We start from the raw sequence: 57,671 nt of genomic DNA on the forward strand, positions 1-57,671 counted from the left end.
GTCGCAGGATTCCAAGGCATGGCGGACAATTGCGAGATCACAACATTGGGCCGTGGCGGTTCAGACACAACAGCAGTCGCTTTGGCTGCCGCATTAAAAGCGGATAAATGTGACATATACACAGATGTGCCCGGCGTGTTTACAACCGATCCGCGCTATGTGAAATCAGCGAGAAAGCTTGCCGGAATCTCATACGATGAAATGCTTGAGCTTGCCAATTTAGGCGCCGGCGTTCTTCATCCGAGAGCCGTTGAATTTGCGAAAAATTACGAAGTGCCGTTAGAAGTACGTTCAAGTACAGAAACAGAAGCGGGAACATTAATTGAGGAGGAATCATCCATGGAGCAAAATTTAATTGTCAGAGGCATTGCGTTCGAAGACCAAATCACAAGGGTAACTATTTACGGGCTGACTGGCGGCCTGACAACCTTGTCTACAATATTTACAACACTTGCCAAAAGGAACATTAACGTTGATATCATTATCCAAACGCAAGCCGGAGACAATCAGACCGGAATTTCCTTCTCTGTCAAAACAGAAGACGCAAACCAAGCCGTTGCAGTGCTTGAAGAGTATAAGGGCGCGCTTGAATTCGCGAAAATCGAGACAGAAAGCAAATTGGCCAAAGTATCCATCGTCGGATCCGGCATGGTCTCAAACCCTGGTGTAGCGGCAGAAATGTTTGCTGTACTGGCGGAAAAAAACATATTAATCAAAATGGTCAGCACATCTGAAATCAAAGTGTCAACAGTCGTAAGCGAAAATGACATGGTGAAAGCCGTCGAAGCGCTGCACGATGCATTTGAGCTTTCAAAACACCCTTCAGCTGTGTAACGATAATCAAAAAGGCGGGACTATTGAAGTCACCGCCTTTTTGATTACACTGGATCTTTCAAATCCCATTTCACAGTCAGAACCACTTTATCGGCTCTCTTTTTCACTTGTTCATATGATTCGGCAATCTGCTCATTCAGCAATTGAATTTGTTCAGCAATAAAACCAGCTTCCAATTGAAAACATGGTTCTTTCTGGTGTTTAAGCCGGTTGGAAATGATCGGCCCTTCAAGTTCAAATTCAAGCTCCTGTTTTTTTGCGCTTACGTTTGTAAGGGTTCCCCAGCCCGCTTCTTCAAAGAAAGCCGGAAATTGCTCCCATGATTCAAGAGGAAACTTACGGGCGAGATGTTTCCCTGCCCAATACATCATGGAAGAGTAATCTTGGCCAAGCATATCTGGGAGAACGATCTCTCGTATTAGTTCGTAGGCGTAGGCGTTCATTTCGATTTCTTTTAAATGATCAATAGATGCTTCAAATTTAGACTTCATATCTGTCTCCCCTCTCTCCTTCGTATATTATAGCCCAAAGAGGGGGAGGTATTACAGAATGATCCTGTAATTCTTATGAAATTTTAAGGGAGAAATATATACTGATAAAATAAAATTTTTGAATCAACTAATTAATTCGGAAAATTGTAATTTATGTACGCGTTTTCTTGACGCCCTTTTGAGGGAGGAGTAAAATGAAATTGTCAATAAATCTTAATAAAGTGCTTACAATTGAAAGAAGTGGGGGAAGAGAATTAGCACATTTCGCACTTATCAAACAGGGGGTAAAGTAATGTCTGGGAACAGAGAGTTTTATTTTCGAAGATTGCATTCCTTGCTTGGCGTCATACCGGTCGGCATCTTTCTCATTCAGCATTTAGTCGTCAACCAGTTTGCTGCAAGGGGCGCTGAAGCATTCAATAGTGCTGCGCATTTTATGGATAGTCTGCCTTTCAGGTATGCCTTGGAAATTTTTATTATTTTCTTACCATTAATTTATCATGCAATTTATGGTGTGTACATAGCGTTTACTGCAAAAAATAACGCAGGTCAATACAGCTATATGAGAAATTGGCTCTTTGTCCTGCAGCGTGTAACCGGTATCATCACCCTCATTTTCGTCAGCTGGCATGTGTGGGAAACCCGTATTGCAGCGCAAATGGGCGCTGAGGTCAACTTTGACATGATGGCGAATATTTTGAGCTCTCCGGCTATGCTTGGCTTCTACATTGTCGGTGTCTTATCAACGATTTTCCACTTCTCGAACGGTTTATGGTCGTTCGCTGTTACATGGGGCATCACGGTAACGCCTCGTTCTCAAAGAATTTCGACTTACGTTACGCTGATTATTTTTGTTGCACTGTCTTACGTAGGCTTAAAAGCGATTTTTGCATTTGTATAAGAGTACTAGATTACTAGAGGGAGAGGGGCTATCATGAGTCAATCAAGCATTATCGTAGTCGGCGGGGGTCTTGCCGGCCTCATGGCGACAATTAAAGCAGCGGAATCAGGAATGGCGGTTAAGCTTTTTTCCATCGTTCCTGTCAAACGGTCTCATTCGGTTTGCGCGCAAGGCGGCATAAATGGAGCGGTCAATACTAAAGGGGAAGGCGACTCTCCATGGGAGCATTTTGATGACACTGTGTACGGGGGAGACTTTCTTGCGAACCAGCCGCCGGTCAAAGCGATGTGTGACGCGGCGCCTTCTATCATCCACTTATTAGACCGTATGGGCGTCATGTTTAACCGGACGCCAGAAGGCCTGCTTGACTTCCGCCGATTCGGAGGCACACAGCACCACAGAACTGCTTATGCGGGTGCGACAACGGGGCAGCAGCTGCTTTACGCACTGGACGAGCAAGTGCGCAGGTACGAAGTTGCGGGTCTGGTTACAAAATACGAAGGCTGGGAATTCCTTGGCGCTGTATTGGATGACGACAAAACCTGCCGCGGAATTGTTGCGCAAAACCTGACAAACATGCAAATTGAATCCTTCCGTTCAGACGCTGTAATTATGGCGACGGGCGGACCGGGAATTATTTTTGGAAAATCGACGAACTCCATGATTAATACAGGGTCTGCAGCTTCGATCGTTTATCAGCAGGGAGCGTATTATGCAAACGGAGAATTCATTCAAATCCACCCGACAGCCATACCGGGCGATGACAAGCTAAGACTGATGAGTGAATCGGCGCGCGGTGAAGGCGGACGCGTGTGGACATATAAAGACGGAAAGCCGTGGTACTTCCTGGAAGAGAAATACCCGGCATACGGGAATCTGGTGCCGCGTGATATTGCGACACGCGAAATATTTGATGTGTGTGTCAACCAGAAACTCGGCATTAACGGCGAAAACATGGTGTATCTCGATCTTTCTCATAAAGATCCGAAAGAGCTTGACATTAAGCTCGGCGGCATCATTGAGATTTATGAGAAATTCATGGGAGACGACCCGCGTAAGCTTCCAATGAAAATCTTCCCGGCGGTTCATTACTCAATGGGCGGATTATGGGTGGATTACGATCAAATGACGAACATCCCGGGACTGTTTGCAGCCGGGGAATGTGATTACTCTATGCACGGCGGCAACCGCTTGGGGGCAAACTCCCTGCTCTCCGCGATATACGGAGGAATGGTGGCCGGACCGAATGCGGTGAAATATGTAAACGGCTTAGAATCTTCAGCAGAAGACATGTCTTCCTCTTTATTCGACGCTCACGTCAAAAAAGAAGAAGAAAAATGGGCTGAGATTATGAGTATGGACGGAACAGAAAATGCCTATGTTCTTCACAAAGAGCTTGGTGAGTGGATGACGGCGAACGTCACGGTTGTCCGCCATAACGACAAGCTATTGAAAACGGATGACAAAATTCAGGAATTAATGGAGCGGTTTAAAAAGATTAACATCAATGATACGACGAAATGGAGCAACCAAGGGGCGATGTTCACACGCCAGCTCTCGAACATGCTTCAGCTTGCGAGAGTGGTTACCCTTGGCGCTTACAACCGCAATGAAAGCAGGGGCGCCCATTATAAACCGGATTATCCTGAACGTAATGATGATGAATGGCTCAAAACAACAATAGCTAAACATGTAAGCCCGTATGAAGCGCCGGAATTTGAATATCAGGATGTCGATGTCTCACTGATAACGCCTCGGAAACGGGATTACTCGAAGAAGAAGGTGGCGAAATAATCATGAGTGAACAAAAAACGATACGATTTATTATCACACGGCAAGATACAACCGACAGCACGCCTTACGATGAAGAATTTGAGGTACCATACCGCCCAAACCTTAATGTCATTTCCGCACTGATGGAAATTCGCCGGAATCCGGTTAACGTGAAAGGTGAAAAGACAACCCCTGTCACATGGGATATGAACTGTCTTGAAGAAGTATGCGGCGCATGTTCAATGGTCATAAACGGAAAACCCCGCCAATCTTGTACGGCGCTTATCGACCAGCTTGAACAGCCGATCCGCTTAAAACCGATGAAAACTTTCCCGGTCGTGCGTGATTTGCAGGTTGACCGGAGCAGAATGTTTGATTCATTGAAAAAAGTAAAAGCCTGGATACCGATTGACGGTACGTATGATTTGGGACCGGGGCCGAGAATGCCGGAAAAACGCCGTCAATGGGCATATGAATTATCAAAATGCATGACGTGCGGCGTCTGCCTCGAAGCCTGCCCGAATGTGAACAGCAAATCGAAGTTCATGGGGCCGGCACCGATGTCTCAAGTCCGCCTGTTTAACGCCCATCCGACAGGCGCCATGAATAAATCTGACCGATTAGAAGCACTGATGGATGACGGCGGCCTTGCAGATTGCGGAAACTCGCAAAACTGCGTTCAGTCCTGCCCGAAAGGCATCCCGCTCACCACTTCGATTGCAGCCTTAAACAGAGATACAAACTTACAAGCGTTCCGTAATTTCTTCGGAAGCGACAGAGTATAAGAAGAAAAAACCTCTTCCGCATGGGAGAGGTTTCAGACTGTAGACAAAGTCATAAAACGGTTTTCGTTTTATGACTTTGTCATCTTTTCAGCGTGATTGAAAACCCTTGAAGTCTAGGAAGGGCGAGCATCGGAGCACAGCGAATGTAGGGATTCGTGAGCACCGACGCGCAGGCCTGACAACGAATGCGAGGGTTTGTCGACACGCTGAAACCTCTTCCGCATGGGAGAGGTTTTTTAACCATAAGGAGATGAGTAAAGATGAAGATTCCCGCTTATATTGACATGCCGTTTCAAGAATGGAAGTCGTCCTTTTCTTTTTTTTATCAGGTATCCGTGCGATTTTCCGAGACGGACATGTTTGGACACATGAATAATGTGACACCTTTTATATACTTTGAGGAGGCGCGGATTTCTTATTTTAAAAAGCTGAATATGATGAATGAAAACAAACAGACCATAACGGTCGTGGCAAGCCAGCAATGCGATTATCTGCGCCAAGTCATGCCTTATGAAGAGCTGCGCATCTATGTGAAAACAAGCGCCGTCGGCAGCTCATCCCTTACCTTGCATTATCTCGGAGAGAACCGCAAAGGCGAACCGTGCTTCACCGGAGCCGTTGTGATGGTCCAAGTCTCAAAGGAAAGCGGCAGGGCTGTCAGCTGGACAGATGAGGAGAAAGAAACGCTGCTCCCTGCACCATAAACTAATTCTCTTGTAAACGTCACCTCCCGTGCCCTTCTTACATAAGATATCTTGACTATATCAAAACCCATTCGTTTCTGATTCGCTCTCACCTTAGCAAGGAGGGTTACAATACTTGAAGGAGAAAGAATTTCAATCGAAGCCGCTGCTAACGAAAAGAGAAAGAGAAGTGTTCGAATTGCTCGTTCAAGATAAGACAACAAAGGAGATTGCAAGCGAGCTATTTATCAGTGAGAAAACCGTTCGAAACCATATTTCAAATGCCATGCAGAAATTGGGTGTGAAAGGGCGTTCGCAAGCCGTTGTTGAGCTTCTTAGAATGGGTGAACTAGAGCTTTAATCCTTGCCGGTATTCCTTCTTTCAGGAAGGAGCCGGTTATTCCTGTTTGTTCGTCACGTTCTCAAACCGTGTTTGGCTTGCTATGCAAAAAGTTGGATGGCAACGGATAGAGCAATACATGTTTCTGTTTGGTGTTGTTTGCCTAAAGTCCTCCATTTCTCTTGCGGAGTCTTGCATTTTCTTCAAAAAAGAAGGAAAATAGACACGGAACGCTTTTGTGCGTAAGAGATCCTTGAGTGAGGGATGGACAAATGACATCAAAACATTTGGAGTATGTTGCGGATATAGAAAAGTCACTCCGCCACATTGCCGCGATCATTAAGCAAAAAGGACGAGAAATCCTTAACCAATATGCGATTACGCCGCCGCAATTTGTCGGCCTGCAATGGCTTTATGAATTGGGAGATATGACAATCGGCGAACTGTCGGGTAAAATGTATCTGGCATGCAGCACAACAACGGACTTAATCGACCGCATGCAGAAAAATGACCTTGTCGAGCGGGTCAAGGACCCGGCGGACAGACGTGTCGTCCGGATACATCTGCTGCCAGAAGGAGAGCGGATTATCCAAGAGGTCATTACAAAAAGGCAGGAATACCTGCGTGATATGTTCGAAACGTTTACAGATGAAGAAGTAGCCATCTTCGAAAAATCATTGATGAAACTGCAGCATGAAATGAAGAGAAAATGAGGCGATTTTGTTGGAGCAACCAATAGGAGTCATTGATTCCGGGGTTGGCGGTTTAACCGTTGCAAAGGAAATCATGAGACAGCTACCAAAAGAAAATATTATCTACGTCGGGGATACGAAACGGTGTCCGTACGGGCCGCGTCCTGAAGAAGAAGTGCTTCAATACACGTGGGAGCTGACGAATTATCTACTTGAAAACCACCATATTAAAATGCTCGTGATCGCCTGCAACACAGCAACAGCGATCGCATTGGAAGACATCCGGCGCAGCGTCGGCATCCCTGTGGTCGGAGTCATTCAGCCGGGTGCGAGAGCAGCGATAAAAATGACGGAAAATCAGCATATCGGTGTCATTGGCACGGAAAATACGATGAAGAGCAACGCGTACGAAGAGGCGCTTTTGGCATTAAATCCTGATCTGAAGGTTGAGAACCTTGCCTGTCCGCTCCTTGTGCCTTTTGTGGAAAGCGGGAAGTTTCTTGACAAAACAGCAGACGAGATTGTCAAAACATCGCTGTATCCGTTAAAAGACACATCGATTGATTCGCTGATTTTAGGCTGCACCCACTATCCTATCTTAAAAGATTCCATTCAGAGATATATGGGAGAACACGTAAATATGATTTCGTCCGGCGATGAAACAGCCCGGGAAGTCAGCACAATTCTTTCATATAAAGGGCTGCTGAACCAGTCTTCGGTTGCCCCGAATCATCAGTTCCTGACAACCGGAGCGCGTGATCAGTTTGCGAAAATCGCAGACGACTGGTTTGGCCATGGGGTGGGCCATGTGGAATGCATCTCACTGCAAGAACCGATTAGAAAATAGCTTTGACCCGCAACGTCTTGTTGCGGTTTTTTTCTGTTTTGCCGGAATTCTTCGGTCTATTTCCAAATAAGGCTCGTATACATAATAGTACAAACAGCCTTAGGAGGGAAAAGTATGCTGAAAAAAGGACCTGCAGTCATTGGTGCCACTTGTCTCACCTCTGCCCTGCTTTTATCCGGATGCGGTTTGTTCCAATCTGATAAGGCAGCCGAGGAAATTGATCCGCCTCAAGACGTTACATACGTGAACGATGAAGCGGGGGCCGATTCAAATACAACAGCAGCCGAAAAAGCAGAAAGTAAAAAAAACGATACCGCCAAAGCGGATCAAGTCTCATCTACAGTCATGAGGGAGCTTTATCTCATTGATAAAAACGGGTACGTTGTTGCGCAAACGCTGCCTCTTCCGAAAAGTGAAGGCACGGCTAAGCAGGCACTTGAATACCTCGTTCAGGGCGGGCCGGTGTCAGAAATTCTTCCGAATGGCTTCAGAGCCGTATTGCCGGCTGACACAACTGTTAACGTTGACATCAAAAAAGACGGCACAGCAATAGCGGATTTCTCTAATGAATTTAAAAATTATAAGAAGGAAGACGAGCAGAAAATTGTTCAATCCGTGACGTGGACACTGACGCAATTCAGCTCGATAGATAAAGTGAAGCTGAGAATAAACGGCCATGAACTGAAGGAGATGCCTGTAGGAGGCACGCCAATCTCAGATGATTTAAGCCGTAAAGACGGGATTAATATGGAAACATCAGGCGTAAATGATCTCACCGCAACACATCCGCTCACCGTTTATTATTTGGCGGAAAACGAAGACAGTGAGTATTATGTGCCGGTGACAAAACGGATCGACAATTCGGAAAAAGACGACATCACAGCAGCAATCAATGAATTGGCTAAAGGCCCTAGCAAGGTGAGCGGGCTGTTAACAGATTTCAGTGATGACGTAAAGCTGGTCAGCAAACCGAAAATCAAAGACGGACGCGTGACGTTAGATTTCAATCAATCCATATTCGGCAGCGCGGATGAAAAGACAAAAATGATTTCTTCAGAAGTGCTGAACAGCATTGTGCTGACGTTAACAGAACAGCCGGATGTAAAGAGCGTTTCCGTCAAAGTAAACGGGAAATCGGAGCTTGTCAATGAAAAAGGCGAAAAGCTCACAGAACCGGTCTCCAGACCTTCTCAAGTGAATACGGGTAGTTTTTAAATTGAAATTTTTGATATACTAGAAAGAAAGAGGTTAGCGTTCCGGCTGCCTCTTTCTTTATTCAATTCCGGGACAAAAATGGTTTATGTACATACAATCGGAGGTAAAACATGAGACATGACGGAAGACAACATGATGAGCTGCGCCCAATCACATTAGATTTGGATTTTATCAGCCATCCGGAAGGTTCTGTTCTAATAACAGCAGGAAATACAAAAGTAATCTGCAACGCGTCTGTGGAAGATCGCGTGCCGCCGTTTTTGCGGGGCGGAGGAAAAGGCTGGATTACAGCTGAATACAGCATGCTGCCGCGGGCAACAAACCAAAGAACGATCAGAGAATCTTCGAAGGGGAAAGTTTCCGGCAGAACAATGGAAATCCAGCGCCTGATCGGCCGCGCGCTTCGGGCAGTCGTAGATTTAGAAAAGCTCGGTGAACGGACGATTTGGATTGACTGTGATGTCATTCAGGCTGATGGCGGAACAAGAACCGCTTCTATTACAGGCGCATTTCTTGCCATGGCAATTGCGATTGGCAAGCTGCTCAAAGCGGGAACAATCAAGGCGAACCCGATCACTGATTTTCTTGCAGCGATCTCTGTCGGAATTGATAAGGAACAGGGGATTTTGTTAGATTTAAATTATGAAGAAGATTCATCCGCTGAAGTGGACATGAATGTCATTATGACAGGCAGCGGCCGTTTTGTTGAGCTGCAGGGAACCGGAGAAGAGGCGACGTTTTCACGGGATGATCTAAACGGTCTTCTCGGTCTTGCAGAAAAAGGCATTCAGGAACTGATTGATAAACAAAAAGAAGTGTTAGGTGATTCTCTGCCAGATTTGAAATAATGATAGAAAGGCTTGATCATCATGAAAGAGGCAATCATTGCGACACATAATCCAGGAAAAGTGAAAGAATTTAAAGAAATCCTTGAACCAAAAGGCTATGATGTCAAATCGTTAGCTGACATCGGATACACAGAGGAGATCGAGGAAACAGGCCATACGTTTGAAGAGAATGCCGTTTTGAAAGCGGAAGCTGTTGCAAAAGCAGTGAATAAAATGGTGATTGCGGATGACTCCGGCCTGTCAATCGATAATCTTGGCGGCAGCCCCGGCGTTTACTCCGCGCGCTATGCAGGGGAACAGAAAGACGACCAGGCAAATATCGTTAAAGTGCTCGGCGAACTGAAAGGAATTGAAAAAGAACAGCGTACGGCCCGTTTTCGCTGCGCGCTGGCTGTGAGTATCCCTGGTGAAGAAACAAAAACAGTCGAAGGCCATGTGGAAGGGTATATTGCTGAAGAGCCGAGAGGAGAATACGGCTTTGGCTATGACCCAATCTTTATCGTGAAAGATAAAGATAAGACAATGGCTGAACTGACAAGTGATGAAAAAAATAAAATCAGCCATAGGGCTGACGCGCTTAAAAAGCTGTCTAAGCTTTTAGAGGCATAAGGAGGAAGCTTGTACATGAACGTGCTGATTATCAGTGACAGCCATGGGCTTGAAGAAGAACTCCAAACCATCGCGAAACGGCATGAAGCGGAAGTAGATCTCATGATTCATTGCGGAGACTCTGAACTCGAAACCGGGCATCCGGCATTGGATCCTTATAAGGTTGTAAAAGGCAATTGCGATTTTGCGGGCGATTTTAAGGACGAGCTTCTTTTGAATGCCGGTTCAAAAAAAATACTGGTCACACACGGCCATCTTCACGGTATAAAACAGACCTTGTTAAACGTATACTATCGGGCAGAGGAGCTCGGAGTGGATATGATCTGTTTCGGGCATTCGCACATCGCGGGAAGCGAAGTGCTGCGCGGAAAGCTGATGATTAATCCCGGCAGCATCCGCCTTCCAAGGGTGCGCAGGACAGAAAGCTATGCTATACTGACTTTAGAAAATGATGCCGCAACAGTGCGTTTTTACGACCAAGCTGGCCATGAAATTGAGGATCTGCACAACCGTGTCACACTATGAAAATGTCATGAGGAAGAAAATTTTCTTCCTCATGAAAAAAATTCTAAAAAACCGTTGACTTATTGTTGCATCCCATATATAATAAATCTTGTCGCTGATAGTTAAAGCGAAAAACGAAATAACAAAACATGTCCCAGTAGCTCAGCTGGATAGAGCAACGGCCTTCTAAGCCGTCGGTCGGGAGTTCGAATCTCTCCTGGGACGTACCAAAAAGAAAAACCTCAAATCCTTGGGACTGACCCCCGTTTTTAAGACAGGGATCAAAACACCTTTTAAACAGCCAATTGCCGATAGTTTATCGGTGATTGGTTGTTTAGTTTCGTTTGAATACGAATATTGTTATAATAATGAATGTATTCTATGACAGTGCGTTCTACGATGGCGGTCGTGGTTCGATCAATGCTGTTAAGATAGAACGTTTCAGACTTTAGTGAGGAATGAAACGATTCGATGGAGGCATTATCAGCGGGCGTCCCTTTGCGGGACATGCTCATGGTAATGCCTTTTGTTTTAACAGCTTTCTGATACTCGTAAGATGTATACACAGATCCTTGGTCACTATGTAACACGCAGTTCTCAGGCAGTGTTGGCAGTTGATCAAGTGTGTGTAAGACAAAGTCTGTGTCCTGCTTATCTCCAATCGTAAAAGCAACCACTTCTCCATTGTATACATCCAATATACTGGAAAGGTACAATTGCTTCTGTCCATAAGGCAAATACGTGATGTCCGTTACTAGTTTTTCAAGAGGATGATCAGACTGAAAGTTCCGATCTAATATATTATCGACCACGGCATATGGCTGCCCATTCTTCTTGCGCTTTTTCACCTTAACCCGGCACTGCCACTGATTTTTCTGCATAATACGCTGAACCGTTTTATGGTTAATACACATTCCCTTTTTTAATATGGCTGTGATTTTTCGATATCCATATCGATACTTGTGCTCTCGGCACAACGTGCCGATTTGTTTTTCCAAATGGCGTTTGGGATGATCCTTCATCAGATTCTTCTTCCAACGATAATAAGACGCTCGGGAGATACCTAAATGAACACAGATATCCTGTACGGTCATTGATCGGTGCATTACTTCTACAAGTTCGACTGACGTTTGGCTATCAACTTCCTTTCCAATTCGTTGTACTTTTTTAAAACTTCATTCTGTTGTCTCAGGTAACGATTCTCTGCCTGCAGTTTCTCTAATTCGGAAGAATACTCCGGACCTTTTCCATAAGTGTATTGCTTACCAACAGGCTGTTCAAATCGATGTGTATCCCCAGCCTTATACCATCTGACCCATGTCTTAATCTGCGTATTATTTTTGATATTCAACTCCTGCATGATCTCTTTCATAGGTACGCCTGCCAATCTCATTTCTACAGCCTTCTGTTTCACTTCAAGCGGATAACTCACTCTTGTCCCCATAGAAAAAACACCTCCAAGTCTAATTTCGGATAACAATCATCCGTATTCAAACTTGAAGGTGTTTTTATTTGTCTCATCTTATGGGGTCAGTCCCCTTAAAGGATTTGAGGTTTTTTGTTGTAGGTTGATGATTATTTGTTATTCAGTGTATCATCATCCAAGCCATCAACTTTTCCGTCTTTGTTCATGCGAGGCTCTTCTTTTTTCACCGTTTCAGAAATATGCTCATTCTCTTTGACAGTCCGTTTTCCGACAACCACTTCATCAGTGACAACCGGTTTTTTAGTCACTTCCAGTTTTTCCTCAACGATTGGCACTCTGATCTCTTCCGAATCATTGACGGAGGAAGCGTCCGCTGTATTTTCATCCACAGGGCGGCGTTCAACATAAATTTCATCGTGTCTCACCGGGATGTCCATATCTCTTTGTTCTGTTTTCACTTCTTTTCCGATCTCTACTTCTCCAGTTTGAACATCTTCCTTATTGACTTTCAGCTGCTCTTCCCGCAGTGGCATTGTTTTTTCTTCTTTCGTTGTATAATCCGCCATTTCATTTGTGCTCGAAAGGCCGCCTGAAAGAGCATTGCCGTTATCAATAGGCGGATTGACTTCTGCATCTGTATCAACAGCCACAAGTAGTTTCCCGTCATCCAGATCCTCTTGATACTTGTCTATTTCTCCAGTCATAATATCCAAATCTGATAATGTCTTGCTGTGTGCGGCAGTATCATCCATTGTAAAATAATCTTTCAGTTTATCAAAAAATGAATCGGATTCACCCTTATGTGCATCGACGGCCTGATTGACTTCTGTTCCAGTACGTGACTCAAGATCATCTGTATCTCGCCGGCTTGTCACAACTGAAATATCGTCAGAATCAAAACCTTTTGTTAATAAGCCTTCAATCGCTGCAATGGTTTCCTGCGGAGTTTCGTATACACCAACTATGCTTTTCATATCAATCTCCTCCTTTATCAATGTTAGATTTTATCGTTCATGTCGTTTTTAATTCCCGCTGAACTTTGAAATAAACAAAATGAAAAGCATTGGGAGAGATTCAAGGGACAAAAAAGGATAGATAAGTCAGATCCTCCTCTGCACTTATCTATCCTATAAAAATTCACAGCTTCTTCGTCATAAACACACTGTTCGGATCTTCAACATAGTCAGCAAACGGTTCACAGTACTGAAAACCAAAGCTTTCATACAATTTTCTTGCCGGCTCAAATGAGGCCATTGAACCCGTTTCTAAGCTTATCCGCTCATAGCCTCGCTTCCTAGCTTCACTCAGGATGTGCTTGAGAACTTGTTTGGCAACGCCTTTTCTTAAATGGGATGCAGCGGTCCGCATCGACTTGATTTCTCCATGCCTGCTGTCCAGTTCTTTAAGCGCTCCGCAGCCGGCTAGTTCGTTGTCCTCCCATGCGCTCCAAAATGTCATTTTAGGCCCTTTCAGCCTTTCTGCATCTAGAGCATGGATGCTTTCTGGCGGGGACATGAGTGTCATGCTATGTAAATGCTCATTCACAAATGAAATCACTTCGTGTCCAGTTACATCATCTATTTTTATAAACAATTCTATTCCTCCTCAAAAATTCGCGGGTTTTCAGAACATAACTGATTTCATCATATGCATATTACGTCCTTTTTCCAAATAGAAAGACAGAAAATCTGCCGGTATGAATCGTGTTTGGCATGATTTGTTTTGTATCAGGCATTTCAAAGTGAAAAAAAGAGGCCGAAAACAATGTTCGGCCTTACTATCGAAACCCTACGTGAGCGCCGGGTGCTCCGCTGAATTCAACGGCGTGCGTCGCCGGGATACCGAAACCGACCCCGTGGCCGCTATAGCCAGCCCCTGCAAATTGCTGTCCGTAAAATCCTGATGCATATGGGAATGAAGAGTACATAGCAGATGGAGTGCTCATGGGACTGTATGACTGGCTGTACGGCTGTCCGTACCCAATGTTTCCAAATGGCTGCTGATAAAAGGCAGGAGCTGCCGGATAATATGGCTGAGGCAAGCTGGGAAAGCCCAAGGGAATCCCTTGCATATCAGCTAATGATTTATTCATCGTATCACCTTTTCTTTGCAAGATACCTTCAATGTATGCTGGGGGAGTAATGGAAGTGCCTATCCGATCTTCCATACCTATAATCTTGTCGAGACGATAACACGTTATATTTTATGACATGTTTCTATCGGATTGGGATATTCTGTTGTATTATTGATAGATTAATAAAAAAATTATAAAAACTTTTAACATTTACAATTCCTTATACACCAATAATGAAAGCGTATACAATATAGATTGATTAATCAAAATTGTCTAATAATTTTAAAAAATGCTGTTGACACTGCGTCCAAAGCGGCGTAATATGAGTTCAACAAAAGATAAACGCAAGCTTCACAAGCAAAAAAGATCGCAATATGATTCTGAAAAATGAAAAAACAAACGACCTTCTTCAACAGCTGAAAAAGCTGTTTCGGGGGCTGAATATGAAAAGCGCAGATGAGGATAAGTAGCCTTGATAAAGCTTTCCACAGAGAACCGGGGTAGCTGAGAACCGGCGAAGCTTTACAAGGTGAACTCGCCTCAGAGTGCCAGTCTGAAACCATAGTAGGACTTGGCCGGGTGAACTTGATTCACTCGTTATTAAAGCGGATAGAAATATCCATGAGACGGCTGATTCAATAGGCCGTAAACAAGGGTGGTACCGCGGAAAGAAGAGCCTTTTCGCCCCTTTTAGCTATCGCATCACTGCGCGGCTGATTGTGGGTGGAAAGGCTCTTTTTATTGAATAGTCAGCTATCAAACTAATAAAACGATCTTTAGAGGATGAAAATCCAAAAGGAGGAACTGAAAATGGGGACTAATGTACAGGTGGATTCAGCATCTGCCAAATGTACACAGACGATGAGCGGAGCATTAATGCTGATTGAATCATTAAAAAAAGAGAAAGTAGAAATGATATTCGGTTACCCGGGCGGGGCTGTGCTTCCGATCTACGATAAGCTTTATCATTCAGGGATGGTACATATCCTTCCCCGTCACGAACAAGGTGCGATTCATGCAGCGGAAGGATACGCAAGAGTCTCTGGAAAACCGGGCGTCGTCATTGCCACGTCTGGCCCGGGAGCGACAAACCTCGTTACAGGCCTTGCGGATGCCATGATTGATTCATTGCCACTAGTCGTCTTTACAGGGCAGGTAGCCACATCCGTTATCGGGAGTGATGCATTTCAGGAAGCGGATATTTTAGGAATTACGATGCCGGTGACAAAACACAGCTATCAGGTACGCCAGCCTGAAGATCTGCCGCGCATCATTAAAGAGGCATTCCATATTGCAACAACTGGAAGACCCGGACCTGTGCTGATTGATATTCCGAAAGATGTCGCAACAATTGAAGGAGAATTCAGCTACGATCATGAAATGAATCTCCCGGGATACCAGCCGACAATAGAGCCGAATTATTTGCAGATCCGCAAGCTTGTCGAAGCGGTAAGCAGCGCGAAGAAACCGGTGATTCTGGCGGGTGCGGGCGTATTGCATGGAAAAGCGTCAGAAGAATTAAAAAATTATGCAGAACAGCAGCAAATCCCTGTGGCACACACCCTTTTGGGGCTTGGAGGCTTCCCGGCGGACCATCCGCTTTTCTTGGGGATGGCGGGAATGCACGGCACTTATACAGCCAACATGGCCCTTCATGATTGTGACCTTTTAATCAGTATCGGCGCCCGTTTTGATGATCGCGTCACAGGAAACCTGAAGCACTTTGCAAGAAACGCAAAGATTGCCCATATCGATATTGATCCGGCTGAAATCGGAAAAATCATGAAAACGCAGATTCCTGTAGTCGGAGACAGCAAAATGGTCCTGCAGGAGCTGATCAAACAAGACGGAAGACAAAGCGATTCAAGCGAATGGAAAACACAGCTCGCCAAATGGAAAGAAGAGTACCCGCTCTGGTATGTAGATCATGAAGAAGACGGCTTTAAACCTCAGAAATTGATTGAATATATTCATCAATTTACAAATGGCGAGGCCATTGTCGCAACGGATGTCGGCCAGCATCAAATGTGGTCAGCGCAATTTTATCCATTCCAACAAGCAGATAAATGGGTCACATCAGGCGGACTTGGAACGATGGGATTCGGCCTTCCGGCAGCAATTGGCGCACAGCTGGCTGATAAAGAGGCTACTGTAGTGGCGGTTCTTGGGGACGGCGGTTTTCAAATGACGCTCCAAGAACTCGATGTCATTCGCGAATTGAATCTGCCGGTCAAAGTTATCATTTTAAATAATGCTTGTCTCGGAATGGTCAGACAGTGGCAGGAAATTTTCTATGAAGAACGCTATTCAGAATCTAAATTTGCTTCTCAGCCTGATTTCGTCAAATTGTCAGAAGCCTACGGCATTAAAGGCATCAGAATTTCATCAGATGCGGAAGCGAAAGAAAAGCTGGAAGAGGCATTGACATCAAAAGAACCGGTTGTCATTGACGTACGGGTTGCAAGAGAAGAAAAAGTGTTCCCGATGGTGGCTCCGGGGAAAGGGCTGCATGAAATGGTGGGGGTGAAACCTTGAAAAGAATTATCACATTGACTGTGGTGAACCGTTCCGGCGTATTAAACCGGATCACCGGTCTATTTACCAAAAGACATTACAACATTGAAAGCATTACGGTTGGCCACACAGAAACAACCGGCGTTTCCAGAATCACCTTTGTCGTTCACGTTGATGGAGAAAATGATGTTGAACAGCTGACAAAACAGCTCAACAAACAGATTGATGTACTGAAAGTCACAGACATCACGAATCAATCGATTGTTCAGAGGGAGCTGGCCTTAATCAAGGTCGTTTCCGCACCGTCAACGAGATCAGAGATTAATGGAATGATAGAACCGTTCAGAGCCTCTGTCGTTGATGTCAGCAGAGACAGTATCGTTGTTCAGGTGACAGGCGAATCTAACAAAATTGAAGCGCTTATTGAATTGTTAAAACCTTATGGCATTAAAGAAATCGCGAGAACAGGTACAACGGCTTTTGCGAGGGGAACCCAGCAAAAGGCGTCATCCAATAAAACAATATCTATTGTATAAAACATAACAAGGGAGAGATTGAAATGGTAAAAGTATATTATAACGGTGATATCAAAGAGAATGTATTGGCTGGGAAAACAGTAGCGGTTATCGGGTACGGTTCACAAGGCCATGCACATGCCCTGAACCTTAAAGAAAGCGGAGTTGACGTGATCGTCGGTGTTAGACAAGGAAAATCTTTCACACAGGCCCAAGAAGACGGACATAAAGTATTTACAGTAAAAGAAGCGGCAGCCCAAGCGGAAATCATCATGGTGCTGCTTCCGGATGAACAGCAGCAAAAAGTTTACGAAGCTGAAATTAAAGAGGAATTGACAGCTGGAAAATCATTGGTGTTCGCTCACGGATTTAACGTTCATTTCCATCAAATCGTTCCGCCAGCGGATGTAGATGTTTTCTTGGTAGCGCCTAAAGGTCCAGGGCACTTGGTCAGAAGAACATATGAGCAAGGAGCTGGCGTACCGGCATTGTTCGCGATTTACCAAGATGTGACTGGAGAAGCAAGAGACAAAGCCCTTGCGTATGCAAAAGGAATCGGCGGCGCGAGAGCTGGCGTTTTGGAAACGACATTTAAAGAAGAAACAGAAACGGATTTGTTCGGTGAGCAAGCAGTTCTTTGCGGCGGATTAAGCGCGCTTGTAAAAGCTGGATTTGAAACATTAACTGAAGCAGGTTACCAGCCTGAACTTGCATACTTCGAGTGTCTTCACGAGCTGAAACTAATCGTAGACCTTATGTATGAAGAAGGGCTTGCGGGCATGAGATATTCAATCTCTGACACAGCACAGTGGGGAGATTTCGTATCAGGACCGCGCGTTGTTGATGCTCAAGTAAAAGAGTCGATGAAAGAAGTATTAAAAGATATCCAAAACGGTACATTCGCAAAAGAGTGGATCGTCGAAAACCAAGTAAACCGTCCTCGTTTCAACGCTATCAACGCGAGCGAAAACGAACATCAAATCGAAGTGGTGGGAAGAAAGCTTCGTGAAATGATGCCGTTTGTGAAACAAGGCAAGAAGAAGGAAGCGGTGGTCTCCGTTGCGCAAAATTAATGTTTTCGATACGACGCTTCGTGATGGTGAACAGTCTCCTGGCGTGAACTTAAATACACAGGAGAAACTTGCCATAGCAAAGCAGCTCGAAAGACTCGGGGCAGATATCATTGAAGCGGGGTTTCCCGCTTCGTCCCGAGGTGACTTTTTAGCTGTTCAGGAAATCGCAAGAACCATTAAAAATTGCTCGGTGACTGGTCTTGCCCGCTGTGTAAAGGGTGATATTGATGCTGCTTGGGAAGCGTTAAAAGATGGTGCTTACCCGAGAATTCACGTATTTATTGCCACATCGGACATTCATTTGAAACACAAGCTGAACATGACTCGCGAGCAAGTCATCGCAAGAGCCGTTGAAATGGTGAAATACGCAAAAGAGCGTTTTCCGGTTGTGCAATGGTCAGCTGAAGATGCCTGCCGCACTGAACTGCCGTTTTTAGCGGAAATCGTCGAGAAAGTCATTGACGCTGGCGCCAGTGTGATCAATCTTCCGGATACAGTCGGCTACCTGGCTCCAGCAGAATACGGAAATATCTTTAAGTATATGAAGGAAAACGTTTCGAACATTCATCAAGCAAAGCTTTCAGCTCACTGTCACGATGATTTGGGAATGGCGGTCGCAAACTCTCTTGCTGCGATTGAAAGTGGCGCTGATCAAATCGAATGTGCTGTCAACGGGATCGGTGAAAGAGCCGGTAACGCCGCATTAGAGGAAATTGCCGTTGCCCTTCATATCAGAAAAGATTTCTATCAAGTTGAAACAGGCATTACAATGAACGAAATTAAGCGAACAAGCGATTTGGTAAGCAAGCTGACAGGCATGGCTGTTCCGCGCAATAAAGCGGTTGTGGGCGATAATGCATTTGCACATGAATCGGGCATCCATCAGGATGGCTTCTTAAAAGAAAAAACGACTTATGAAATTATTTCACCGGAGCTTGTAGGTGTAACAGCAGATGCGCTTGTCCTGGGTAAACATTCCGGACGCCACGCGTTTAAAGACCGTCTGACTGCTTTAGGGTTCCAATTTGACAGTGAAGAGATTAATAAATTCTTTACGATGTTCAAAGAGTTGACTGAGAAGAAAAAAGAAATCACTGATGAGGATCTTGTTGCTCTTATTTTAGAAGAAAAAGTAACAGACCGCAAGATTGGGTATGAATTTCTTTCTCTGCAAGTGCATTACGGAACAAGTCAGGTTCCTACAGCAACCCTTTCTTTGAAAAATCAAGAAAACGCAGAGCTTATTCAGGAAGCGGCAACTGGAGCCGGAAGCGTGGAAGCGATCTACAACACGCTTGAGCGCTGCATCGATAAAGACGTGGAGCTCTTGGACTACCGCATTCAGTCTAACAGAAAAGGCGAAGACGCATTTGCCCAGGTGTATGTAAGAGTAGTAGTGAATGGAAAAGAATCAGCAGGGCGGGGCATAGCGCAAGACGTGTTAGAAGCTTCAGCAAAAGCCTATTTGAACGCAGTCAACCGTCAATTGGTTTTCCAGTCGAATATGAGCGGACTTAAAAACCATACAGCTGTCGGGTCATAAAAGAAAGGAGAACGGTTAACTTGAAGAAACGTATTGCTCTATTGCCTGGTGACGGGATCGGCCCTGAAGTATTAGAATCAGCGACAGACGTCCTGAAAAGTGTTGCCGAACGCTTTCATCATGAATTCGAATTTGAATCTGGCCTAATTGGAGGGGCGGCGATTGATGAATATAACAACCCCCTCCCGGAGGAAACCGTTGCGGCTTGCAAAAACGCGGACGCGATATTGCTCGGCGCTGTCGGCGGACCGAAATGGGATCAAAATCCATCAGAGCTCAGACCGGAAAAAGGGCTGCTCAGCATCAGAAAACAGCTTGATTTGTTTGCGAATTTGCGGCCTGTGAAGGTGTTTGAGAGCCTTTCCGACGCTTCACCTTTGAAAAAAGAATATATAGATCACGTTGATTTCGTTATCGTCCGTGAGCTGACAGGCGGCTTGTATTTCGGCCAGCCGAGCAAGCGCTATGTAAACACGGAAGGTGAGCAGGAAGCTGTAGACACACTGTTTTATAAGCGAACGGAAATTGAACGCGTGATCAGAGAGGGCTTCAAAATGGCCGCAGCCAGAAAAGGCAAGGTAACCTCTATTGATAAAGCGAACGTTCTTGAATCAAGCAGACTGTGGCGTGAAGTGGCTGAGGACGTTGCAAAAGACTTTCCTGATGTGAAGCTGGAGCACATGCTTGTGGATAACGCAGCCATGCAGCTGATTTATGCACCGAATCAATTTGATGTCGTGGTGACTGAAAACATGTTCGGTGACATTTTAAGCGATGAAGCCTCCATGCTTACAGGCTCACTCGGAATGCTCCCGTCAGCCAGCCTATCAAGCTCAGGTCTCCATCTGTTTGAGCCTGTTCATGGCTCCGCGCCTGACATAGCCGGAAAAGGGATGGCAAATCCGTTCGCGGCCATATTGTCAGCGGCAATGCTTTTGAGAACATCTTTCGGGCTTGAAGAGGAAGCGAAAGCTGTAGAAGATGCGGTTAACAAAGTTTTAACTTCCGGAAAAAGAACAAGAGACTTGGCACGAGGCGAAGAGTTCAGCGGCACTCAGGCCATTACAGAGGAAGTTAAGGCAGCAATAATGAGTAAAAAAACAATTTCTAATGTGTGACAGCTTACGTGAAGCGGTCTTAGTTCATAGGTAGAGGGAGGAAATAAAAGTGATGCCTCGAACAATCATCGAAAAGATTTGGGATCAGCATATTGTGAAACATGGTGAGGGAAAACCGGATCTTCTCTATATTGATTTGCATCTTATTCATGAGGTGACGTCTCCTCAGGCTTTTGAAGGGTTGAGACAAAAGGGAAGAAAGGTCAGAAGACCCCAAAATACATTTGCGACAATGGACCACAACATCCCGACCGTCAATCGATTTGAGATAAAGGATGAAGTGGCGAAACGCCAAGTGACGGCGCTTGAACGAAACTGTGAAGAATTTGGCGTGCGCCTTGCCGATCTTCACAGTGTGGATCAAGGGATTGTCCATGTTGTCGGTCCTGAACTGGGTTTGACTCTTCCAGGGAAAACGATCGTATGCGGCGACAGCCATACATCAACCCATGGGGCATTCGGCGCCCTTGCATTCGGAATCGGGACGAGTGAAGTTGAGCATGTCCTTTCGACACAGACACTTTGGCAACAGCGTCCGAAAACACTTGAAGTGCGCGTAGACGGAACGCTTCAAAAAGGGGTAACGGCAAAGGATGTCATTCTTGCTGTCATCGGCAAATACGGAGTGAAATTCGGCACTGGCTACGTCATTGAATACACTGGGGAAGTATTCAGAAATATGACGATGGATGAACGGATGACTGTTTGTAACATGTCAATTGAAGCAGGGGCTAGAGCAGGTTTAATTGCGCCTGATGAGGTAACATTTGAATATTGCCAAAACCGCAAGTACACGCCAAAAGGCGAAGAATTTGATAAAGCCGTAGAGGAATGGAAGGCGCTGCGCACAGATCCAGGCGCTGTGTACGATAAATCTATCGTCCTTGACGGCAACGACATTTCTCCGATGGTGACATGGGGCATCAACCCGGGAATGGTTCTTCCTGTCGATTCCGAAGTTCCTGCGCCGGAGAGCTTTTCCGCAGAAGATGACAAAAAAGAAGCGATTCGCGCTTATGAATATATGGGGCTGAGTCCTCTTCAGAAAATTGAAGACATCAAAGTGGAGCACGTATTTATTGGTTCCTGCACAAATTCCCGCATGACTGACCTTCGCCAGGCAGCTGATATGATCAAAGGGAAGAAGGTAGCTGCCAGCGTAAGAGCCATTGTCGTTCCCGGATCTCAAAGCGTGAAGCTTCAGGCTGAAAAAGAAGGGCTTGACCAGATTTTCTTGGAAGCTGGATTTGAATGGAGAGAGTCAGGCTGCAGCATGTGTTTAAGCATGAATAATGACGTTGTTCCTGAAGGAGAGCGCTGTGCGTCAACCTCTAACCGCAACTTCGAAGGCAGACAAGGAAAAGGTGCAAGAACACATCTCGTCAGTCCGGCAATGGCTGCGATGGCTGCCATTCACGGACACTTCGTTGATGTCAGAAAGTTTTATCAGGAAAAAACAGTTATGTAAGGAGTGCGCGAGATGGAACCTTTAAAAACACATACGGGGAAAGCGGCCGTATTAAATCGAATCAATGTTGACACAGACCAGATTATTCCGAAACAATTTTTGAAGAGAATTGAAAGAACAGGCTACGGCCGTTTTGCATTCTTTGACTGGAGATATGATGAGAAAGGCGAACCGAACCCTGAATTTGAATTAAACCAGCCTGCTTATCAAGGGGCTTCCATCTTAATAGCAGGGGAGAACTTCGGGTGCGGGTCATCGCGTGAACACGCTCCATGGGCGCTTGATGATTATGGGTTTAAAATTATTATCGCGCCGTCATTTGCTGATATTTTCCACCAGAACTGCTTTAAGAACGGCATGCTGCCGATTCGCATGCCATATGACAATTGGAGAACGCTTGTCGGCCAGTATGAAAACCAGTCATTGCAAATGACTGTTGATCTTGAAAATCAGCTTATTTACGACAGTGAAGGCAATCAAATTTCTTTTGAAGTTGATCCGCACTGGAAAGAGATGCTTATCAACGGCTATGATGAAATTTCATTAACGCTTTTGCTTGAAGATGAGATCAAGCAATTTGAAGCACAAAGAAGCTCTTGGCTTCAAGCCTGAAAAAAGCCGCCGGACAAATGCCGGCGGCTTTTTTCACCTGGTGAAACCTTTCATTCCTTGTTTTTGTTCACAGGTGTTGTTACACTTGAACAAAATAAATGCCTGAAAGGAATATAGGTATGACGCATGACAAGAAGAACGCAAAAATTATTCCTTTTCCTCATCTGAAAGACCGTCTTGTGGAAAAAGGGATGTCATCACTGAAGGAAAAAAAGTATCAAGAAGCGCTTGATCTGTTTTCAGAAGCGATGAAATATGACGATACTGAATCCGATCTTCACTTAGGGATGGCCATCTGCTTTTTGGAGCTGGGCGAATTGGAAGAGGCAAAAAGCGTCTGCGAGAAGATGCTAAAAGAAGGCTATGGCCATTATTTTACGGTTTTGCAGGTGTACATGACCATCTTAATTCAGCTCAAAAAATATGAAGAAGTCAAAAGCACGATTGAAGCTGTTTTGGAAGAAAATCAGCTGCCTGCGGAAAGTGCCGAGCAATTTTATAAGCTGCTTGATTTCAGCCGTAAAATGACCGATCCGGAACGTGAGGATGAGGCTTGGGCAGAGGAATATGAGGATACCATTGATACGGAGAAAGTGCTGGCAAGCCCTGAGGAGCAAATGAATTTAATTCATTCCTTAAAAGAGCGGAATGTAGCGAAGTATACAGGTCTGCTCAAAACACTCCTTCAAGACCCCTCGGCTCACCCGATTATCAAAACCATGATCGTCATGCTGCTTGCTGAGCACGAGTATAGCAAACCCGTGCACATTACTAAATTTGGCGAGTCGCTGACCATTGAACCGTCTGAGATTGTCCCGCCTGATGCCGCTCCGATTTTACACCGTGTTCTCCGTGTGCTGGATGAGACGCTTGGAAATGAAAATCCGACCTTGTATGCGGCAGTGGAAGAACTGTGGAGAAGACATATGTACGTTTTATATCCGTTCCAGCCGAAATTGCTGTCGGCTGACCTTTGGGCGGCTGCCCTGCATAAAGTCGGTTACGAGATGCACGGGATCGAAATTGAAAGAGAAGAACTTCATATGATGTATGAGTTTACCGACAGAGAACTCGATGAAGCGTGCACCATGATAAAAGATATTGAAGAAATTTCTTATTTGTAAATCGCGCCATATAGTTGAAAGCGCTAAGTGTTATGTTATAATATAATGGTTGTATTTGTGTATAACGGGTTATAAGAAAAACGGTTGGACAGGCTTTGCAGTTCATTATTCACACCTATACATAATGATTCTGATCTTTGGCAGCTTTGTTTTTGTTGGACGAAGCCGAATGATTGCTTTAGAATGGAAGACCGACACAACCTGAATAGATTTTTGGAGGGAAACACATGTCTGTAAAATGGGAAAAACAAGAAGGCAACGAAGGCGTTTTAACGGTTGAAGTTGATGCTGAAACGTTTAAAACAGCACTTGATGATGCATTTAAAAAAGTTGTAAAACAAGTTTCAATTCCTGGATTCCGTAAAGGTAAAATTCCTCGCGGATTATTCGAACAGCGTTTTGGCGTAGAAGCTCTTTACCAAGACGCTTTGGATATTCTTCTTCCTGTAGAATACCCTAAAGCGGTTGAAGAAGCTGGAATCGAGCCTGTAGACCGTCCTGAAATCGATGTTGAAAAAATCGAAAAAGGCGAAAGCTTAATCTTCACTGCGAAAGTAACAGTGAAACCTGAAGTGAAGCTTGGCGAATACAAAGGCCTGGGCGTTGAAAAAGACGATGCAACTGTAACTGACGAAGATGTTCAAAACGAACTAAAAGCGCTTCAAGAGCGTCAAGCGGAGCTTGTTGTCAAAGAAGAAGGCGCTGTTGAAGAAGGAAACACAGTTGTTCTGGATTTCGAAGGATTCGTTGATGGCGAAGCATTCGAAGGCGGACAAGCAGAAAACTACTCTCTTGAAGTTGGTTCTGGTTCATTCATTCCTGGCTTCGAAGAGCAGCTAATCGGTCTTGAAGCTGGTGCTGAGAAGGATGTTGAAGTGACATTCCCTGAAGAGTACCACGCTGAAGAGCTTGCTGGCAAACCAGCTGTGTTCAAAGTGAAAATTCACGAAATCAAAGCGAAAGAGCTTCCTGAGCTTGATGATGAATTCGCAAAAGATATCGATGAAGAAGTGGAAACACTCGCTGAATTAACTGAGAAAACAAAGAAACGTTTAGAAGAAGCAAAAGAAAACGAAGCTGACGCTAAATTGCGTGAAGAGCTTGTTCTGAAAGCTTCTGAAAATGCTGAAATCGATGTACCGCAAGCAATGGTTGACACTGAGCTTGACCGCATGCTGAAAGAATTCGAACAGCGTCTGCAAATGCAAGGCATGAACCTTGAGCTTTACACTCAATTCTCCGGCCAAGATGAGGCTGCGTTAAAAGAGCAAATGAAAGAAGATGCTGAAAAACGCGTTAAATCTAACCTGACACTTGAAGGAATTGCGAAAGCGGAAAACCTTGAAGTATCAGATGAGGAAGTTGATGCTGAGCTTTCTAAAATGGCTGAAGCATACAACATGCCTGTTGAAAATATTAAACAAGCCATCGGTTCTACTGACGCGATGAAAGAAGATTTAAAAGTTCGCAAAGCGATTGATTTTCTTGTAGAAAACCGTTAATATGGTGCATAATAATAGTAAGAATAAAACAGGGCGCGAATGATTCGTGCCTTGTTTTGTACAATTATGATATATCTCTTTTTCTTGGGGCAAGATAGTTAATGCAGGGCTGTTTTTTGTCATACATATAGAATGTGCAAGTCAGAAACACATTGTTACCGTCTTTTTGGAAAGTATGGTAAAATGCAATACATACTCGTTCGTTTCAAGTATCATTTTCTTTTGCTCTGCCGGTAAAAGAAAAAGTGAGACAAGATTAAGGGGTGAAAGAATGTTTAAATTTAACGAGGAAAAAGGACAATTAAAATGCTCGTTTTGTGGAAAAACACAAGATCAGGTTCGAAAGCTTGTAGCCGGACCTGGTGTATATATATGTGACGAATGTATCGAACTCTGCACTGAAATTGTGGAGGAAGAACTCGGAACAGAGGAAGAAGTAGAATTTAAAGACGTACCAAAGCCTCAGGAAATCCGCGAAATTCTGAATGAATATGTCATCGGCCAGGATCAAGCGAAGAAATCACTCGCTGTTGCTGTGTATAACCACTATAAGCGCATTAACTCTAACAGCAAAGTTGATGATGTTGAGCTTTCAAAAAGTAATATTTCTTTAATCGGTCCTACAGGAAGCGGTAAGACCCTTCTGGCGCAAACATTGGCCCGCATTTTAAATGTGCCGTTTGCGATTGCTGACGCTACGTCTCTGACTGAAGCTGGATACGTGGGTGAAGATGTAGAAAATATTCTTTTGAAGCTCATCCAAGCTGCTGATTATGATGTGGAAAAAGCTGAAAAAGGCATTATTTATATTGATGAAATTGATAAAGTGGCAAGAAAATCAGAAAACCCGTCTATTACACGTGACGTGTCAGGCGAAGGTGTACAGCAGGCGCTGCTTAAAATTCTTGAGGGTACAGTGGCAAGCGTGCCGCCTCAAGGAGGACGTAAGCATCCTCATCAAGAATTCATTCAAATTGACACAACAAACATTTTGTTCATTTGCGGCGGTGCTTTCGATGGTATCGAACAAATCATCAAACGCCGCTTAGGCCAAAAAGTCATTGGATTCGGCGGAGAGAATAAAGCTGCTGATTTTGAGAAAGAGGATCTTCTTTCAAAAGTGCTTCCTGAAGACTTGCTTCGCTTCGGGTTAATCCCTGAATTCATCGGACGTCTTCCGGTTATTGCAAGTCTTGAAAAACTTGACGAGGAAGCATTGGTTGCGATTTTAACAAAACCGAAAAACGCCCTTGTGAAGCAATTCAAGAAAATGCTTGAGCTTGACAATGTTGAGCTTGAGTTTGAAGAAGGCGCTCTTTCTGAAATTGCTAAAAAAGCAATTGAACGCAAGACTGGCGCTCGCGGACTTCGTTCTATCATTGAAGGCATCATGCTTGATGTGATGTTTGATCTGCCTTCCCGTGATGACATTGAAAAATGTGTGATTACCGGAGCGACGGTGACACATGGAGAGCCTCCTCGCCTCTTATTAAAAGACGGCACTGAGGTAAACCAAGACAAAACATCTGCATAATGATAAGCACAAACCTCCTGAGTGGTGACATTCAGGAGGTTTTTTGTCGTGCAAACTCTTCCGGAAAAACGTTTATTCCCGTCTCCTGTGGGAGATACTAGCATTCAGAGGAATGAATTGGATACATAAATTGTTTTCAGGAGGGACCATCATGAGTTGGACAGGGATCGCGTTATTTATTCAGCTGTTTTTTGGGATCATCATTGGTTTGTATTTTTGGAATTTGCTTAAAAATCAAAGGACACAAAAGGTCACGATAGATAAGGAATCAAAGAAGGAAATGGAGCAGCTTCGGAAAATGCGCGCTATCAGCTTGTCCGAACCATTATCTGAAAAGGTCCGCCCCAAAAGTTTTCAAGATATCGTTGGACAGGAAGACGGCATTAAAGCATTAAAGGCCGCTTTGTGCGGGCCGAATCCTCAGCATGTCATTGTCTATGGACCTCCGGGTGTCGGTAAAACTGCTGCTGCACGGCTTGTGTTAGAAGAAGCGAAAAAACATAAACAATCGCCGTTTAAAGAGCAGGCTGTTTTTGTGGAACTCGATGCGACAACAGCACGATTTGATGAAAGAGGAATTGCCGATCCGCTCATCGGCTCTGTCCATGATCCTATATACCAAGGGGCAGGAGCGATGGGACAGGCGGGGATTCCGCAGCCGAAGCAGGGTGCTGTTACCCATGCTCATGGCGGTGTGCTGTTTATTGATGAAATAGGTGAGCTGCATCCTATTCAAATGAATAAAATGCTGAAGGTGCTTGAGGATAGAAAAGTCTTTTTAGACAGCGCGTATTACAGTGAGGAAAACACACAAATCCCGAATCATATTCACGATATTTTTCAAAATGGGCTGCCGGCTGATTTTCGCCTGATTGGCGCAACGACAAGAATGCCGAATGAAATTCCGCCAGCTATCCGATCCCGCTGTTTAGAGGTGTTTTTCCGTGAGCTTGAAAAGGATGAGCTGAAAACAGTTGCCAAAACAGCAGCGGATAAAATTGAAAAAAACATTTCTGCTGAAGGTCTGGATCTGTTGACGAGCTTTACGCGGAACGGGCGGGAAGCCGTTAACATGATACAAATCGCAGCGGGAATGGCGGTAACAGAGAATCGGAAAGACATTACAATTGAGGATATTGAATGGGTTATTCATTCCAGCCAGCTTACTCCAAAGCACGAGCAGAAAATCGGGGCTGAACCGCAAGTCGGCATCGTAAATGGGCTTGCTGTATACGGACCTAACAGCGGGTCGCTTTTGGAAATCGAAGTGAGTGTAAGCCCGGCTCAGGAGAAAGGATCCATTAATATCACAGGGATAGCTGAGGAAGAAAGTATCGGCAGCCAATCAAAATCAATCCGGAGAAAAAGCATGGCGAAGGGGTCGGTCGAAAACGTGTTAACCGTCCTGCGAACAATGGGGATGAAGCCGTCTGATTATGATATTCACGTTAATTTCCCAGGAGGGATCCCGATTGACGGGCCGTCGGCGGGCATCGCGATGGCAGCAGGGATTTTCTCGGCGATTCACAAAATCCCAATTGACAATACCGTTGCCATGACGGGCGAAATCAGCCTGAATGGTCTTGTAAAACCCATTGGAGGCGTGATACCGAAAATAAAAGCAGCAAAGCAATCCGGGGCGAAAAAAGTGATTATCCCATATGAAAATCAGCAGACGATCTTAAAGAAGATTGACGGAATCGCAATTATTGCAGTGAAGACGTTCCAGGAAGTGCTTGATGAAATTTTAGTGAATCCGCCGACAGAACAAAAACCGCTTCATATGCAAATCAATAAAGAATCCGTTTGACCCTATTTCTAAAATAGGGTTTTTTTTATGAAGGACATCTTTTCCTTTTTCATATCAGAAAGAAAGGGTATACTACGAGGAGACTGTATTATAAAAAGTGGAACCATGCCGTTTATTGTACAAGGATGAAAAAGTTGTATTATAATGGTTCATACTAAAGTCACGGAGGTGTCAGTCACATGGCAGAAGAATTAAAACGCAGCATCCCGCTCCTCCCTTTAAGAGGTTTATTAGTGTATCCGACGATGGTTTTACACTTAGATGTAGGACGTGACAAGTCGGTCCAAGCCCTTGAACAGGCAATGATGCATGATCATATGATATTTTTAGCCACTCAGCAGGATATTTCGATAGACGAACCGGGTGAAGACGAGATTTTTACTGTCGGCACCTATACAAAAATTAAGCAAATGCTGAAGCTTCCGAACGGTACGATTCGTGTGTTGGTTGAGGGCCTCAAGCGCGCCCAGATCGTCAAATACAATGAGTATGAGGATTACACGTCGGTCGACATCCAGCTGATTCAGGAAGATGATTCTAAAGATACAGAAGACGAAGCATTGATGCGGACTTTGTTAGACCACTTTGATCAGTACATAAAAATTTCTAAAAAAATCTCGGCTGAAACGTACGCGGCTGTTACTGATATTGAAGAGCCAGGGAGAATGGCAGACATCGTTGCTTCTCACCTGCCTCTTAAGCTCAAGGATAAGCAGGATATTTTAGAAACGGCGGAGGTCAAAGACAGACTGAACAAGGTCATTGATTTTATTAATAATGAAAAAGAAGTGCTGGAGATCGAGAAAAAAATCGGCCAGCGCGTCAAACGTTCGATGGAGCGTACGCAAAAGGAATATTACTTGCGTGAACAAATGAAGGCGATTCAAAAAGAGCTTGGTGATAAAGAAGGCAAGACAGGTGAAGTGCAGACGCTGACGGAAAAGATCGAAGAAGCGGGCATGCCTGACCATGTAAAGGAAACGGCGCTTAAGGAATTAAACAGATACGAAAAAATCCCGTCAAGTTCCGCGGAAAGCTCCGTGATCCGCAACCATATCGACTGGCTGATCGCTCTCCCGTGGACGGATGAGACAGATGATAAACTTGATTTGAAAGAGGCAGGGCGTCTCTTGGACGAAGAGCATCACGGACTTGAAAAGGTGAAAGAACGGATTCTGGAATATTTGGCTGTCCAGAAGCTGACAAAATCCCTGAAAGGCCCGATTCTTTGCTTGGCAGGACCTCCAGGTGTCGGGAAAACGTCTTTAGCCAAATCAATTGCAAAAAGCTTGGGGCGGAAATTCGTCAGAATCTCACTTGGCGGAGTGCGTGACGAATCAGAGATTCGCGGACACAGACGGACCTATGTCGGAGCAATGCCTGGACGTATTATTCAAGGCATGAAAAAAGCAGGCAAGCTGAATCCGGTATTCTTATTGGACGAGATTGACAAAATGTCATCTGATTTCAGAGGCGACCCGTCATCTGCTATGCTTGAAGTGCTAGATCCAGAGCAAAACAGCACCTTTAGTGATCACTATATTGAAGAAACCTTTGATTTATCAAAAGTGCTGTTTATCGCAACGGCAAACAATTTGGCCACGATCCCGGGTCCGCTCAGAGACAGAATGGAAATCATTAATATTGCGGGTTACACAGAAGTAGAAAAACTTGAAATCGTGAAGGACCACCTGCTGCCGAAGCAAATCAAGGAACACGGGCTTAAGAAAAGCAACCTGCAGCTGCGTGATCAGGCGATTCTCGATATCATCCGCTACTACACGAGAGAAGCTGGTGTGAGAAGCCTTGAACGCCAGCTTGCCGCGATTTGCCGGAAGGCCGCAAGAACCATTGTTGCTGAAGAGCGAAAGCGGATTACAGTTACTGAAAAGAATCTTCAGGACTTTATCGGAAAGCGCGTTTTCAGATACGGACAAGCTGAAACAGAGGATCAGGTAGGTGTCGTTACAGGGCTTGCTTATACAACCGTCGGCGGAGATACGCTGTCGATTGAAGTATCGCTTTCCCCGGGGAAAGGGAAATTGATTCTGACAGGAAAGCTCGGAGATGTCATGAGAGAGTCTGCTCAGGCCGCGTTCAGCTATGTGCGGTCAAAAACAGAAGAACTTGGCATTGAACCTGACTTTCATGAGAAGTATGATATTCATATACATGTACCTGAAGGTGCAGTGCCTAAAGATGGTCCGTCAGCCGGTATTACGATGGCAACAGCCCTTGTTTCTGCTTTAACGGGACGGGCAGTTTCACGTGAAGTCGGCATGACTGGAGAAATCACGCTTCGCGGGCGCGTGCTGCCAATCGGCGGTTTAAAGGAAAAAGCGCTTGGCGCACACAGAGCGGGATTAACGACCATTATTGCGCCTAAAGAAAATGAAAAAGACATAGAGGATATTCCGGAAAGCGTCAGAGAGGGCCTGACATTTATATTGGCGTCCCATTTAGACGAAGTGTTGGAACATGCCTTAGTAGGAGAGAAGAAATGAAAGTCACAAAGTCAGAAATCGTGATCAGTGCGGTTAAGCCGGAGCAGTACCCTGATGGGGGGCTTCCGGAAATTGCACTGGCCGGAAGATCGAACGTGGGAAAATCGTCTTTTATCAATTCATTAATCAATCGCAAAAATCTTGCGAGAACATCATCAAAACCGGGAAAAACACAAACGCTGAATTTCTACATTATCAATGATGAGCTGCATTTTGTGGATGTGCCGGGTTACGGTTTTGCCAAAGTGTCAAAGACTGAGCGTGAAGCTTGGGGCAGAATGATTGAAACCTACATCACGTCACGCGAGGAATTGAAAGCAGTGGTGCAGATCGTTGATTTGCGGCATGCGCCGTCTGCTGATGATGTGCAGATGTATGAATTCTTAAAGTATTACGGCATCCCTGTCATTATTATCGCTACAAAGGCGGATAAGATCCCGAAAGGAAAATGGGACAAACACGCAAAAGTTGTCCGACAGACATTAAATATTGATCCGGAAGACGAGCTGATTCTCTTCTCCTCTGAAACGAAGAAGGGGAAAGACGAAGCTTGGGGAGCGATCAAAAAAATGATAAACCGGTAGAGAATTTTCTCTGCCGGTTTTATTTATCGTATAGATTTTTTCCGTTTCATCAATAATAACAATAAACTAATTCCAATAAAGACAAATGGCCAATACTCTTTCAGAAGCGCTGTCGGAATATGCGCAGACTCAAGCCAAGCCATAATTTGTTTGAAAAAGTACAAAAACAGGGAAAAACAAATCATCGACACAGCTTCATATACATATTCCTTTTTCTGAACGGTTGACACCAAGAGCGAAAAGCCGATCATAAATACAAGCGTTTCAAAATCATCCGGCCACCACATCCATTTCGGTTTGGCGAAAAAGTGCAAACCGATTCCAAAAAGAAGCAAACCGATAAAGAAATGGGGTGTGACGGCTTCTTTTTTACCTTGGTATACAAAGGCTGAGCCTAACAGCATGAGGAGAACAGGCCATTGATCCTGCCCTGAAAACAGTTCGGCTTGTCCGCTTTCAAGCCATGCGTATACAGATGCGGCAAGCAGAAGACAAGGGAATAAAATTGATTTTTGTTTCATGCATATCACCTTCTTATTTTAGAGCTGATGTGTAGTAAATTTTTGCTGTTTTTGGTATTGTCAATAGGAATGCTTATTGCATGTGAAGCTTTTTCTAATATAGCATAAGAATTTTAAAATCTGTTCACAATTTGCGAAAGAAACTATGTTATAATTATTATAAATAATGAATTCTATGTTAGAATGATTATAAATAAAGTTTTGGCGTTGGGGGTGTAATGAAAGCTATGCATATACTTGTTGTGGGAGTAGATTATAAATCCGCCCCTATTGAGATACGTGAAAAAGTAAGCTTTCAGCCGAATGAGCTGGCGGAAGCGATGGTGCAGCTGAAAGCAGAGAAAAGCATTCTTGAAAACATCATTGTCTCAACCTGCAACCGCACGGAAATTTATGCGGTCGTCGACCAGCTCCATACCGGCCGTTATTATATAAAGAAGTTTTTAGCTGAATGGTTTGAATTAAGCAAAGAAGACCTTTCACCGTTTTTACGTTTTTACGAAAGCGATGCGGCTGTTGAGCATTTGTTCCGTGTAGCCTGCGGATTGGACTCTATGGTGATCGGTGAAACGCAAATTCTCGGCCAGGTGCGCGACAGCTTTAAAACAGCTCAGCAAGAAAAAACGATCGGCACGATTTTTAATGAATTGTTTAAGCAGGCGGTTACGGTAGGTAAACGGACTCACGCTGAAACAGACATTGGCTCTAATGCAGTGTCTGTTAGCTATGCGGCTGTTGAGCTTGCGAAAAAAATCTTCGGAAACCTTTCAACCAAGCACATATTGATTCTTGGTGCGGGAAAAATGGGCGAGCTTGCTGCGGAAAACTTGCACGGACATGGAATTGGCAAGGTCACTGTCATTAACCGAACATACTTGAAAGCAAAGGAGCTTGCAGACCGTTTTTCCGGTGAGGCGAGAAGCTTGAATCAGCTTGAAAGCGCGCTTGCGGAGGCAGATATTTTAATCAGTTCAACCGGTGCAAGTGATTTTGTCGTGTCTAAAGAAATGATGGAGAATGCGAATAAGCTTCGTAAGGGACGTCCGCTGTTTATGGTAGACATTGCCGTGCCTAGAGACCTTGATCCGGCGCTGAATGATCTTGAAGGTGTTTTCCTTTATGATATTGACGATTTGGAAGGCATTGTAGAGGCGAACATGAAAGAGCGCAGAGAAACCGCTGAAAAAGTTGAACTGTTAATCGAAGAAACCATTGTGGAGTTTAAACAATGGCTGAATACACTTGGGGTTGTCCCGGTTATTTCCGCATTGCGCGAAAAGGCGCTTGCCATCCAGTCAGAAACGATGGACAGCATCGAGCGGAAACTGCCTCATTTAAGCACAAGAGAGAAAAAACTGTTGAACAAACACACCAAAAGTATCATTAACCAAATGCTCCGAGATCCGATATTAAAGGTGAAAGAGCTTGCGGCAGATGCTGATTCTGAAGAAAAACTGGCTTTGTTTATGCAGATTTTTGATATTGAGGAAGCTGCGGGCCGTCAAATGATGGATACTGTTGAAAGCAGCCAAAAGGTCCATTCTTTTAAGAAGGCTGAATCAAAAGCGGGCTTTGCCCCGCTTGTAAGTGAGTGAAAGCTGAATGATTGATACTGCAATGGCTAGACTTAATGAGGGGACAATCGTCATTTACGCATTAAGTGTGCTCTTTTATTTTATAGATTTTCTTCAACACAACCGGAAGGCTGGAAAAATGGCCTTCTGGTTGCTTTCTATTGTCTGGACTCTGCAAACCGTGTATTTGGCCTACTTTATGTGGGTGACCGGGCGGTTTCCGGTATTAAATGTGACGGAGGCGCTATATTTTTATGCCTGGGTTCTTGTCACGCTGTCACTTGTACTGACAAAGCTTTTACGAGTTGACTTTATTGTCTTTTTTACAAATGTAATAGGGTTTTCCATGATTGCCATTCATACATTTTCGCCGACAGAGCAGCAGTCAGCCGCTTTTTCCGGGCAGCTTGTATCCGAGCTGTTGGTGATTCATATTACAATGGCGATTCTTTCATACGGCGCTTTTTCCCTTTCTTTCGTTTTTTCAGTGTTATATCTGTTTCAATATCGTCTGCTGAAAAAGAAAAAATGGGGAAAATGGCTGTTGAGAATAGAAGATTTGTCTAAGCTTGATTATATGGCATATGTTCTGAATGTCATCGGAGTCCCGATGCTGTTGCTGAGTTTGATTCTTGGCGTTATTTGGGCGTATGTCTCACTAGAAACGCTGTATTGGTTCGACGCTAAAGTGCTTGGTTCATTTGTCGTCCTGCTGCTGTACAGCTATTATCTCTATATCAGGCTGATTAAAGAGCTGCAAGGAAAGGTCGCTGCACTGTGGAATTCGGCTTGTTTTCTCGTGCTGATGATCAACTATTTCCTGCTTGGAAGCCTGTCGCAATTCCATTGGTTCAGTTAAATGATGTCCCAAGCAGATTCGGGAGGAAAAAAATATGAGAACGATTAAAGTAGGTTCCAGACGGAGCAAACTCGCTATGACTCAAACGAAATGGGTCATTCAAAAACTGAAGGAAATCAATCCTTCATTTGCTTTTGAAATCAAAGAAATTGTGACAAAGGGCGATCGAATCGTCGATGTTACGCTATCAAAAGTAGGCGGAAAAGGGCTGTTTGTCAAAGAGATTGAACAAGCGCTTTTAAACGAAGAGATTGATATGGCGGTACACAGCATGAAAGACATGCCTGCTGCTTTGCCAGAAGGCCTTGTGATCGGCTGTATTCCTGAACGAGAAGACCCTCGTGATGCTTTTATTTCAAAGAATCGCGAAAAGCTCTCAGAAATGAAGGAAGGCGCTGTCATCGGCACAAGCAGTTTAAGAAGAAGCGCTCAGCTTTTGATTGAGCGTCCTGACATTACAATTAAATGGATTAGAGGTAATATAGATACGAGACTTCAAAAACTGGAAACTGAGGATTATGACGCAATTATTTTAGCTGCTGCCGGACTTTCCAGAATGGGATGGAAGCAAGACGTTGTAACCGAATTCCTCGAGCCTGAACGCTGTTTGCCTGCAGTGGGCCAAGGAGCCTTGGCGATTGAGTGCCGAGAATCGGATGAAGAGCTAATGGCGTTGTTTTCACAGTTTACAGATGAATATACAAAACGGACCGTGTTGGCGGAACGTGCCTATTTAAACGCGTTGGAGGGCGGCTGCCAGGTTCCGATCGCAGGCTACTCCGTTTTAAACGAGCAGGATGAAATTGAGTTGACAGGTCTTGTCGCTTCTCCTGACGGAAAAATCATTTATAAAGAAACCGTTACAGGAAACGATCCGGAGGAAGTCGGAAAGCGCTGTGCCGCTCTTATGGCTGATAAAGGAGCCAAAGAATTAATCGATCGTGTAAAACGGGAGCTTGATGAGGATGGAAAATGACCTTCCGTTGAAGGGAAAAACAGTGCTGGTCACCCGAAATAAGGCGCAGGCAAAATCGTTTCAGCAAAAAGTGGAGTCACTTGGCGGGAAAGCGGTTTTGACCTCATTAATTACGTTTCGCCCCGCTTTGCCGAATGATGTTGCGAAACAGGTGAAAGAGGACCTTGCTGCGCCCGGCTGGCTTGTTTTTACAAGTGTGAACGGAGCGGACTTCTTTTTTTCTTACCTAAAGGAAAATCAGCTTATTCTTCCTGCGCATAAAAAAATTGCGGCCGTCGGTGAAAAAACGGCCCGCCGTTTGGAAACGCATAACGTATCGGTTGATGTGATGCCTAAGGACTATATTGCTGAACAATTGGCAGAGACCCTTAAGCAGCATGCTGAACCTGCGGAACGGATTACCGTAATTAAAGGCAATTTGTCACGTGATGTGGTGAAACAAGAGCTTGTCCCGCTCGGTTTTGAAGTGAAGGAATGGGTTGTCTATGAAACGATTCCTGATGAAGAAGGCATTGAGGATCTGAAAAAGTGTGCGAGTCAATATTCATTTGATTACGTGACATTTACGAGTTCATCAACCGTACATACGTTTATGCATGTCTTAAAAGAAGAATTGAAAAAGTGGCAGATGAACAGGACGGCCTGTATCAGCATTGGGCCTTTAACAAGGGACGCCCTGATGACGTACGGCATCACATCGCATACGCCTGATACATTTACAATAGATGGCATGCTTGAGTTAATGTGCAGCATGTCAAGAGAGGAAGAGAGAATATGAGTCAATCATTTAACAGACATCGCCGCCTGCGGTCTTCAAAAGCAATGAGAGAGATGGTGAAGGAAACGCGTTTGCACCCATCCGATTTTATTTATCCGATTTTTGTCGTTGAAGGGCTGGAAGGCAAAAAAGCTGTTCCGTCTATGCCTGATGTGTACCATGTTTCTTTAGATCTATTGAAGGATGAAGTGGCAGAGCTGGTCAAACTGGGCATTCAATCGGTCATCGTGTTCGGCATCCCGGAAGAAAAAGATGATTGCGGAACGCAAGCGTACCATGATCACGGCATCGTTCAAAAAGCCATCACAGAAATTAAAAAACACTTCCCTGAGATGGTTGTAGTCGCTGATACATGCTTATGCGAATATACAGACCACGGTCATTGCGGACTTGTCAAAGACGGGGTCATCCTCAATGATGCATCACTTGAGCTTTTAGCCCAGACAGCTGTCAGCCAAGCGAAAGCAGGTGCTGATATCATTGCGCCTTCAAACATGATGGACGGATTTGTTACCGTGATCAGAGAAGCGCTCGATAAAGAAGGGTTCGTGAATATTCCGATCATGTCTTACGCTGTGAAATATTCAAGTGAGTTTTACGGGCCGTTCCGTGATGCAGCAAACAGCACGCCGCAATTCGGGGACCGCAAAACATACCAGATGGATCCTGCCAACCGTATGGAAGCACTGCGCGAAGCACAATCAGATGTCGAGGAAGGCGCGGACTTTTTGATTGTCAAACCTTCGCTTTCATATATGGATATCATGCGTGATGTTAAAAATGAATTTCCTTTGCCGCTCGTTGCTTATAATGTAAGCGGAGAGTATTCAATGGTGAAGGCTGCAGCGCAGAACGGCTGGATCAAAGAAAAAGAAATCGTGTTAGAAATTTTAACAAGTATGAAGCGTGCAGGTGCCGATCTGATTATTACGTATCATGCGAAAGACGCAGCGAAATGGCTTGCGGAGTAATTTTATTCAGTTGACAGGAGTTGAGGCAGATGAGAAGCTATGAAAAATCCAAAGCGGCTTTTAAAGAAGCGCAAAAACTCATGCCGGGTGGTGTGAACAGCCCCGTTCGCGCATTTAAATCGGTAGACATGGACCCGATTTTTATGGAGCGCGGAAAAGGCTCAAAAATCATTGATATTGACGGAAACGAGTATATTGATTACGTCTTGTCATGGGGGCCTTTAATTTTAGGCCATACAAATGACCGCGTCGTAGAGAGCCTCAAAAAAGTGGCTGAATACGGGACAAGCTTTGGTGCCCCGACTGAAGTTGAAAATGAATTGGCAAAGCTCGTCATTGATCGTGTGCCATCTGTAGAAATTGTACGAATGGTCAGCTCCGGAACGGAGGCTACAATGAGTGCTCTTCGTTTAGCTAGAGGCTATACAGGCCGCAACAAGATTGTAAAATTTGAGGGCTGCTACCACGGACACGGCGATTCTCTCTTGATTAAAGCAGGTTCAGGAGTGGCTACTCTCGGTCTGCCGGATAGCCCTGGCGTGCCAGAAGGCATTGCGAAAAACACCGTTACTGTCCCGTACAATGATTTAGAAAGTGTAAAGCTTGCTTTCCAGCAATTCGGTGAAGACATTGCGGGTGTTATCGTAGAGCCGGTTGCCGGAAATATGGGGGTTGTTCCGCCGCAAGAAGGCTTCCTGCAAGGTTTGCGTGAGATCACGGAGGAATATGGTTCCCTGCTGATTTTTGATGAAGTGATGACTGGCTTCCGGGTCGACTATCAATGTGCTCAAGGCTATTTTGGCGTAACGCCTGATCTCACTTGTTTAGGAAAAGTGATCGGGGGCGGGCTTCCTGTGGGCGCTTATGGCGGCAAGGCTGAAATCATGGAGCAGATCGCTCCGAGCGGTCCGATCTATCAGGCGGGCACATTGTCAGGCAACCCGCTTGCGATGACAGCTGGCTTAGAAACATTGAAGCAGCTGACACCAGAATCCTACAAGAATTTCATCAAAAAAAGCGACAGGCTGGAAGAAGGCATTTCTAAAGCGGCCGAGGCTCATGGCATTCCGCATACCTTTAACCGCGCAGGCTCGATGATCGGTTTCTTCTTTACAAACGAACCTGTCACCAATTATGAAACAGCCAAATCATCTGATTTGAAGCTGTTTGCCAACTATTATAAAGGGATGGCGAATGAAGGTGTATTCCTCCCGCCCTCACAATTCGAAGGCCTTTTTCTTTCAACGGCCCATACTGATGAAGATATTGAAAAAACAATCCAAGCAGCTGAGAAAGTATTCGCTGAGATCAGCCGCGGATAAAAGTGAAAACCGGTATCAAGGTTATCCTTGGGCCGGTTTTTTTCTGTGTACTCCCACTCATATTTCCTCCAGTTCATACATACACCTTTAGTGACATCTAATTTTAAGGATTAGATGAAAGGAGGATATGAACTTGCCGCAAAATCATCGATTGCAATTTTCTGTAGAAGAATCGATCTGTTTCCAAAAAGGACAGGAAGTTTCTGAACTGCTTTCTATTTCATTAGATCCTGATATTAGGGTTCAGGAAGTCAATGATTATGTATCAATCAGAGGATCGCTTGAACTTACAGGTGAGTACAACATAGATCAAAACAAACATACCGAGGAGCTTTATACTGATAAGCGGTTTGTTGAAGAAGTCAGAAAGAGAGAGGATGGAAGCGCGGAACTGACTCACTGTTTTCCTGTGGATATTACCATTCCTAAAAATAAAGTGAGCCATTTACAGGATGTCTTCGTCTTTATTGACGCATTTGACTATCAATTAACCGATTCGCGCATTTTAACGATTCAGGCTGATTTAGCGATCGAAGGGCTTTTGGATGATACAGCAGATAAAGAGCCGGAGATGCCTCTGTACGAAGCTCCTCCTGCAATTAGGGAGGAAGAGCTTTCTGAACCGCCGATCCAAAGTGTATTAGAAACGAGTGCGCCTCCGGAAGAGCAAGCGGAATTAAAGGATGAACCGCCAGAACTTTTTATCTCGAAAGCGGGGCTCCGTGAAGAACTGGAAACAGAAAAAGCAGCATCTGCTCCCCCGGAATCAATTGCCTTAGAACCAGAGTCGCGAGAAAGTGCGAAAGCTCCGACTCGTACAGAACCGGAAACAGGAGAAGCTGAGCCACAATCAGAAGCTTTAGAAAAAGAGATTCAAGGGATGGTTCATGCCGAAAAGGAAACGCCGGAGCCAGCAGCTGCAACAGCAGTTGTTCGTGAAGAAGCGGACTCTGCAGGTGAGGCTGAGCAACATGCAGAGAGTGTGAGTTCTAAGGAAGAAGGAGAAACATCAGTGTCTCCTACTCTTGAATATGCGCTGCGCCAAGAGGATCAAAATGAAGAAGCGGCTCAATCGGAGCACGCTGAGCCCGCGTTTCGTCAAGAAGAGAAAGCAGCGGCTCAACCGGAGCACGCTGAGCCTGCGCTTCGTCAAGAAGAGAAAGCAGCGGCTCAACCGGAGCACGCTGAGCCCGCGTTTCGTCAAGAAGAGAAAGCAGCGGCTCAACCGGGGCACGCTGAGCCCGCGCTTCGTCAAGAAGAGAAAGCAGCGGCTCAACCGGGGCACGCTGAGCCTGCGCTTCGTCAAGAAGAGAAAGCAGCGGCTCAACCGGGGCACGCTGAGCCAGCACTCCGTCAAGAAGATGAAGCAGCGGCTCAACCGGAGCACGCTGAGCCTGCGCTTCGTCATGAAGAGAGAGAAGCAGCCCAACCGGAGCACGCTGAGCCTGCGCTTCGTCATGAAGAGGATGAAGCTTCGGAGCCTGTATCTGAGTCCGTTCTCTCCATCGAAGAAAACAGAGAGAAGAAATCGGTGTCAGCGCCATATACGGAGGATGACGAAGCGTTACAGCTCCATTTCAATCAAAAAGCCAGCTCAGACGAGACGCCTCAAAAAGAGCTCACAACGGTATACCGCACCTTCCTGCCCGAGCAAGAAGAGGAAGATTCTTTTTATTCCATGCCTAAACTGCTGGAAAAGGAAGAACAAGAGGAAGACAGCTTTGAAATTGAAGTGAGAAAAATACCTTCGGCTGAAGAGCCTGAGGAAGAAACACCTTATCAATCCTTCCAGCTACCTGAGGCCTCTGAGACAGAAAGGAAGGAAGCGGATGCTGTTCCTAGGGTTGCTCCTGCTGCTGAAACAAAGGAATCTCAAACAAAGGAAAGTGATAATTCTCTTTATTTAACAAAACTCTTTACGAGAGAAGAGGATGAGTTTTCGAGAATGAAAATATGTATTGTTCAGCAGGAAGATACGATCGAACGTTTATGCGAACGGTATGAAATCACCTCCCAGCAGCTAATCAGAATGAATTCATTAGCCTTGGACGATGAGTTGAAAGCAGGACAGATCCTCTATATTCCACAATATAACAACAGCCATGCGTAAGCCGTAAGCAATCGGAAAATGTGGTGAATGGAATGGAAGATACCCAAACGGTTCTTCAGGAGTACGGACTGACTGCTCAATTTATTGAGCCTGTCAGTCCTCTAGTGTGGAAAGTGTATACAGACTACGGTGTATTTGCCCTGAAAAGATTGAAGGCGGCTCGCGGAAAACAGTTTACAGATCACATGGTGGCGATTGAGGAAAAAGGTTTCCGGTCGTTTGTCAACATTTACAGAACAAATAGCGGAGAGTTTTTCTCCGGCGTACAATCAGGAAATTCCTATTATTTAATGCCTTGGCTCCAATTTGACCAGGAGGAAGAACGGGATCAGAAACATGATTACTTATTTAGAGAAACAGCCCGTCTCCACGAGAGAACCGTGCAGGAAATGAAAGTCAGCCGTGATGACATTGAACGTTATTACGGACAAACGAAAAGACAGTGGGAACAGGATAAAAGATTCTATGAACAGTTTGTAGATAGAGCGGAGAAGGAATGGTATCTTTCTCCTTTTGAACTACAGGCAGCAACCTATTTTTCAGAAACCATTTCCGCGGTGAACTTTGCACTGGAGCGGATGGAGGACTGGTATGAGTCGGCTAAAGAAAAGGGTGTCTCGAGAGTTGTCATGAATCATGGCAGCCTGTCTATTCACCATTTTCTCTATAATGATGCAGGAACCGGGTATTTGACAAACTTTGAAAGAGCGTCTGTCGGGCCGCCGCAAAACGATTTGCTCGGCTTTTATACAAAATTGTTCAGGGGCTTGCCAAAAGCTTGTCCGGAATGCGTCGAATGGTATGATGCATACACGAAATCATTCCCTTTACGTGAAACAGAAGCCAGTCTTTTTCTCAGCTATATGGCATATCCTGCAGCCATGTACAAGGTGCTGAACCGTTATCAAACCGGGAAGAGACAGCATGAAAAAGATGAATGCACGCATTTATTAAAGGCTTACTGGCAAATGAAAAATATTGAGCCGTTTGTGATGAAAATCCATGAGAATGAACAAGCGAAAAAATTTCAGGCTGAAAACGAGTCCACGTCTTAATGGCGCGGACTTTTTGTTTATATCCAATCTAAATGCAGGGCGCAAGCTAACAAGATTAGGATGGCAAGCAGCAAAACATCAAAGGTTGTTGGAAAGAAAATGGTTCTGATTCCTTGAAAAATCGTAATGGGAATAATCACTTGTGCGGATACAAGCCGAATTTGCCTAACCCACGGCGGCAGCGAATAAGAGCTGAAACGTTTCTTCACGGTGCATCCTCCTCTGCGCATTTATAAGCATCATATGCCAACTTTTGCAATAGGAGCCTGCCCATCTGTATAGAAAACGGCGTTTTTGGAAAAGATGATTGACGAATCAAAAACACTTTTACTATAATAAAGAACATAAATAAAGTATATGATGAGCTGATAAATACACCTGCTTAGAACGGGAAGAGTACAAAAAAGACGCATGCAGAGAGAGAGGCCGTTTGCTGAAAGGCTTCTTATGTTGTCTGATTGGAAGGTCGCCCGGGAGCATAATTTCTTGAAAGAAGAGTAGAGAAATTCGGGAAACACCCGTTATCCGTTGTAAGTGCATGAACCGATTTAGTTCATGAAAAAAGGTGGTACCGCGAAAGAGCTTTTCGTCCTTTTACAGGGATGAGAAGCTCTTTTTTCGTTCTCAGCCATTTTTAAACATGCTGGAGGGTTATGATGGAAACGAATGAACAAACAATGCCGACGAAATACGATCCGGCAGCGGTTGAAAAAGACCGATATGATTTTTGGCTAAAAGGCAAATTTTTCGAAGCGGGCAGCGATCAGACAAAAGAGCCATATTCTGTTGTCATTCCGCCGCCAAACGTAACAGGAAGGCTTCACCTTGGCCATGCGTGGGACACGACGCTGCAAGACATTGTAACAAGAATGAAACGCATGCAAGGTTACGATGTGCTGTGGCTTCCGGGTATGGACCATGCCGGCATCGCGACACAGGCTAAAGTGGAAGCGAAACTTCGTGAAGAAGGCACATCCCGTTACGATTTGGGCCGCGAAAAATTCCTTGAAGAAACGTGGAAGTGGAAGGAAGAGTATGCTGAGTTTATTCGTAGCCAGTGGGCGAAATTAGGGCTTGGCCTTGATTATTCCCGTGAACGCTTTACGCTGGATGAAGGCTTGAGCAAAGCGGTTCGTGAAGTTTTCGTTAAGCTATATGAAAAAGGCCTGATCTACAGAGGCGAATATATTATTAACTGGGACCCTGCGACAAAAACAGCTTTATCCGACATTGAGGTCATATACAAGGATGTCCAAGGCGCGTTTTATCATATGAGCTATCCGCTCGCTGACGGTTCAGGCTCAATTGACATTGCGACGACACGTCCTGAAACGATGCTCGGTGATACAGCTGTTGCCGTTCACCCTGAAGATGAGCGCTATAAGCACCTTATCGGAAAAACGGTGCTCCTGCCGATTACAAATCGTGAAATTCCAATTGTTGGTGATGATTACGTTGATATGGAATTTGGTTCAGGTGCGGTGAAAATTACGCCTGCTCATGATCCGAACGACTTCGAGCTTGGCAACCGCCACAATTTAGAACGCATTCTTGTCATGAATGAAGATGGAACGATGAATGAAAATGCTCTTCAATATCAAGGTATGGATCGTTTTGAATGCCGCAAAAAGCTCGTAAAAGATTTACAGGAGGCGGGAGTTCTCTTCAAAATCGAGGATCATATGCATTCTGTCGGCCATAGTGAACGAAGCGGGGTTGTTGTTGAGCCTTATCTTTCTACTCAATGGTTTGTGCGCATGCAGCCGCTTGCTGATGCAGCGATTGAGCTGCAGAAGAAGGACGAAAAAGTCAACTTTGTGCCTGACCGTTTCGAAAAAACGTATTTACACTGGATGGAAAACATCCGTGACTGGTGTATTTCCCGTCAGTTGTGGTGGGGCCACCGCATTCCTGCTTGGTATCATAAAGAAACAGGCGAGCTTTACGTCGGACTTGAAGCGCCTGAGGACAGCGAAAAGTGGGAACAGGATACAGACGTACTGGATACGTGGTTCAGTTCTGCACTCTGGCCGTTCTCCACGATGGGCTGGCCTGATGTAACGGCTGAAGACTTTAAACGTTACTATCCGACAGACGTTCTCGTGACAGGGTACGACATCATTTTCTTCTGGGTATCACGCATGATTTTCCAAGGGATTGAATTTACAGATGAGCGCCCGTTTAAAGACGTTTTAATCCATGGCTTAATTCGTGACGAGCAAGGCCGGAAAATGAGTAAATCTCTTGGCAACGGTGTCGATCCGATGGATGTCATTGACAAGTACGGAGCAGATTCTCTGCGTTATTTCCTTGCCACAGGAAGCTCTCCTGGCCAAGATCTGCGCTTTAGCTATGAAAAAGTGGAATCGACATGGAATTTCGCCAACAAAATTTGGAATGCCTCCCGGTTTGCATTAATGAACATGGATGGCTTAACATACGATGAGCTTGATCTGTCAGGTGAAAAATCAGTCGCTGACAAGTGGATTTTAACGCGATTAAATGAAACGATTGAGCATGTGACTCAGCTTGCTGATCGATATGAATTTGGTGAAGTCGGACGCCATTTATACAACTTTATTTGGGACGATTTCTGCGATTGGTATATTGAAATGGCGAAGCTTCCGCTTTACGGAGAGGACGAAGCGGCTAAGAAAACAACTCGTTCCATCCTTGCTTATGTACTGGATCAAACAATGCGCCTGCTCCATCCATTTATGCCATTCTTAACGGAGGAAATTTGGCAGCACCTTCCTCATCAAGGAGAATCCATTACAGTCAGTCAATGGCCTGTTGTCGTACCGGAGCATACCGATACTGAAGCGGCAGCTGACATGAAGCTTCTTGTTGAGCTAATCCGTTCTGTGCGCAATATCCGCAGTGAAGTCAATACGCCAATGAGCAAGCAGGTTGAATTGTATATTAAAACAAGCACAGACGAAATAGCAGCCCGCCTCGAAGCGAACCGTTCATATGTTGACCGCTTTACGAATCCGAGCGTGCTTAAAATCGGCACGGATATTGAGGCCGTTGATAAAGCGATGACGGCTGTTGTCTCAGGAGCAGAGGTGATTCTTCCGCTTGAAGGCTTGATTAATATTGATGAAGAGATTGCCCGCCTGCAAAAAGAATTCGATAAGCTGACAAAAGAAGTCGAGCGCGTCCAAAAGAAACTTGGAAATGAAGGATTTATCAAAAAAGCGCCTGCACACGTAATTGATGAAGAACGTGAAAAAGAAAAAGATTATGTGGCAAAGCGTGATGCTGTTCAAAAACGAATAGCTGAACTGAAGGGCTAATGAAAAGCCGAGGCGGTTTCTAGAGAAACCGCCTTATCTTATAAAAGAGGGGATTATCATTGTTTACTGCATATGAAGAAGCGCGCAGCTGGATTCACGGGCGGCTGAAATTCGGAGTGAAGCCCGGACTCGGCCGAATGAAGCAGCTGATGGCGCGGTTAGGCCATCCTGAAAAGAAGATTCGCGCGTTCCACGTAGCAGGAACAAACGGAAAAGGATCAACTGTTGCATTTATCCGTTCTATGCTGCAAGAAGCCGGGTATACGGTTGGAACGTTTACGTCACCTTATATCATTACGTTTAATGAACGGATCAGCGTAAACGGGACACCGATTTCAGATGAGGAATGGACGGCACTCGTTAATCATATCAAACCGCATGTTGAAGCGCTGGATCACACAGAATACGGACAGCCGACGGAATTTGAAATTATGACGGCTTGTGCGTTTTTATATTTTGCCGAGTTTCATAAGGTCGACTTTGTTATTTTTGAAACAGGTCTAGGCGGTAGATTCGACTCTACGAATGTGGTTGAACCGCTGTTAACATTGATAACAAGCATCGGGCATGACCATATGAACATTTTGGGTAACACTATTGAAGAAATTGCAGGAGAAAAGGCCGGCATTATAAAAGAGGGTATTCCAATCGTTACAGCTGTTACTCAGCCGGAAGCCGTACAGGTCATACGTCATGAAGCTGAACGACATGCTGCACCGTTCCAATCATTACATGATTCATGTATTATTTCCAATGAAGCGTCTCTGCCTGCCGGAGAACAGTTTTCATTCAAAACGGGCGAGAAATATTATGAAGATATTCAGACATCTCTGATCGGAACCCATCAAAGACAAAATGCGGCTTTGTCCATTTTGGCTGCTGAGTGGCTCAATAGGGAGAATATTGCCCATATCAGTGATGAAGCGTTAAGAAACGGACTTGTACAGGCTGCTTGGCCGGGTCGGTTAGAGCTTGTTCAGGAACATCCGCCGGTATACTTAGATGGTGCGCATAATGAAGAAGGCGTTGAGAAGCTGGCGGAAACGATGAAACAGCGTTTCCCTGATTCCCGCATTTTTGTGGTGTTTAGCGCGTTAAAGGACAAACCGTATCAAAACATGATTAAGAAACTGGAAACCATAGCGCATGCGATTCATTTTGCTGCTTTTGATTTCCCGCGTGCTTCTCTTGCGAAAGATCTTTATGATGCAAGTGAAATCAGCAATAAAAGCTGGAATGAGGATCCGGACAAGGTAATCGAATTCATCGAAAGCAAAAAGGGCTCAAATGATATTGTGCTGGTTACCGGATCGCTCTATTTTATTTCTGACATTCGCAAAAGGTTAAAATAAAGGCGTCAAGCCCCTGCAGAATCGAAAATGAGATTTTGCAGGGGTTTTTTACGCATAAAATCAAAATTTCTTGAGTGGTGTTTAGGCCGGCCATTCTGCTACAATCCATACCAGTATCTTGTAAAGGTGTGTTGTCAATGCTCCCCATTCTTTTTATTCTCGGGCTGATCCTTGGTTCGTTTTATTATACGGCCGGGTGCCGTATCCCCTTGCATAAATCTATTGTCAAACCCCGTTCGGCATGCTCGTTTTGCCGGCAGACATTAACTCCAGCAGAATTAATTCCCATCCTGTCATTTCTATTCCAAAAAGGAAAATGTAAAAGCTGCGGGCATAGAATTTCTTTTATGTATCCCGCGGCAGAGCTTGTGACAGCGTGTTTATTTGCCGCCGCAGGAATACGGTTTGGCTCGTCTTTGGAGCTGTTTCCCGCTGTCGTGTTTATCTCTCTTCTGATCATGGCAGCAGTGACAGATATTCATTATATGCTGATTCCAAATAAAATATTGATTTTCTTTCTTCCCTTTTTGGGTGCTGCCAGATTGATTTCTCCGCTTGATTCCTGGTATGCCGATCTGTTAGGTGCGGCTGCCGGATTTGTATTTCTGGCCTTATTTGCGGCAATCACAGGTGGCGGAATAGGAGGAGGAGATATTAAATTATTTGCGGTCATTGGCTTTGTGCTAGGTATGAAAATGTTGGCAGCTGCCTTTTTCTTTTCCGTTTTAATAGGTGCATTGTATGGATCGGCAGCTGTCCTGACTGGAAGACTCGCCAAAAGGCAGCCGCTTCCCTTTGCCCCCGCAATTGCGGCTGGGAGTATTTTAGCCTATTTATACGGCGACTCTATTATTTCTTTTTATATAAAGATAGCATTGGGCTGACCGCTGAAAAATTTGACGAACGTTTTTTGGACAAGGCGACAAAAGTCTTGTTCTTTTTTTTTTCGCCTGTGCTAAAGTGTGTAGCATGAAAAGCCGACAAGAATGGTCAAGCAAACGAAGGGAGGAAGCGGAATTGAAAAAAAGGAAGAATAAAAAAAACAGTAAAGCCGCAGAAAAAGCCCTCAAGGTGACGATTAATGGAAAAGAAGAGACGGTTTACGAGCAAGAGACGCCTGAAACTGAGACGGAAAAAAACATGACATTTTCAAACTGGGAGGAAAAGAGAAAGGCAGAACAAGAGGTCGCAGCATCCCATGAACACCCTGATGAAGATGAATTTAACTGGGATTCCGAGGAGGACAAGGTGTTTAAAGAGGATCCAAAAGTCGTTCCGCCCTATCAAAAAAAGAAAACAAACCTGTATGCAAAAGGAAAAGCGGGGACAGCCAAACCCATAAAAAGAGTGGCGGCGACGATTGCCTTTGCAGCTGTCATAGGCACCGGATTAGGTTTATTCGCGTTGAACATCTCGGGCAATAAAGAAGCGGCGGCACCAGCCTCTTTAGATGGTTCCCTGGGCAGCCAAACAGCAAAGGCCGGGGATACTTCTGCTGATAAACAAAGCACAGGTGCGGAAAAGCAGGCGGTGCCTGCTGAAGGTACATATAAAACATACGCTGTACAAGCCGGAAAATTCTCAAATGAAAAGGGTGCCGAAACGTTAGCAGGACAACTGACTGAAAAAGGCTATTCCGCCGTTGCGTTGTCAAAGGATGACGGGTATACGTATGTCATCGCGGGTTTAGCTAGTGATAAGGACGTGTCGCAGCAATTAGGCCAGCTTTTAATCGACAATGATTTTGAAGCCTGGGGAGGCAAAGAGCTTTCCTTATCAATAGAGCAAGATATGACAGATTCTTTCAAGGAGACAGCGGAGCTTGCAGCAAAAGCGATTCTCGGCGAAGACATTACAAAGGCGAGTGTGGAGAAAATAGAAAAGTCTCTCGGTCATAATGAAGCGTCTGAAACAGGGGAGAAAAAAGCGATTTTGCAGGCGTTAGAAGAATTAGAGGATCCAAGTGCTGAAGCCGGTTGGAAGGCTCAGCAGCAGCTGTTAGCCGTCATTAAATAAGCGAAAGCACGTGAGCCTTCGTCCTTTAGTGACAGGCTTTTTTTATTTTGTCATGAAAAAGTTATTTTTCTGAAATTGTGACAAGCCTCATGATTTGATAGGATAAACAAGTATCTTTTTTTCTTAAGCAAACCCTGAAAGGATGACGAACATGACAAAGCCGCTAATACTTGCGTCACAATCTCCACGCAGGAAAGAACTCCTCGATCTTCTCCAGCTGCCCTACTCCATTATTGTCAGTGAAGTAGAGGAAAAATTAAATCGAAACTTTTCACCAGAAGAAAACGTCCAATGGTTGGCAAAACAAAAAGCTAAGGCTGTGGCTGATCTCCATCCGCACGCAATCGTTATTGGCGCTGATACAATGGTATGCCTGGACGGCGAATGTCTCGGCAAACCGCAAGATCAAGAAGAAGCTGCTTCTATGCTGCGGAGGCTTTCAGGCAGAAGCCATTCAGTAATTACCGCGGTCAGTATACAAGCCGAAAATCACAGTGAGACATTTTATGATAAGACAGAAGTTACGTTTTGGCCCCTCAGTGAAGAAGAGGTTTGGACTTATATTGAAACGAAAGAGCCCATGGATAAAGCAGGTGCATACGGCATCCAAGGAAGAGGCGCGCTTTTTGTAAAGAAAATAGACGGAGATTATTATTCAGTCATGGGACTCCCTATATCAAAAACGATGAGAGCTCTTCGCCATTTTGATATGAAGGCATGACGGTTCTATAAACGGGAAGGGAAAGAAAAGGAGTGCTTGGTCATACACGATCTGCCATTAAAACTCAGAGATTTCCCAACGAAAGAAAAGCCAAGAGAACGGCTGCTGAAAGTCGGAGCCGAGAACTTAGCGAATCATGAACTTTTGGCTATATTATTGCGGACAGGCACGAAACACGAGTCTGTTATGGATCTGTCCAACCGGCTTCTGCGCTCTTTTGACGGACTGCGTCTGCTGAAAGAGGCATCTGTTGAAGAGCTGTCGAGCATCCCGGGAATCGGTATGGTAAAAGCGGTTCAAATCCTGGCGGCAGTTGAGCTTGGAAGCCGTATTCATAAATTAGCCAACGAAGAACATTTCGTCATTCGCTCCCCGGAAGACGGCGCAAATCTTGTCATGGAGGATATGCGCTTTTTAACCCAGGAGCATTTTGTCTGTTTATACTTAAATACAAAAAACCAAGTCATCCATAAACGCACCGTCTTTATCGGAAGCTTGAATTCATCTATTGTCCACCCGCGTGAGGTGTTTAAAGAAGCGTTTAAACGATCTGCCGCTTCCTTTATCTGTGTTCATAATCATCCTTCTGGAGATCCGACGCCGAGCAGGGAAGATATTGAAGTGACAAGGCGGCTGTTTGAATGCGGAAACCTGATTGGCATCGAGCTGCTTGACCATTTGGTGATCGGGGACAAAAAATTTGTGAGTTTAAAGGAAAAAGGATATTTGTAACACTTTTTTTTTCGTCGAATTAAGCTATAATAGAGTTTATGAGTTTTTCCCTTTAGGGTATTTTTGCTTTAAGAAAGGAAGATACATACATATGTTTGGAATTGGTACAAGAGACCTTGGTATAGATCTTGGAACTGCGAATACGCTTGTTTTTGTAAAAGGAAAAGGAATTGTTGTGAGAGAGCCGTCAGTCGTCGCTTTGCAAACGGATACGAAGTCGATTGTTGCTGTCGGAAATGATGCGAAAAATATGATCGGACGGACACCGGGCAACGTTGTGGCTCTTCGCCCGATGAAAGACGGCGTTATCGCTGATTATGAAACAACGGCTACTATGATGAAATATTACATCAATCAAGCCATTAAAAATAAAGGCATGTTTGCCAGAAAACCATATGTGATGGTTTGTGTACCATCAGGCATTACAGCTGTTGAAGAACGCGCTGTCATCGATGCGACAAGACAAGCGGGAGCACGTGACGCCTATCCGATTGAAGAGCCGTTTGCCGCAGCAATCGGAGCTAATCTGCCGGTTTGGGAACCGACTGGAAGCATGGTTGTCGATATCGGGGGCGGTACGACAGAAGTTGCGATCATTTCCCTCGGAGGCATTGTAACGTCACAGTCAATCCGCGTAGCCGGTGATGAAATGGATGATGCAATTATCAACTACATCAGAAAAACGTACAACTTAATGATCGGTGACCGTACGGCTGAAGCGATTAAAATGGAGATCGGATCTGCAGAAGCGCCTGAAGAATCCGATAAAATGGAAATCCGCGGACGCGATTTACTGACAGGTCTGCCGAAAACAATCGAAATAACAGGAAAAGAAATTTCTAATGCTCTGCGCGACACTGTATCTACAATTGTGGAAGCAGTGAAAAGCACGCTTGAAAAAACACCGCCTGAGCTTGCAGCAGATATTATGGACAGAGGTATTGTGTTAACCGGGGGCGGAGCGCTTCTTCGCAATTTGGACAAAGTCATCAGCGAAGAAACAAAAATGCCGGTTCTTATCGCCGAAGACCCGCTTGATTGTGTAGCGATCGGAACAGGAAAAGCATTGGAGCACATCCATCTTTTCAAAGGGAAAACTAGATAATCGGGAGTTCAATAGAAGAGGTGTAACACGATGCCGAATAAACGGTTAATGCTATTACTTCTGTGTATTATCATATTGGTGGCTATGATTGGATTTTCGCTGAAGGGCGGCCGCAATACCACCTGGCCTGAGAAAGTGATCGGCGATACGACGGGAGTATTTCAAAATATTTTTCATACGCCTGCCGAGTTTTTTGCAGGGATATTTGAGAACATGAATGATTTAAAAAACACATACAAAGAAAACGAGCGTTTGAGAGAGAAGCTTGACGGACAGACCCAATATGAAGCAAAGCTTCAAGAACTTGAAGAAGAAAACAAATCCTTGCGTGACGAGCTTGGTCATGTCAGTTCGATTAAAGATTACAAGCCGATTTTAGCGACGGTCATTGCCAGAAGCCCAGATCATTGGGCGAAACAGGTCAAAATTAATAAGGGAACTCAGCAAAACGTAGCGAAAGATATGGCTGTTACAAATGAAAAAGGCGCATTAATCGGCAAGATTAAAAGCTCCGGACTTAACAACTTTACGTCTACTGTTCAGCTTTTAAGCGATACTGACCGCAATAACAGAGTCGCGACAAAAATTTCCGGAAAAAAAGGCAGCAAAGGCTACGGATTGATCGAAGGCTATGACAGAGACAAAAAAAGGCTTAAGATGTCAATTATTGAGCGCAAAGATAAACAAGACGTGAAAAAAGGCGATCTTATTGAAACCTCAGGAACAGGCGGGGTTTTCCCAGAGGGGCTGACAATCGGTGAAGTGACGGAGGTTGAGTCAGATTCCTATGGATTAACGAAAGTTGCTTATGTAAAGCCTGCTGCTGACCTTTCTGATTTAAATAATGTGATTGTTGTTAACCGTGATGTGCCGACAGTCGATACAGAGGAGGAAGGATCGTGAAACGTTTCCTTCTCCCTTTCGTTATGATGCTTGTTTTTTCTGCGGAAAGCATTTTTACAGATCTGGTGCATTTCCCTTTCGTTACAGATGATCAGGTGCTTGTCCCGCGTTTTCTGATGCTGGTATTGATATTTATGTCGGCTTTCATCAACCAAAAGCACGCGATGATTTACGGGTTTATTTTCGGGCTTTTATATGACATGAACTATACAAGTCTATTAGGCGTTTATATGTTTGGGTTTGCCGGATTATGCTATTTGGCTTCAAAAGCATTTAAAGTGCTGCATACGAACGCTTTTGTGGTAATATTAATAGCTGTTCTCGCTGTCTGCGTGCTTGAATTTTACGTATTTGGCATTCAGTCTTTGATTCATAAAGACATCATGACGTTTAACGGATTTGTGCTTGACCGGTTTATACCGACAGTTTTATTAAATATTGCAGCCGCTCTTATTCTGGTTCTGCCATTTAGATTATTTTTTATCAGTCTAAAGAAAGAATTGAGAGATGAGTAAAAAGGATTTTATCTTTTTTTGACGAAATGAGTATGTTGTTGAGGTGATATTGTGAAGACCAAAAAGCAGCAATATGTAACAATAAAAGGAACAAAGAATGGGTTAACATTGCATCTGGATGATGCGTGTTCTTTTGATGAGCTTCTCGATGGTCTTCAGAATATGCTGTCAATTGAACAATATACGGATGGTAAAGGCCAGAAAATCAGCGTCCATGTGAAGCTGGGAAATCGCTTTTTATATAAAGAGCAAGAGGGACAGCTGACCGAATTGATCTCGTCAAAGAAGGATTTGTTTGTTCATTCTATTGACAGTGAAGTCATTACTAAAAAAGAAGCACAGCGTATGAAAGAGGAAGCTGAAATTGTTTCCGTTTCAAAAATTGTCCGGTCAGGCCAAGTGCTGCAGGTAAAAGGAGATTTGCTCCTGATCGGGGATGTGAATCCAGGCGGAACAGTCAGGGCCGGAGGGAACATTTTCATTCTGGGCTCACTGAAAGGAGTCGCGCACGCCGGATGTAACGGAAATAATCAAGCGGTCATCGCCGCCTCTGAAATGCTGCCGACACAATTAAGAATCAATCACGTGTTAAATCGCTCCCCAGACCACATTCAAAAAGGGAACGAAATGGAATGTGCTTACTTAGATACAGACGGAAATATGGTCATTGAACGCCTTCAACATTTGGCTCATTTAAGACCTGATCTAACAAGGCTTGAGGGAGGAATGTGAATTGGGTGAGGCTATCGTAATAACTTCGGGAAAAGGCGGAGTAGGTAAAACGACAACATCTGCGAACCTCGGTACCGCCTTAGCCATTTTAGGGAAGCGTGTATGCTTAGTAGATACTGATATAGGGCTGCGTAACCTAGATGTTGTAATGGGTCTTGAAAATAGAATTATTTATGATCTTGTTGACGTTGTAGAGGAAAGATGCAAAATGCATCAGGCGCTCGTAAAAGACAAACGTTTCGATGATCTGCTCTATTTGATGCCCGCTGCTCAAACGAGCGATAAGACAGCTGTTGCTCCTGAACAAATCAAAAATATGGTCCAACAGCTCAAACAGGAATTTGATTATGTCATCATAGACTGTCCTGCCGGAATTGAACAAGGATATAAAAATGCCGTTTCCGGAGCTGACAAAGCGATTGTGGTCACAACGCCTGAAATCTCAGCTGTTCGTGATGCTGACCGTATTATAGGGCTGCTTGAGCAAGAGGAAAACATTGAACCGCCGCGTCTCGTTGTCAACAGAATTAGAAATCACCTGATGAAAAACGGTGACTCGATGGATATCGATGAAATCGTACAGCATTTGTCGATCGATTTGCTCGGAATCGTGGCCGATGATGATGAAGTCATTAAAGCTTCCAATCACGGCGAACCGATTGCAATGGACCCGAAAAACCGCGCTTCCATTGCCTATCGCAACATTGCCCGCCGCATTTTAGGTGAATCGGTTCCTTTGCAGATGCTTGAAGAGCAAAACAAAGGAATGATGGCTAAGATTAAGTCATTTTTCGGAGTAAGATCATAATAGAATCAAAGAGAAGAATCTGACAAAGCGAATGCTGTGTCAGATTTTTTTGTCTGCTTTGTGCTTGAGTAAAACGAATATTTGCCATGGACAAGACATATGATGTACAAACCCTACGAATGCAAAGGATGATGGCAATGAGTCACAGAGCAGATGAAATCAGAAAACGGTTAGAGAAAAGAAGAAAACAGCTTACCGGCTCAAAACGTTCCTCTACTCAGACAGTTTCTGAAAAGCAGCCCCCCCCGTCCTGGGTGAAGGTAACCGATGAGGAAAAGCATGGAACTCTTCCGGTCTATGAAGATAGCATCTCGACATTCAACGGAAAACACCCTCTGGTGAAAACAGATTCAATAATCTTGAAATGTCTTCTGTCGGCTTGCCTTGTTCTCGTTTCCGCCATAGCCTATAAAACAAACATTGGGCCTGTCAGCCAGATTAAACCTGCCGTTGCCAAAACCTTCGAAACTGAATTTCAATTTGCCTCAGCAAGCCATTGGTTTGAAACGAAATTTGGCAATCCTCTTGCTTTTCTGGCCCCTGAACATAAAAATAAGGATCGGCAGGTCGAAGTGAGCCAAGATCTCGTTGCGCCTGCATCCGGGAAAGTGCAGCAGGATTTTCAGGACAATGGGGAAGGGATTAAAGTCGAAACAAGCAGTGATACAATTGATAGCATAAAAGAAGGCTATGTAGTTGAAGTCAGCAAAGACAGCCAGACGGGACTGACGGTTAAGGTGCAGCATGCGGATAATACCTACAGTATTTATGGCAAACTGAAAGATGTCGATGTTGCGTTATATGACTTTGTAGATAAAGGCAAAAAACTCGGCTCAATTAAATTGGATGACCATCATAAAGGGGTCTATTATTTTGCCATGAAAGACGGCGATAGATTTATTGATCCGATACAGGTGATTTCATTTGAATAAATGGATTGACCTTATTTTGAAGATACATGTGCACCCTTTTTTGTGGATTATCGCTGCGCTGGGCCTAGTCACAGGCCATATGAAAGCATTATTATGTCTGCTTCTGATTGTACTGGTCCATGAGCTGGGGCATGCTGCTCTGGCCGTGTTTTTTTCTTGGAGAATCAAACGTGTCTTTTTGCTGCCGTTTGGCGGAACGGTGGAAGTGGAAGAGCACGGGAATCGGCCGCTAAAGGAAGAGTTTGCGGTCATTATTGCCGGCCCTCTTCAGCATATCTGGCTTCAGCTTGCTGCCTGGACGCTTGCAGAATTCTCAGTGATTCATCAGCATACCTTTGAACTCTTCACCTTTTATAATCTTTCTATTTTATTTGTGAATTTGCTGCCGATCTGGCCGCTTGATGGCGGAAAATTGTTATTTCTGTTGTTTTCCAAGCAGCTTCCTTTTCAAAGAGCCCACCGGCTTCATTTAAAAACATCGCTCTGCTTCTGCCTGTTGCTGGGGTGTTGGGTTTTATTTGTGGTTCCTCTGCAAATCAGCGCATGGGTTTTGTTTGTCTTTCTGGCTGTTTCTTTGTTTGAGGAATACAGGCAAAGGCATTATATCCATGTGAGATTTCTCCTTGAGCGGTATTACGGAAAAAACCGTGAGCTTGAAAAACTGCTGCCGCTCACTGTAAAGGCAGAGGACAAAGTCTATCATGTGATGGCCGAGTTCAAGCGCGGATGCAAACACCCGATTATTATAGAGAAATCAGGGCAGAAACTGAGCCAGCTTGACGAGAATGAAGTCCTGCACGCTTACTTTGCCGATAAGCGGACGAATTCTTCTATGGAGGAACTGCTGCTGCCTTACTAAAATGGATTGACAAACGTCTTGTATTTTGGTATATTTTTTAATGTTATGGATGTAGCACCATTGCTACAACCGCTCAGTACAGGTGTTAAGAGCTTTAAAGCCCCCTGGTGTCTGGCGAGTCTTAGTCTAATAGGAGGTGCAGAGAATGTACGCAATCATTAAAACAGGCGGTAAACAAATCAAAGTTGAAGAAGGCCAAACTGTTTACATCGAAAAACTTGCTGCTGAAGCAGGTGAAACAGTTACTTTTGAAGACGTTTTGTTTGTTGGCGGAGACAACGTGAAAGTCGGCAACCCTACAGTTGAAGGCGCAACAGTAACGGCTAAAGTTGAAAAACAAGGCCGCGCGAAAAAAATCACTGTTTTCAGATACAAAGCAAAGAAAAACGTTCATAAAAAACAAGGTCATCGTCAGCCTTACACTAAATTGACGATCGAAAAAATCAACGCGTAAGCATGATTCAGGCAACAATCAGAAGGTCTCATGACAAAGGCATATTGTCTTTTGAAATGACAGGCCATGCCAATTTTGCTGAACATGGACAAGATCTTGTTTGTGCCGGAGTGACAGCCGTTGTGTTTGGAGCTGTTAACGCAGTCATTGTGCTCGCGGGCTTCGAGCCGCTTCTTGATATAGGGGAGGACGGGGGTTATTTTTACTTTGAATTCCCTGAATCTCTTGATCCGGAGGCGCGCCAAAAAGCTCAGCTGCTGATTGAAGGCATGATTGTTTCGCTGGAGACAATCGAACGAGATTACAAAGATAACTTGCGTGTGACCACAAACATAATATAGGAGGTGAGCTACATGCTTAGATTAGATCTTCAGTTTTTCGCTTCTAAAAAAGGAGTAGGTTCTACAAAGAACGGACGTGACTCTGAGTCTAAACGTTTAGGTGCTAAACGTGCTGACGGTCAATTCGTAACAGGCGGTTCTATCCTTTACCGTCAACGCGGAACAAAAATTTACCCAGGTGAAAACGTGGGCCGCGGCGGAGATGACACTCTTTTCGCGAAAATCGACGGAACTGTTAAATTCGAACGTTTCGGACGTGACCGCAAAAAAGTGAGCGTATATCCTGTAGCTCAATAATGATTCAAAAAACTCCGGTCGATGATGACTGGAGTTTTTTTTGCAATAATGCGGAGTAAACATCAAGAATGAAATGCAGAGTATGTGCGAGCAGACCCCGCCAAGAATGAGAATATATGTCTCAAACCCACTGGATATGTTCCCCAAGCAGTAATACATAAAATGTTCTGCCTGGCTGCAAATCAACCATAGCCAGAAAAAAAGGAACATGATATTTCTGGGAAAAACAATTGTTTTTCTAACAAAGCCTTCTCTGTTATAATTCATAATACACACTTATACAGACTCCTAAATAAGAAATTAAATGATTGGGAGTGCGAAAATGAAGGATGTTTCAAAAAAACAAGAAGAAAATATAAGCGATACGGCATTAACAAACGAACTGATTCATCTGCTTGCCCATTCTCGGCATGATTGGATGAATAAGCTGCAGCTTATTAAAGGAAACTTAAGCTTGCAGAAGTATGACCGCGTTTTTGAAATGATTGAAGAAATGGTTATAGACGCAAAGCACGA

The 57,671-nt window shown here is 44.5% G+C and carries 57 protein-coding genes, 1 tRNA gene, 1 pseudogene and 3 other annotated features (2 of these 62 only partly in view); of the genes and pseudogenes, 51 read left to right on the forward strand and 8 right to left on the reverse strand.

Features of this window, described 5'->3' with window-relative positions; translation table 11 throughout:
- Positions 1 to 834, forward strand: partial view of an aspartate kinase gene (locus BV11031_RS03770; protein ID WP_010329749.1) — the 3' portion only. The gene continues 396 nt to the left of window position 1, outside the view; only the last 834 of its 1,230 coding nucleotides appear in the window; its start codon lies off the left edge, out of view; its stop codon occupies positions 832 to 834.
- A gap of 44 nt (positions 835 to 878) precedes the next feature.
- On the opposite strand, the gene BV11031_RS03775 is transcribed toward BV11031_RS03770, so the two are convergent.
- Positions 879 to 1,325, reverse strand: a complete 447-nt coding sequence (locus tag BV11031_RS03775; RefSeq protein WP_010329750.1) for a YslB family protein — start codon at positions 1,323 to 1,325, stop codon at positions 879 to 881.
- Between the two features lie 292 nt (positions 1,326 to 1,617).
- Here BV11031_RS03775 and sdhC point away from each other — a divergent pair, with 292 nt between their 5' ends.
- The 12 genes from sdhC (at position 1,618) to BV11031_RS03840 (ending at position 10,747) form a co-directional block, all read left to right on the forward strand.
- Positions 1,618 to 2,226, forward strand: a complete 609-nt coding sequence (gene sdhC, locus BV11031_RS03780; protein WP_010329752.1) for a succinate dehydrogenase cytochrome B558 — start codon at positions 1,618 to 1,620, stop codon at positions 2,224 to 2,226.
- A gap of 33 nt (positions 2,227 to 2,259) precedes the next feature.
- Positions 2,260 to 4,020, forward strand: a complete 1,761-nt coding sequence (gene sdhA / locus BV11031_RS03785; protein ID WP_010329753.1) for a succinate dehydrogenase flavoprotein subunit — start codon at positions 2,260 to 2,262, stop codon at positions 4,018 to 4,020.
- A gap of 2 nt (positions 4,021 to 4,022) precedes the next feature.
- Entirely contained in the window at positions 4,023 to 4,784 is a 762-nt protein-coding gene (gene sdhB / locus BV11031_RS03790) for a succinate dehydrogenase iron-sulfur subunit (protein ID WP_010329754.1), read from the forward strand.
- 260 nt (positions 4,785 to 5,044) lie between these two features.
- Positions 5,045 to 5,488: an acyl-CoA thioesterase gene (locus tag BV11031_RS03795; RefSeq protein ID WP_010329755.1), complete on the forward strand. Its 444-nt coding sequence runs from the start codon at positions 5,045 to 5,047 to the stop codon at positions 5,486 to 5,488.
- Positions 5,489 to 5,603: 115 nt separating this feature from the next.
- Complete coding sequence (gene gerE, locus BV11031_RS03800) at positions 5,604 to 5,828, forward strand: spore germination transcription factor GerE (RefSeq protein WP_003184172.1); 225 nt, start codon at positions 5,604 to 5,606, stop codon at positions 5,826 to 5,828.
- Between the two features lie 251 nt (positions 5,829 to 6,079).
- Positions 6,080 to 6,520, forward strand: coding sequence for a MarR family winged helix-turn-helix transcriptional regulator (locus tag BV11031_RS03810; RefSeq protein WP_010329758.1), 441 nt, complete (start codon positions 6,080 to 6,082; stop codon positions 6,518 to 6,520).
- A 7-nt stretch (positions 6,521 to 6,527) separates the two neighbouring features.
- Complete coding sequence (gene racE, locus BV11031_RS03815; protein ID WP_082246343.1) at positions 6,528 to 7,346, forward strand: glutamate racemase; 819 nt, start codon at positions 6,528 to 6,530, stop codon at positions 7,344 to 7,346.
- A 114-nt stretch (positions 7,347 to 7,460) separates the two neighbouring features.
- Positions 7,461 to 8,561 carry a spore germination protein GerM gene (gene gerM / locus BV11031_RS03820; RefSeq protein ID WP_129550683.1) on the forward strand — a complete coding sequence of 367 codons (1,101 nt, stop codon included), beginning with the start codon at positions 7,461 to 7,463 and terminating at the stop codon, positions 8,559 to 8,561.
- A 110-nt stretch (positions 8,562 to 8,671) separates the two neighbouring features.
- Entirely contained in the window at positions 8,672 to 9,409 is a 738-nt protein-coding gene (gene rph / locus BV11031_RS03825; RefSeq protein ID WP_010329760.1) for a ribonuclease PH, read from the forward strand.
- A 12-nt stretch (positions 9,410 to 9,421) separates the two neighbouring features.
- Positions 9,422 to 10,018, forward strand: a complete 597-nt coding sequence (locus tag BV11031_RS03830; protein ID WP_082022615.1) for an XTP/dITP diphosphatase — start codon at positions 9,422 to 9,424, stop codon at positions 10,016 to 10,018.
- A gap of 15 nt (positions 10,019 to 10,033) precedes the next feature.
- The gene (locus BV11031_RS03835; RefSeq protein WP_010329762.1) at positions 10,034 to 10,543 is read left to right on the forward strand and encodes a YfcE family phosphodiesterase; all 510 of its coding nucleotides are present in this window, start codon (positions 10,034 to 10,036) and stop codon (positions 10,541 to 10,543) included.
- A gap of 130 nt (positions 10,544 to 10,673) precedes the next feature.
- Positions 10,674 to 10,747, forward strand: a tRNA-Arg gene (locus BV11031_RS03840).
- A 68-nt stretch (positions 10,748 to 10,815) separates the two neighbouring features.
- Here BV11031_RS03840 and BV11031_RS03845 read toward each other — a convergent pair.
- From BV11031_RS03845 to BV11031_RS03860, 4 genes are all read right to left on the reverse strand, one after another.
- A protein-coding gene (locus BV11031_RS03845; RefSeq protein ID WP_129550684.1) for an IS3 family transposase occupies positions 10,816 to 11,966 on the reverse strand; the annotation gives its coding sequence in 2 pieces (ribosomal slippage) (positions 10,816 to 11,693 and positions 11,693 to 11,966; 1,152 coding nt in all).
- 131 nt (positions 11,967 to 12,097) lie between these two features.
- On the reverse strand, positions 12,098 to 12,922 hold the full coding sequence (locus tag BV11031_RS03850) for a YsnF/AvaK domain-containing protein (RefSeq protein ID WP_010330239.1): 825 nt from the start codon (positions 12,920 to 12,922) through the stop codon (positions 12,098 to 12,100).
- 163 nt (positions 12,923 to 13,085) lie between these two features.
- Positions 13,086 to 13,541 carry a GNAT family N-acetyltransferase gene (locus BV11031_RS03855; RefSeq protein WP_010330240.1) on the reverse strand — a complete coding sequence of 152 codons (456 nt, stop codon included), beginning with the start codon at positions 13,539 to 13,541 and terminating at the stop codon, positions 13,086 to 13,088.
- 184 nt (positions 13,542 to 13,725) lie between these two features.
- Positions 13,726 to 14,040, reverse strand: coding sequence for an inner spore coat protein CotQ (locus BV11031_RS03860; protein WP_026014518.1), 315 nt, complete (start codon positions 14,038 to 14,040; stop codon positions 13,726 to 13,728).
- Between the two features lie 426 nt (positions 14,041 to 14,466).
- Positions 14,467 to 14,714: a binding site (T-box leader), on the forward strand.
- A gap of 118 nt (positions 14,715 to 14,832) precedes the next feature.
- Between BV11031_RS03860 and ilvB the strand changes: the two genes are divergently transcribed.
- The 13 genes from ilvB (at position 14,833) to yihA (ending at position 31,923) form a co-directional block, all read left to right on the forward strand.
- Positions 14,833 to 16,557, forward strand: a complete 1,725-nt coding sequence (ilvB, locus tag BV11031_RS03865; protein ID WP_010330241.1) for an acetolactate synthase large subunit — start codon at positions 14,833 to 14,835, stop codon at positions 16,555 to 16,557.
- On the forward strand, positions 16,554 to 17,072 hold the full coding sequence (gene ilvN / locus BV11031_RS03870; RefSeq protein WP_010330242.1) for an acetolactate synthase small subunit: 519 nt from the start codon (positions 16,554 to 16,556) through the stop codon (positions 17,070 to 17,072). Before ilvB ends, ilvN begins: the two co-directional genes overlap by 4 nt.
- A 23-nt stretch (positions 17,073 to 17,095) precedes the next feature.
- The gene (gene ilvC / locus BV11031_RS03875; protein WP_010330243.1) at positions 17,096 to 18,124 is read left to right on the forward strand and encodes a ketol-acid reductoisomerase; all 1,029 of its coding nucleotides are present in this window, start codon (positions 17,096 to 17,098) and stop codon (positions 18,122 to 18,124) included.
- The gene (locus BV11031_RS03880) at positions 18,111 to 19,667 is read left to right on the forward strand and encodes a 2-isopropylmalate synthase (RefSeq protein ID WP_010330244.1); all 1,557 of its coding nucleotides are present in this window, start codon (positions 18,111 to 18,113) and stop codon (positions 19,665 to 19,667) included. Before ilvC ends, BV11031_RS03880 begins: the two co-directional genes overlap by 14 nt.
- Before the next feature lie 20 nt (positions 19,668 to 19,687).
- Positions 19,688 to 20,785 carry a 3-isopropylmalate dehydrogenase gene (leuB, locus tag BV11031_RS03885; protein WP_010330245.1) on the forward strand — a complete coding sequence of 366 codons (1,098 nt, stop codon included), beginning with the start codon at positions 19,688 to 19,690 and terminating at the stop codon, positions 20,783 to 20,785.
- A gap of 49 nt (positions 20,786 to 20,834) precedes the next feature.
- A complete protein-coding gene (gene leuC, locus BV11031_RS03890; RefSeq protein ID WP_010330246.1) occupies positions 20,835 to 22,253 on the forward strand; it encodes a 3-isopropylmalate dehydratase large subunit in 1,419 nt (472 codons plus the stop codon).
- Between the two features lie 12 nt (positions 22,254 to 22,265).
- Entirely contained in the window at positions 22,266 to 22,865 is a 600-nt protein-coding gene (gene leuD, locus BV11031_RS03895) for a 3-isopropylmalate dehydratase small subunit (RefSeq protein ID WP_010330247.1), read from the forward strand.
- Between the two features lie 119 nt (positions 22,866 to 22,984).
- Entirely contained in the window at positions 22,985 to 23,989 is a 1,005-nt protein-coding gene (ddcA, locus tag BV11031_RS03900; protein ID WP_129550685.1) for a DNA damage checkpoint antagonist DdcA, read from the forward strand.
- A gap of 227 nt (positions 23,990 to 24,216) precedes the next feature.
- Positions 24,217 to 25,491 carry a trigger factor gene (tig, locus tag BV11031_RS03905; RefSeq protein ID WP_010330248.1) on the forward strand — a complete coding sequence of 425 codons (1,275 nt, stop codon included), beginning with the start codon at positions 24,217 to 24,219 and terminating at the stop codon, positions 25,489 to 25,491.
- A gap of 271 nt (positions 25,492 to 25,762) precedes the next feature.
- Complete coding sequence (gene clpX, locus BV11031_RS03910; protein WP_010330249.1) at positions 25,763 to 27,025, forward strand: ATP-dependent protease ATP-binding subunit ClpX; 1,263 nt, start codon at positions 25,763 to 25,765, stop codon at positions 27,023 to 27,025.
- Between the two features lie 151 nt (positions 27,026 to 27,176).
- Positions 27,177 to 28,835, forward strand: a complete 1,659-nt coding sequence (gene lonB, locus BV11031_RS03915) for an ATP-dependent protease LonB (protein ID WP_010330250.1) — start codon at positions 27,177 to 27,179, stop codon at positions 28,833 to 28,835.
- Between the two features lie 179 nt (positions 28,836 to 29,014).
- Complete coding sequence (gene lon / locus BV11031_RS03920; RefSeq protein WP_010330251.1) at positions 29,015 to 31,339, forward strand: endopeptidase La; 2,325 nt, start codon at positions 29,015 to 29,017, stop codon at positions 31,337 to 31,339.
- Positions 31,336 to 31,923 (forward strand): ribosome biogenesis GTP-binding protein YihA/YsxC, encoded by a 588-nt coding sequence (gene yihA, locus BV11031_RS03925; protein WP_010330252.1) that lies wholly within the window; start codon positions 31,336 to 31,338, stop codon positions 31,921 to 31,923. The genes lon and yihA overlap by 4 nt, the downstream gene beginning before the upstream one ends.
- Positions 31,924 to 31,946: 23 nt before the next feature.
- On the opposite strand, the gene BV11031_RS03930 is transcribed toward yihA, so the two are convergent.
- A complete protein-coding gene (locus tag BV11031_RS03930) occupies positions 31,947 to 32,444 on the reverse strand; it encodes a hypothetical protein (protein WP_129550686.1) in 498 nt (165 codons plus the stop codon).
- A gap of 227 nt (positions 32,445 to 32,671) precedes the next feature.
- On the opposite strand from BV11031_RS03930, the gene hemA reads away from it, so the two are divergent.
- From hemA to cotN, 8 genes are all read left to right on the forward strand, one after another.
- Positions 32,672 to 34,039 (forward strand): glutamyl-tRNA reductase, encoded by a 1,368-nt coding sequence (gene hemA, locus BV11031_RS03935; protein WP_010330254.1) that lies wholly within the window; start codon positions 32,672 to 32,674, stop codon positions 34,037 to 34,039.
- Positions 34,040 to 34,046: 7 nt separating this feature from the next.
- On the forward strand, positions 34,047 to 34,877 hold the full coding sequence (locus BV11031_RS03940; protein ID WP_010330255.1) for a cytochrome c biogenesis protein: 831 nt from the start codon (positions 34,047 to 34,049) through the stop codon (positions 34,875 to 34,877).
- Positions 34,878 to 34,911: 34 nt separating this feature from the next.
- The gene (hemC, locus tag BV11031_RS03945) at positions 34,912 to 35,853 is read left to right on the forward strand and encodes a hydroxymethylbilane synthase (RefSeq protein ID WP_010330256.1); all 942 of its coding nucleotides are present in this window, start codon (positions 34,912 to 34,914) and stop codon (positions 35,851 to 35,853) included.
- Positions 35,843 to 36,631, forward strand: a complete 789-nt coding sequence (gene hemD, locus BV11031_RS03950; protein ID WP_010330257.1) for a uroporphyrinogen-III synthase — start codon at positions 35,843 to 35,845, stop codon at positions 36,629 to 36,631. The genes hemC and hemD overlap by 11 nt, the downstream gene beginning before the upstream one ends.
- A complete protein-coding gene (gene hemB / locus BV11031_RS03955) occupies positions 36,628 to 37,602 on the forward strand; it encodes a porphobilinogen synthase (protein ID WP_010330258.1) in 975 nt (324 codons plus the stop codon). The genes hemD and hemB overlap by 4 nt, the downstream gene beginning before the upstream one ends.
- A gap of 29 nt (positions 37,603 to 37,631) precedes the next feature.
- Entirely contained in the window at positions 37,632 to 38,924 is a 1,293-nt protein-coding gene (gene hemL / locus BV11031_RS03960; protein WP_010330259.1) for a glutamate-1-semialdehyde 2,1-aminomutase, read from the forward strand.
- A gap of 133 nt (positions 38,925 to 39,057) precedes the next feature.
- Positions 39,058 to 41,034, forward strand: a complete 1,977-nt coding sequence (locus tag BV11031_RS03965) for a LysM peptidoglycan-binding domain-containing protein (protein WP_010330260.1) — start codon at positions 39,058 to 39,060, stop codon at positions 41,032 to 41,034.
- Positions 41,035 to 41,066: 32 nt separating this feature from the next.
- Positions 41,067 to 42,089 (forward strand): spore coat protein CotN, encoded by a 1,023-nt coding sequence (cotN, locus tag BV11031_RS03970; RefSeq protein WP_010330261.1) that lies wholly within the window; start codon positions 41,067 to 41,069, stop codon positions 42,087 to 42,089.
- Between the two features lie 17 nt (positions 42,090 to 42,106).
- Here the strand turns inward: cotN and BV11031_RS03975 are convergent, their stop codons facing one another.
- Positions 42,107 to 42,298 (reverse strand): hypothetical protein, encoded by a 192-nt coding sequence (locus tag BV11031_RS03975; protein ID WP_010330262.1) that lies wholly within the window; start codon positions 42,296 to 42,298, stop codon positions 42,107 to 42,109.
- Between the two features lie 165 nt (positions 42,299 to 42,463).
- Positions 42,464 to 42,686: a binding site (T-box leader), on the forward strand.
- Positions 42,687 to 42,745: 59 nt separating this feature from the next.
- Here BV11031_RS03975 and valS point away from each other — a divergent pair.
- From valS to rpmA, 16 genes are all read left to right on the forward strand, one after another.
- Positions 42,746 to 45,388 (forward strand): valine--tRNA ligase, encoded by a 2,643-nt coding sequence (valS, locus tag BV11031_RS03980; protein ID WP_010330263.1) that lies wholly within the window; start codon positions 42,746 to 42,748, stop codon positions 45,386 to 45,388.
- Positions 45,389 to 45,447: 59 nt separating this feature from the next.
- Complete coding sequence (locus BV11031_RS03985; protein ID WP_010330264.1) at positions 45,448 to 46,740, forward strand: bifunctional folylpolyglutamate synthase/dihydrofolate synthase; 1,293 nt, start codon at positions 45,448 to 45,450, stop codon at positions 46,738 to 46,740.
- 137 nt (positions 46,741 to 46,877) lie between these two features.
- Positions 46,878 to 47,624, forward strand: a complete 747-nt coding sequence (locus tag BV11031_RS03990; protein WP_010330265.1) for a prepilin peptidase — start codon at positions 46,878 to 46,880, stop codon at positions 47,622 to 47,624.
- A 133-nt stretch (positions 47,625 to 47,757) separates the two neighbouring features.
- Positions 47,758 to 48,756: an SPOR domain-containing protein gene (locus BV11031_RS03995; RefSeq protein ID WP_010330266.1), complete on the forward strand. Its 999-nt coding sequence runs from the start codon at positions 47,758 to 47,760 to the stop codon at positions 48,754 to 48,756.
- A 151-nt stretch (positions 48,757 to 48,907) separates the two neighbouring features.
- Entirely contained in the window at positions 48,908 to 49,477 is a 570-nt protein-coding gene (locus BV11031_RS04000; RefSeq protein WP_010330267.1) for a Maf family nucleotide pyrophosphatase, read from the forward strand.
- Between the two features lie 36 nt (positions 49,478 to 49,513).
- A complete protein-coding gene (gene radC / locus BV11031_RS04005) occupies positions 49,514 to 50,209 on the forward strand; it encodes a RadC family protein (RefSeq protein ID WP_010330268.1) in 696 nt (231 codons plus the stop codon).
- Positions 50,210 to 50,300: 91 nt separating this feature from the next.
- Entirely contained in the window at positions 50,301 to 51,314 is a 1,014-nt protein-coding gene (gene mreB / locus BV11031_RS04010) for a cell shape-determining protein MreB (protein WP_010330269.1), read from the forward strand.
- Between the two features lie 30 nt (positions 51,315 to 51,344).
- Positions 51,345 to 52,217 (forward strand): rod shape-determining protein MreC, encoded by an 873-nt coding sequence (mreC, locus tag BV11031_RS04015; RefSeq protein ID WP_010330270.1) that lies wholly within the window; start codon positions 51,345 to 51,347, stop codon positions 52,215 to 52,217.
- Positions 52,214 to 52,732, forward strand: coding sequence for a rod shape-determining protein MreD (gene mreD / locus BV11031_RS04020; RefSeq protein WP_010330271.1), 519 nt, complete (start codon positions 52,214 to 52,216; stop codon positions 52,730 to 52,732). Before mreC ends, mreD begins: the two co-directional genes overlap by 4 nt.
- Before the next feature lie 51 nt (positions 52,733 to 52,783).
- Positions 52,784 to 53,464, forward strand: a complete 681-nt coding sequence (minC, locus tag BV11031_RS04025; protein ID WP_010330272.1) for a septum site-determining protein MinC — start codon at positions 52,784 to 52,786, stop codon at positions 53,462 to 53,464.
- A 1-nt stretch (position 53,465) separates the two neighbouring features.
- Complete coding sequence (gene minD / locus BV11031_RS04030) at positions 53,466 to 54,272, forward strand: septum site-determining protein MinD (RefSeq protein WP_010330273.1); 807 nt, start codon at positions 53,466 to 53,468, stop codon at positions 54,270 to 54,272.
- A gap of 137 nt (positions 54,273 to 54,409) precedes the next feature.
- The gene (locus tag BV11031_RS04035; RefSeq protein ID WP_010330274.1) at positions 54,410 to 55,204 is read left to right on the forward strand and encodes a M23 family metallopeptidase; all 795 of its coding nucleotides are present in this window, start codon (positions 54,410 to 54,412) and stop codon (positions 55,202 to 55,204) included.
- Positions 55,197 to 56,063 (forward strand): stage IV sporulation intramembrane metalloprotease SpoIVFB, encoded by an 867-nt coding sequence (gene spoIVFB, locus BV11031_RS04040; RefSeq protein ID WP_121643002.1) that lies wholly within the window; start codon positions 55,197 to 55,199, stop codon positions 56,061 to 56,063. Before BV11031_RS04035 ends, spoIVFB begins: the two co-directional genes overlap by 8 nt.
- Before the next feature lie 57 nt (positions 56,064 to 56,120).
- Positions 56,121 to 56,195 (forward strand) — a sequence feature (ribosomal protein L21 leader region).
- Between the two features lie 13 nt (positions 56,196 to 56,208).
- Positions 56,209 to 56,517 carry a 50S ribosomal protein L21 gene (rplU, locus tag BV11031_RS04045; protein ID WP_010330275.1) on the forward strand — a complete coding sequence of 103 codons (309 nt, stop codon included), beginning with the start codon at positions 56,209 to 56,211 and terminating at the stop codon, positions 56,515 to 56,517.
- A 2-nt stretch (positions 56,518 to 56,519) separates the two neighbouring features.
- Positions 56,520 to 56,858, forward strand: coding sequence for a ribosomal-processing cysteine protease Prp (locus BV11031_RS04050; RefSeq protein ID WP_003229669.1), 339 nt, complete (start codon positions 56,520 to 56,522; stop codon positions 56,856 to 56,858).
- A 12-nt stretch (positions 56,859 to 56,870) separates the two neighbouring features.
- Positions 56,871 to 57,155, forward strand: coding sequence for a 50S ribosomal protein L27 (gene rpmA / locus BV11031_RS04055; RefSeq protein WP_003152662.1), 285 nt, complete (start codon positions 56,871 to 56,873; stop codon positions 57,153 to 57,155).
- Between the two features lie 121 nt (positions 57,156 to 57,276).
- On the opposite strand, the pseudogene BV11031_RS04060 reads toward rpmA, so the two are convergent.
- A pseudogene (locus tag BV11031_RS04060) lies at positions 57,277 to 57,400 on the reverse strand (hypothetical protein).
- Positions 57,401 to 57,477: 77 nt separating this feature from the next.
- Between BV11031_RS04060 and BV11031_RS04065 the strand changes: the two are divergent.
- Positions 57,478 to 57,671, forward strand: partial view of a sporulation initiation phosphotransferase B gene (locus BV11031_RS04065; RefSeq protein WP_010330276.1) — the beginning only. The gene runs 385 nt beyond the window's last position; 194 of the gene's 579 nt are visible here — the first part of the coding sequence; the start codon lies at positions 57,478 to 57,480; its stop codon lies beyond the right edge, outside the window.

This window comes from Bacillus vallismortis (genome assembly GCF_004116955.1).
In the GTDB taxonomy this organism is placed as follows: domain Bacteria; phylum Bacillota; class Bacilli; order Bacillales; family Bacillaceae; genus Bacillus; species Bacillus vallismortis.

Excerpts from the sequence above, each read along its gene's own strand:
- BV11031_RS03795 (WP_010329755.1), top strand. The coding sequence starts at position 5,045 with ATGAAGATTCCCGCTTATATTGACATGCCGTTTCAAGAATGGAAGTCG.
- valS (WP_010330263.1), top strand. The coding sequence starts at position 42,746 with ATGGAAACGAATGAACAAACAATGCCGACGAAATACGATCCGGCAGCG.
- sdhB (WP_010329754.1), top strand. The coding sequence starts at position 4,023 with ATGAGTGAACAAAAAACGATACGATTTATTATCACACGGCAAGATACA.
- BV11031_RS03940 (WP_010330255.1), top strand. The coding sequence starts at position 34,047 with ATGATTGATACTGCAATGGCTAGACTTAATGAGGGGACAATCGTCATT.
- BV11031_RS03810 (WP_010329758.1), top strand. The coding sequence starts at position 6,080 with ATGACATCAAAACATTTGGAGTATGTTGCGGATATAGAAAAGTCACTC.
- hemL (WP_010330259.1), top strand. The coding sequence starts at position 37,632 with ATGAGAAGCTATGAAAAATCCAAAGCGGCTTTTAAAGAAGCGCAAAAA.
- rplU (WP_010330275.1), top strand. The coding sequence starts at position 56,209 with ATGTACGCAATCATTAAAACAGGCGGTAAACAAATCAAAGTTGAAGAA.
- sdhA (WP_010329753.1), top strand. The coding sequence starts at position 2,260 with ATGAGTCAATCAAGCATTATCGTAGTCGGCGGGGGTCTTGCCGGCCTC.
- tig (WP_010330248.1), top strand. The coding sequence starts at position 24,217 with ATGTCTGTAAAATGGGAAAAACAAGAAGGCAACGAAGGCGTTTTAACG.
- BV11031_RS04035 (WP_010330274.1), top strand. The coding sequence starts at position 54,410 with ATGAGTCACAGAGCAGATGAAATCAGAAAACGGTTAGAGAAAAGAAGA.
- ddcA (WP_129550685.1), top strand. The coding sequence starts at position 22,985 with ATGACGCATGACAAGAAGAACGCAAAAATTATTCCTTTTCCTCATCTG.
- hemA (WP_010330254.1), top strand. The coding sequence starts at position 32,672 with ATGCATATACTTGTTGTGGGAGTAGATTATAAATCCGCCCCTATTGAG.
- BV11031_RS04000 (WP_010330267.1), top strand. The coding sequence starts at position 48,908 with ATGACAAAGCCGCTAATACTTGCGTCACAATCTCCACGCAGGAAAGAA.
- mreB (WP_010330269.1), top strand. The coding sequence starts at position 50,301 with ATGTTTGGAATTGGTACAAGAGACCTTGGTATAGATCTTGGAACTGCG.
- rph (WP_010329760.1), top strand. The coding sequence starts at position 8,672 with ATGAGACATGACGGAAGACAACATGATGAGCTGCGCCCAATCACATTA.
- BV11031_RS03930 (WP_129550686.1), bottom strand. The coding sequence starts at position 32,444 with ATGAAACAAAAATCAATTTTATTCCCTTGTCTTCTGCTTGCCGCATCT.
- BV11031_RS03775 (WP_010329750.1), bottom strand. The coding sequence starts at position 1,325 with ATGAAGTCTAAATTTGAAGCATCTATTGATCATTTAAAAGAAATCGAA.
- cotN (WP_010330261.1), top strand. The coding sequence starts at position 41,067 with ATGGAAGATACCCAAACGGTTCTTCAGGAGTACGGACTGACTGCTCAA.
- gerM (WP_129550683.1), top strand. The coding sequence starts at position 7,461 with ATGCTGAAAAAAGGACCTGCAGTCATTGGTGCCACTTGTCTCACCTCT.
- BV11031_RS03860 (WP_026014518.1), bottom strand. The coding sequence starts at position 14,040 with ATGAATAAATCATTAGCTGATATGCAAGGGATTCCCTTGGGCTTTCCC.
- rpmA (WP_003152662.1), top strand. The coding sequence starts at position 56,871 with ATGCTTAGATTAGATCTTCAGTTTTTCGCTTCTAAAAAAGGAGTAGGT.
- leuD (WP_010330247.1), top strand. The coding sequence starts at position 22,266 with ATGGAACCTTTAAAAACACATACGGGGAAAGCGGCCGTATTAAATCGA.
- yihA (WP_010330252.1), top strand. The coding sequence starts at position 31,336 with ATGAAAGTCACAAAGTCAGAAATCGTGATCAGTGCGGTTAAGCCGGAG.
- hemB (WP_010330258.1), top strand. The coding sequence starts at position 36,628 with ATGAGTCAATCATTTAACAGACATCGCCGCCTGCGGTCTTCAAAAGCA.
- BV11031_RS03835 (WP_010329762.1), top strand. The coding sequence starts at position 10,034 with ATGAACGTGCTGATTATCAGTGACAGCCATGGGCTTGAAGAAGAACTC.
- ilvB (WP_010330241.1), top strand. The coding sequence starts at position 14,833 with ATGGGGACTAATGTACAGGTGGATTCAGCATCTGCCAAATGTACACAG.
- clpX (WP_010330249.1), top strand. The coding sequence starts at position 25,763 with ATGTTTAAATTTAACGAGGAAAAAGGACAATTAAAATGCTCGTTTTGT.
- mreC (WP_010330270.1), top strand. The coding sequence starts at position 51,345 with ATGCCGAATAAACGGTTAATGCTATTACTTCTGTGTATTATCATATTG.
- BV11031_RS03850 (WP_010330239.1), bottom strand. The coding sequence starts at position 12,922 with ATGAAAAGCATAGTTGGTGTATACGAAACTCCGCAGGAAACCATTGCA.
- hemC (WP_010330256.1), top strand. The coding sequence starts at position 34,912 with ATGAGAACGATTAAAGTAGGTTCCAGACGGAGCAAACTCGCTATGACT.
- hemD (WP_010330257.1), top strand. The coding sequence starts at position 35,843 with ATGGAAAATGACCTTCCGTTGAAGGGAAAAACAGTGCTGGTCACCCGA.
- lonB (WP_010330250.1), top strand. The coding sequence starts at position 27,177 with ATGAGTTGGACAGGGATCGCGTTATTTATTCAGCTGTTTTTTGGGATC.
- ilvC (WP_010330243.1), top strand. The coding sequence starts at position 17,096 with ATGGTAAAAGTATATTATAACGGTGATATCAAAGAGAATGTATTGGCT.
- sdhC (WP_010329752.1), top strand. The coding sequence starts at position 1,618 with ATGTCTGGGAACAGAGAGTTTTATTTTCGAAGATTGCATTCCTTGCTT.
- BV11031_RS04050 (WP_003229669.1), top strand. The coding sequence starts at position 56,520 with ATGATTCAGGCAACAATCAGAAGGTCTCATGACAAAGGCATATTGTCT.
- BV11031_RS03990 (WP_010330265.1), top strand. The coding sequence starts at position 46,878 with ATGCTCCCCATTCTTTTTATTCTCGGGCTGATCCTTGGTTCGTTTTAT.
- lon (WP_010330251.1), top strand. The coding sequence starts at position 29,015 with ATGGCAGAAGAATTAAAACGCAGCATCCCGCTCCTCCCTTTAAGAGGT.